The 54,496-nt window shown below is 71.1% G+C and carries 61 protein-coding genes and 1 tRNA gene (1 of these 62 cut by a window edge); 33 read left to right on the plus strand and 29 right to left on the minus strand.

Annotation, left to right across the window (positions count from 1 at the left end; all coding sequences use genetic code 11):
* Nucleotides 1–248: 248 nt before the first annotated feature.
* Complete coding sequence (locus IFT73_RS15735) at nt 249–1,190, plus strand: chlorophyllase (RefSeq protein WP_192168446.1); 942 nt, start codon at nt 249–251, stop codon at nt 1,188–1,190.
* A 19-nt stretch (nt 1,191–1,209) separates the two neighbouring features.
* On the opposite strand, the gene IFT73_RS15740 is transcribed toward IFT73_RS15735, so the two are convergent.
* The gene (locus IFT73_RS15740) at nt 1,210–2,061 is read right to left on the minus strand and encodes a DUF5926 family protein (RefSeq protein WP_056604363.1); all 852 of its coding nucleotides are present in this window, start codon (nt 2,059–2,061) and stop codon (nt 1,210–1,212) included.
* A gap of 45 nt (nt 2,062–2,106) precedes the next feature.
* Nucleotides 2,107–2,502: an ATP-binding protein gene (locus IFT73_RS15745; protein WP_056604360.1), complete on the minus strand. Its 396-nt coding sequence runs from the start codon at nt 2,500–2,502 to the stop codon at nt 2,107–2,109.
* A gap of 177 nt (nt 2,503–2,679) precedes the next feature.
* On the opposite strand from IFT73_RS15745, the gene IFT73_RS15750 reads away from it, so the two are divergent.
* A complete protein-coding gene (locus tag IFT73_RS15750; RefSeq protein ID WP_192168447.1) occupies nt 2,680–2,997 on the plus strand; it encodes a rhodanese-like domain-containing protein in 318 nt (105 codons plus the stop codon).
* A gap of 15 nt (nt 2,998–3,012) precedes the next feature.
* Here the strand turns inward: IFT73_RS15750 and IFT73_RS15755 are convergent, their stop codons facing one another.
* From IFT73_RS15755 to IFT73_RS18675, 4 genes are all read right to left on the minus strand, one after another.
* Nucleotides 3,013–4,068, minus strand: coding sequence for a CPBP family intramembrane glutamic endopeptidase (locus IFT73_RS15755; RefSeq protein WP_192168448.1), 1,056 nt, complete (start codon nt 4,066–4,068; stop codon nt 3,013–3,015).
* Nucleotides 4,069–4,138: 70 nt separating this feature from the next.
* Complete coding sequence (locus IFT73_RS15760; protein WP_199906980.1) at nt 4,139–4,411, minus strand: HU family DNA-binding protein; 273 nt, start codon at nt 4,409–4,411, stop codon at nt 4,139–4,141.
* A 110-nt stretch (nt 4,412–4,521) separates the two neighbouring features.
* Nucleotides 4,522–5,175, minus strand: a complete 654-nt coding sequence (gene aat, locus IFT73_RS15765) for a leucyl/phenylalanyl-tRNA--protein transferase (protein ID WP_235501744.1) — start codon at nt 5,173–5,175, stop codon at nt 4,522–4,524.
* The gene (locus IFT73_RS18675; protein ID WP_197984321.1) at nt 5,172–6,131 is read right to left on the minus strand and encodes a phosphotransferase; all 960 of its coding nucleotides are present in this window, start codon (nt 6,129–6,131) and stop codon (nt 5,172–5,174) included. Before IFT73_RS18675 ends, aat begins: the two co-directional genes overlap by 4 nt.
* An 85-nt stretch (nt 6,132–6,216) precedes the next feature.
* Here IFT73_RS18675 and IFT73_RS15770 point away from each other — a divergent pair, with 85 nt between their 5' ends.
* Nucleotides 6,217–6,888 carry an EcsC family protein gene (locus IFT73_RS15770; RefSeq protein ID WP_056604346.1) on the plus strand — a complete coding sequence of 224 codons (672 nt, stop codon included), beginning with the start codon at nt 6,217–6,219 and terminating at the stop codon, nt 6,886–6,888.
* 51 nt (nt 6,889–6,939) lie between these two features.
* Here IFT73_RS15770 and IFT73_RS15775 read toward each other — a convergent pair whose 3' ends face one another.
* From IFT73_RS15775 to IFT73_RS15790, 4 genes are all read right to left on the minus strand, one after another.
* Nucleotides 6,940–7,848, minus strand: a complete 909-nt coding sequence (locus tag IFT73_RS15775; RefSeq protein ID WP_192168450.1) for a hypothetical protein — start codon at nt 7,846–7,848, stop codon at nt 6,940–6,942.
* Between the two features lie 136 nt (nt 7,849–7,984).
* Nucleotides 7,985–8,908, minus strand: a complete 924-nt coding sequence (locus tag IFT73_RS15780; RefSeq protein WP_192168451.1) for a hydroxymethylglutaryl-CoA lyase — start codon at nt 8,906–8,908, stop codon at nt 7,985–7,987.
* A 76-nt stretch (nt 8,909–8,984) separates the two neighbouring features.
* Entirely contained in the window at nt 8,985–10,901 is a 1,917-nt protein-coding gene (locus IFT73_RS15785; RefSeq protein ID WP_192168452.1) for a biotin carboxylase N-terminal domain-containing protein, read from the minus strand.
* A gap of 5 nt (nt 10,902–10,906) precedes the next feature.
* A complete protein-coding gene (locus IFT73_RS15790) occupies nt 10,907–12,460 on the minus strand; it encodes an acyl-CoA carboxylase subunit beta (protein WP_192168453.1) in 1,554 nt (517 codons plus the stop codon).
* 46 nt (nt 12,461–12,506) lie between these two features.
* Here IFT73_RS15790 and IFT73_RS19100 point away from each other — a divergent pair, with 46 nt between their 5' ends.
* Nucleotides 12,507–13,058 carry a TetR/AcrR family transcriptional regulator gene (locus IFT73_RS19100; RefSeq protein ID WP_192168454.1) on the plus strand — a complete coding sequence of 184 codons (552 nt, stop codon included), beginning with the start codon at nt 12,507–12,509 and terminating at the stop codon, nt 13,056–13,058.
* Here the strand turns inward: IFT73_RS19100 and IFT73_RS15800 are convergent.
* Entirely contained in the window at nt 12,997–13,920 is a 924-nt protein-coding gene (locus IFT73_RS15800; protein WP_192168455.1) for an EamA family transporter, read from the minus strand. The two genes, IFT73_RS19100 and IFT73_RS15800, sit on opposite strands and share 62 nt — an antisense overlap.
* Nucleotides 13,921–14,006: 86 nt before the next feature.
* Here IFT73_RS15800 and IFT73_RS15805 point away from each other — a divergent pair, with 86 nt between their 5' ends.
* A complete protein-coding gene (locus IFT73_RS15805; RefSeq protein ID WP_192168456.1) occupies nt 14,007–14,909 on the plus strand; it encodes a LysR family transcriptional regulator in 903 nt (300 codons plus the stop codon).
* A gap of 22 nt (nt 14,910–14,931) precedes the next feature.
* Here IFT73_RS15805 and IFT73_RS15810 read toward each other — a convergent pair whose 3' ends face one another.
* Nucleotides 14,932–16,452 carry an MFS transporter gene (locus IFT73_RS15810; protein WP_192168457.1) on the minus strand — a complete coding sequence of 507 codons (1,521 nt, stop codon included), beginning with the start codon at nt 16,450–16,452 and terminating at the stop codon, nt 14,932–14,934.
* Nucleotides 16,453–16,554: 102 nt separating this feature from the next.
* Between IFT73_RS15810 and IFT73_RS15815 the strand changes: the two genes are divergently transcribed.
* From IFT73_RS15815 to IFT73_RS15825, 3 genes are all read left to right on the plus strand, one after another.
* Nucleotides 16,555–17,082, plus strand: coding sequence for a TetR/AcrR family transcriptional regulator (locus IFT73_RS15815; RefSeq protein WP_192168458.1), 528 nt, complete (start codon nt 16,555–16,557; stop codon nt 17,080–17,082).
* A gap of 50 nt (nt 17,083–17,132) precedes the next feature.
* On the plus strand, nt 17,133–17,930 hold the full coding sequence (locus IFT73_RS15820; protein WP_192168459.1) for a hypothetical protein: 798 nt from the start codon (nt 17,133–17,135) through the stop codon (nt 17,928–17,930).
* A 97-nt stretch (nt 17,931–18,027) separates the two neighbouring features.
* A complete protein-coding gene (locus tag IFT73_RS15825; RefSeq protein WP_192168460.1) occupies nt 18,028–19,194 on the plus strand; it encodes a glycerophosphodiester phosphodiesterase in 1,167 nt (388 codons plus the stop codon).
* Nucleotides 19,195–19,209: 15 nt separating this feature from the next.
* On the opposite strand, the gene IFT73_RS15830 is transcribed toward IFT73_RS15825, so the two are convergent.
* Genes IFT73_RS15830 through IFT73_RS15845 form a run of 4 tightly spaced genes read right to left on the minus strand, consistent with a single transcriptional unit; the run spans nt 19,210 to nt 22,427 of the window.
* On the minus strand, nt 19,210–19,824 hold the full coding sequence (locus IFT73_RS15830; protein WP_192168513.1) for a YigZ family protein: 615 nt from the start codon (nt 19,822–19,824) through the stop codon (nt 19,210–19,212).
* Nucleotides 19,821–20,588, minus strand: coding sequence for a class I SAM-dependent methyltransferase (locus IFT73_RS15835; protein ID WP_192168461.1), 768 nt, complete (start codon nt 20,586–20,588; stop codon nt 19,821–19,823). The genes IFT73_RS15830 and IFT73_RS15835 overlap by 4 nt, the downstream gene beginning before the upstream one ends.
* 37 nt (nt 20,589–20,625) lie before the next feature.
* Nucleotides 20,626–21,426 carry a crotonase/enoyl-CoA hydratase family protein gene (locus tag IFT73_RS15840; RefSeq protein WP_192168462.1) on the minus strand — a complete coding sequence of 267 codons (801 nt, stop codon included), beginning with the start codon at nt 21,424–21,426 and terminating at the stop codon, nt 20,626–20,628.
* 41 nt (nt 21,427–21,467) lie between these two features.
* Nucleotides 21,468–22,427, minus strand: coding sequence for a MerR family transcriptional regulator (locus IFT73_RS15845; protein WP_192168463.1), 960 nt, complete (start codon nt 22,425–22,427; stop codon nt 21,468–21,470).
* Between the two features lie 114 nt (nt 22,428–22,541).
* Between IFT73_RS15845 and IFT73_RS15850 the strand changes: the two genes are divergently transcribed.
* From IFT73_RS15850 to IFT73_RS15865, 4 genes are all read left to right on the plus strand, one after another.
* Nucleotides 22,542–22,829, plus strand: a complete 288-nt coding sequence (locus IFT73_RS15850) for a WhiB family transcriptional regulator (protein WP_056604305.1) — start codon at nt 22,542–22,544, stop codon at nt 22,827–22,829.
* 71 nt (nt 22,830–22,900) lie between these two features.
* Nucleotides 22,901–23,473 (plus strand): type 1 glutamine amidotransferase domain-containing protein, encoded by a 573-nt coding sequence (locus IFT73_RS15855; RefSeq protein WP_192168464.1) that lies wholly within the window; start codon nt 22,901–22,903, stop codon nt 23,471–23,473.
* Between the two features lie 5 nt (nt 23,474–23,478).
* A complete protein-coding gene (locus tag IFT73_RS15860) occupies nt 23,479–23,796 on the plus strand; it encodes a DUF4235 domain-containing protein (RefSeq protein ID WP_192168465.1) in 318 nt (105 codons plus the stop codon).
* Nucleotides 23,793–24,293 (plus strand): DUF664 domain-containing protein, encoded by a 501-nt coding sequence (locus IFT73_RS15865; RefSeq protein WP_192168466.1) that lies wholly within the window; start codon nt 23,793–23,795, stop codon nt 24,291–24,293. The genes IFT73_RS15860 and IFT73_RS15865 overlap by 4 nt, the downstream gene beginning before the upstream one ends.
* Here IFT73_RS15865 and IFT73_RS15870 read toward each other — a convergent pair.
* Complete coding sequence (locus tag IFT73_RS15870; protein WP_192168467.1) at nt 24,290–25,039, minus strand: enoyl-CoA hydratase; 750 nt, start codon at nt 25,037–25,039, stop codon at nt 24,290–24,292. The two genes, IFT73_RS15865 and IFT73_RS15870, sit on opposite strands and share 4 nt — an antisense overlap.
* Before the next feature lie 58 nt (nt 25,040–25,097).
* Between IFT73_RS15870 and IFT73_RS15875 the strand changes: the two genes are divergently transcribed.
* Complete coding sequence (locus tag IFT73_RS15875; RefSeq protein ID WP_192168468.1) at nt 25,098–25,529, plus strand: SRPBCC family protein; 432 nt, start codon at nt 25,098–25,100, stop codon at nt 25,527–25,529.
* A gap of 40 nt (nt 25,530–25,569) precedes the next feature.
* Complete coding sequence (locus tag IFT73_RS15880; protein WP_192168469.1) at nt 25,570–26,442, plus strand: alpha/beta fold hydrolase; 873 nt, start codon at nt 25,570–25,572, stop codon at nt 26,440–26,442.
* Nucleotides 26,443–26,445: 3 nt separating this feature from the next.
* On the opposite strand, the gene IFT73_RS15885 is transcribed toward IFT73_RS15880, so the two are convergent.
* Complete coding sequence (locus IFT73_RS15885) at nt 26,446–27,066, minus strand: trans-aconitate 2-methyltransferase (RefSeq protein WP_192168470.1); 621 nt, start codon at nt 27,064–27,066, stop codon at nt 26,446–26,448.
* An 82-nt stretch (nt 27,067–27,148) separates the two neighbouring features.
* Between IFT73_RS15885 and IFT73_RS19660 the strand changes: the two genes are divergently transcribed.
* Nucleotides 27,149–27,958, plus strand: coding sequence for an IclR family transcriptional regulator C-terminal domain-containing protein (locus tag IFT73_RS19660; RefSeq protein WP_192168471.1), 810 nt, complete (start codon nt 27,149–27,151; stop codon nt 27,956–27,958).
* A 92-nt stretch (nt 27,959–28,050) separates the two neighbouring features.
* Entirely contained in the window at nt 28,051–28,992 is a 942-nt protein-coding gene (locus tag IFT73_RS15895; RefSeq protein WP_192168472.1) for an NADP-dependent oxidoreductase, read from the plus strand.
* Nucleotides 28,993–29,162: 170 nt separating this feature from the next.
* Here the strand turns inward: IFT73_RS15895 and IFT73_RS15900 are convergent.
* A tRNA-Leu gene (locus IFT73_RS15900) sits at nt 29,163–29,245 on the minus strand.
* A 147-nt stretch (nt 29,246–29,392) separates the two neighbouring features.
* Here IFT73_RS15900 and IFT73_RS15905 point away from each other — a divergent pair.
* From IFT73_RS15905 to pknB, 6 genes are read left to right on the plus strand one after another with little or no spacing between them, the layout of a single operon-like run.
* On the plus strand, nt 29,393–30,112 hold the full coding sequence (locus tag IFT73_RS15905; protein ID WP_192168473.1) for a DUF3662 and FHA domain-containing protein: 720 nt from the start codon (nt 29,393–29,395) through the stop codon (nt 30,110–30,112).
* Nucleotides 30,112–30,591, plus strand: a complete 480-nt coding sequence (locus IFT73_RS15910; RefSeq protein ID WP_056604218.1) for an FHA domain-containing protein — start codon at nt 30,112–30,114, stop codon at nt 30,589–30,591. The genes IFT73_RS15905 and IFT73_RS15910 overlap by 1 nt, the downstream gene beginning before the upstream one ends.
* Before the next feature lie 3 nt (nt 30,592–30,594).
* Complete coding sequence (locus IFT73_RS15915; RefSeq protein WP_192168474.1) at nt 30,595–31,887, plus strand: PP2C family serine/threonine-protein phosphatase; 1,293 nt, start codon at nt 30,595–30,597, stop codon at nt 31,885–31,887.
* Nucleotides 31,884–33,257, plus strand: a complete 1,374-nt coding sequence (locus IFT73_RS15920) for an FtsW/RodA/SpoVE family cell cycle protein (RefSeq protein WP_192168475.1) — start codon at nt 31,884–31,886, stop codon at nt 33,255–33,257. Before IFT73_RS15915 ends, IFT73_RS15920 begins: the two co-directional genes overlap by 4 nt.
* Nucleotides 33,254–34,726, plus strand: a complete 1,473-nt coding sequence (locus tag IFT73_RS15925; RefSeq protein WP_192168476.1) for a penicillin-binding transpeptidase domain-containing protein — start codon at nt 33,254–33,256, stop codon at nt 34,724–34,726. Before IFT73_RS15920 ends, IFT73_RS15925 begins: the two co-directional genes overlap by 4 nt.
* A 43-nt stretch (nt 34,727–34,769) precedes the next feature.
* A complete protein-coding gene (gene pknB, locus IFT73_RS15930) occupies nt 34,770–36,569 on the plus strand; it encodes a Stk1 family PASTA domain-containing Ser/Thr kinase (protein ID WP_192168477.1) in 1,800 nt (599 codons plus the stop codon).
* A 42-nt stretch (nt 36,570–36,611) separates the two neighbouring features.
* Here the strand turns inward: pknB and IFT73_RS15935 are convergent, their stop codons facing one another.
* Nucleotides 36,612–37,340 carry a DUF881 domain-containing protein gene (locus IFT73_RS15935; RefSeq protein WP_192168478.1) on the minus strand — a complete coding sequence of 243 codons (729 nt, stop codon included), beginning with the start codon at nt 37,338–37,340 and terminating at the stop codon, nt 36,612–36,614.
* A gap of 92 nt (nt 37,341–37,432) precedes the next feature.
* On the opposite strand from IFT73_RS15935, the gene IFT73_RS15940 reads away from it, so the two are divergent.
* The gene (locus tag IFT73_RS15940; RefSeq protein ID WP_056604199.1) at nt 37,433–37,678 is read left to right on the plus strand and encodes a cell division protein CrgA; all 246 of its coding nucleotides are present in this window, start codon (nt 37,433–37,435) and stop codon (nt 37,676–37,678) included.
* An 88-nt stretch (nt 37,679–37,766) separates the two neighbouring features.
* Here IFT73_RS15940 and IFT73_RS19105 read toward each other — a convergent pair whose 3' ends face one another.
* Nucleotides 37,767–38,600, minus strand: a complete 834-nt coding sequence (locus IFT73_RS19105) for a rhomboid family intramembrane serine protease (RefSeq protein ID WP_371811304.1) — start codon at nt 38,598–38,600, stop codon at nt 37,767–37,769.
* 3 nt (nt 38,601–38,603) lie between these two features.
* Nucleotides 38,604–39,134 carry a peptidylprolyl isomerase gene (locus IFT73_RS15950; RefSeq protein ID WP_192168479.1) on the minus strand — a complete coding sequence of 177 codons (531 nt, stop codon included), beginning with the start codon at nt 39,132–39,134 and terminating at the stop codon, nt 38,604–38,606.
* Between the two features lie 107 nt (nt 39,135–39,241).
* Between IFT73_RS15950 and IFT73_RS19355 the strand changes: the two genes are divergently transcribed.
* Both IFT73_RS19355 and IFT73_RS15955 read left to right on the plus strand, forming a co-directional pair.
* Nucleotides 39,242–39,376: a hypothetical protein gene (locus IFT73_RS19355; protein WP_255355092.1), complete on the plus strand. Its 135-nt coding sequence runs from the start codon at nt 39,242–39,244 to the stop codon at nt 39,374–39,376.
* A complete protein-coding gene (locus tag IFT73_RS15955; protein WP_056604190.1) occupies nt 39,373–40,149 on the plus strand; it encodes an enoyl-CoA hydratase/isomerase family protein in 777 nt (258 codons plus the stop codon). The genes IFT73_RS19355 and IFT73_RS15955 overlap by 4 nt, the downstream gene beginning before the upstream one ends.
* 4 nt (nt 40,150–40,153) lie before the next feature.
* Here the strand turns inward: IFT73_RS15955 and IFT73_RS15960 are convergent, their stop codons facing one another.
* The 5 genes from IFT73_RS15960 to IFT73_RS15980 are packed head-to-tail and all read right to left on the minus strand — an operon-like array spanning nt 40,154 to nt 44,815.
* Nucleotides 40,154–40,492, minus strand: coding sequence for a DUF3817 domain-containing protein (locus IFT73_RS15960; RefSeq protein ID WP_082555981.1), 339 nt, complete (start codon nt 40,490–40,492; stop codon nt 40,154–40,156).
* Nucleotides 40,493–40,496: 4 nt separating this feature from the next.
* The gene (locus IFT73_RS15965) at nt 40,497–41,267 is read right to left on the minus strand and encodes an SURF1 family protein (RefSeq protein ID WP_192168480.1); all 771 of its coding nucleotides are present in this window, start codon (nt 41,265–41,267) and stop codon (nt 40,497–40,499) included.
* Nucleotides 41,264–42,541, minus strand: coding sequence for a serine hydroxymethyltransferase (gene glyA / locus IFT73_RS15970; RefSeq protein ID WP_192168481.1), 1,278 nt, complete (start codon nt 42,539–42,541; stop codon nt 41,264–41,266). The genes IFT73_RS15965 and glyA overlap by 4 nt, the downstream gene beginning before the upstream one ends.
* A gap of 25 nt (nt 42,542–42,566) precedes the next feature.
* Nucleotides 42,567–43,226: a response regulator transcription factor gene (locus IFT73_RS15975; protein ID WP_056604183.1), complete on the minus strand. Its 660-nt coding sequence runs from the start codon at nt 43,224–43,226 to the stop codon at nt 42,567–42,569.
* Nucleotides 43,226–44,815 (minus strand): GAF domain-containing sensor histidine kinase, encoded by a 1,590-nt coding sequence (locus IFT73_RS15980; RefSeq protein ID WP_192168482.1) that lies wholly within the window; start codon nt 44,813–44,815, stop codon nt 43,226–43,228. Before IFT73_RS15980 ends, IFT73_RS15975 begins: the two co-directional genes overlap by 1 nt.
* 462 nt (nt 44,816–45,277) lie before the next feature.
* On the opposite strand from IFT73_RS15980, the gene IFT73_RS15985 reads away from it, so the two are divergent.
* From IFT73_RS15985 to IFT73_RS16000, 4 genes are all read left to right on the plus strand, one after another.
* Entirely contained in the window at nt 45,278–46,909 is a 1,632-nt protein-coding gene (locus IFT73_RS15985) for an ABC transporter substrate-binding protein (RefSeq protein WP_192168483.1), read from the plus strand.
* 72 nt (nt 46,910–46,981) lie between these two features.
* Nucleotides 46,982–48,070, plus strand: coding sequence for an ABC transporter permease (locus IFT73_RS15990; protein WP_192168484.1), 1,089 nt, complete (start codon nt 46,982–46,984; stop codon nt 48,068–48,070).
* A complete protein-coding gene (locus tag IFT73_RS19110; RefSeq protein WP_192168485.1) occupies nt 48,070–50,751 on the plus strand; it encodes a dipeptide ABC transporter ATP-binding protein in 2,682 nt (893 codons plus the stop codon). The genes IFT73_RS15990 and IFT73_RS19110 overlap by 1 nt, the downstream gene beginning before the upstream one ends.
* 63 nt (nt 50,752–50,814) lie before the next feature.
* The gene (locus tag IFT73_RS16000) at nt 50,815–51,687 is read left to right on the plus strand and encodes an oxygenase MpaB family protein (RefSeq protein WP_192168486.1); all 873 of its coding nucleotides are present in this window, start codon (nt 50,815–50,817) and stop codon (nt 51,685–51,687) included.
* Between the two features lies 1 nt (nt 51,688).
* Here the strand turns inward: IFT73_RS16000 and IFT73_RS16005 are convergent, their stop codons facing one another.
* Nucleotides 51,689–52,192, minus strand: a complete 504-nt coding sequence (locus IFT73_RS16005; RefSeq protein WP_192168487.1) for a MarR family winged helix-turn-helix transcriptional regulator — start codon at nt 52,190–52,192, stop codon at nt 51,689–51,691.
* 116 nt (nt 52,193–52,308) lie between these two features.
* Between IFT73_RS16005 and IFT73_RS16010 the strand changes: the two genes are divergently transcribed.
* The 4 genes from IFT73_RS16010 to IFT73_RS16025 all read left to right on the plus strand — a co-directional run bounded on the left by IFT73_RS16010 (nt 52,309) and on the right by IFT73_RS16025 (nt 53,937).
* A complete protein-coding gene (locus tag IFT73_RS16010; protein WP_192168488.1) occupies nt 52,309–52,968 on the plus strand; it encodes an FMN-dependent NADH-azoreductase in 660 nt (219 codons plus the stop codon).
* 80 nt (nt 52,969–53,048) lie between these two features.
* Entirely contained in the window at nt 53,049–53,324 is a 276-nt protein-coding gene (locus tag IFT73_RS16015; protein ID WP_157432415.1) for a hypothetical protein, read from the plus strand.
* Nucleotides 53,321–53,740: a phage holin family protein gene (locus IFT73_RS16020; protein ID WP_197984323.1), complete on the plus strand. Its 420-nt coding sequence runs from the start codon at nt 53,321–53,323 to the stop codon at nt 53,738–53,740. Before IFT73_RS16015 ends, IFT73_RS16020 begins: the two co-directional genes overlap by 4 nt.
* On the plus strand, nt 53,737–53,937 hold the full coding sequence (locus IFT73_RS16025) for a DUF3618 domain-containing protein (RefSeq protein ID WP_192168489.1): 201 nt from the start codon (nt 53,737–53,739) through the stop codon (nt 53,935–53,937). Before IFT73_RS16020 ends, IFT73_RS16025 begins: the two co-directional genes overlap by 4 nt.
* A gap of 3 nt (nt 53,938–53,940) precedes the next feature.
* Here IFT73_RS16025 and IFT73_RS16030 read toward each other — a convergent pair whose 3' ends face one another.
* On the minus strand, nt 53,941–54,496 hold the 3' portion of the coding sequence (locus IFT73_RS16030) for an MBL fold metallo-hydrolase (RefSeq protein WP_192168490.1). The gene runs 71 nt beyond the window's last position; 556 of the gene's 627 nt are visible here — the last part of the coding sequence; the start codon falls outside the window, past its right edge; its stop codon occupies nt 53,941–53,943.

The raw sequence follows: 54,496 nt of genomic DNA on the forward strand, positions 1-54,496 counted from the left end.
CCCGCCACCGCCCGGACGGGGGCGTCGACCCCGGAGGCCACGAACACCGAGGCAGCGGCCTCGAGCAGCTTCTGCTCGTTGCGGAACGCGTCGACGCGCTTGGCCCGCGGAGACGGCGTGGATGGCTCGGACGCACTCGTCACCGTCGACCCCTCCCGTCACCTTGTTATCCGGAACACCGTTCCGTATGGTTGTGGAACACCGTTCCGCTTACATCCTGCCACAGCGGACCACTCGAAGGGCCCACCATGTCCAGCATCGTCCACCGCCTCGACGCCCTCACCGGACCGTCGATCCCCGTCGTCTCGGTCGCCCCCGTCGTCCTCGAGGCGCCCGGCCGCTCACGCGACCTGCACGTCCGGGTGTCCGCTCCCGTCACCGGCACCGACCTTCCGATCGTGCTGTTCTCGCACGGGAACGGCTGGTCGCACGACGGCTACGCACCCCTCACGGCATTCTGGGCGTCGCGCGGATTCGTGGTCGTCCAGCCCACGCACCTCGACTCCCGCCGGCTCGGCACCCGCATGGACGATCCGGGGTTCGCCGACATCTGGCGCACCCGGGTCGCCGACCTGCGCCGCGTGCTCGACCAGCTCGACACCGTCGAGTCGGCCGTCCCGGGCCTGGCGCGGCGGGTCGACCGTTCACGCATCGCCGCGGCCGGGCACTCCTGGGGTGCCCAGAGCGTCGGCGAGCTGCTCGGCGCCCGGGTGCTCGACGCCGACGGGACACCCGGCGACGACCTCTCCGAAGCCCGCGTGACGGCCGGCGTCCTGCTGGCGACAGCCGGCACCGGCGACGACCTCTCGCCCTGGGCGAGCACGCACCTGCCGTTCATGCGCCCGTCGTTCGCGTCGCTGGCCACGCCCACGCTCGTCGTGGCCGGCGACCGGGACGACTCACCCCTGACCACCCGCGGACCCGAGTGGATGACGGACGCCTACGAGCTGAGCCCCGGCGCGACGGACCTGCTGACGCTGTTCGGCGGCGAGCACTCGCTGGGCGGCATCCCGGGTCACGAGGTCGCCGAGACGACCGACGAGGACCCCGAGCGGGTCGCCGTCGTGCAGCGCCTCACGACCGCCTACCTGCGCAGCGCGCTCGACCCGTCCGATCCGTGCTGGACGGCAGCGCGAGACGAGTTCAACGCCGCCGTCGAGCCGGGTGGACGGATCGACTCCCGCACCTGACGTGCGGACCGCCGAGGCGTCAGACCTGCACCTGGCGGCTGATCAGCGAGCCCTTCGCGGCCCGCTCGGCGGACGTCAGCGGGCTGTCGTCGGCCAGCGCGGCCGCCAGGCGCTCGGCGAACGCGGTCGCCGGCTGCTCGAGCGCGTCGGCGTCGTGCTCGAACTCCCACACCGGCACGAGCAGACCGTGCGCGCGGAAGTGACCGATCAGCTTGGTGCCCTCGCCGAGCGTGTCGTCGTCGGCGGCGTGCAGCCGGGCCAGCGCGTTGAGCAGCGCGGTCTCGTCGTGCGTCATGACCCAGCGCAGGAACCGCTGCGGTCCCATCTCGGTCCAGTACGCGCCGTCGACCGAGTCGAGGTGGACCGTCGGTGCGATCGTGTCGTTGGCCTCGGCGAGCGCCTCGGCGACGCCGTCGTTGTCCTCGACGCCCTCGACCCAGTAGTCGAAGCCGTCGTGCACGACGACGTCGAACGTCGAGTCGGGCGCGATGATGTCCTGCAGACGCGGACCGACACCGGGATCGGTCATGCGGACGGGGCTGCCGGGCTCGGTGCTGCGGGCGAGCTCGATGACGTGCGCGAGGTCGCGGCTGATGTCACCGAAGTTGTGGGCGACCTGCAGGCCGATCCACGTCTCGCCGTCCTGACGCCGGATGCCGGCGCCGTTGCCCGGCAGCATCGAGCACACGCGGACGGTCTCGCCGTCCTTCAGCGTGATCGTGGCCGAACCGGCCGGGACGAACTCGCGCAGCGCGACCCAGTCCTCCTCGGACGGCAAGCCCTCGAAGGTGCGCGCCACGAACGGCATGCGCTCCTTCTTGGCAGCCTTCGTGCCGTCGGTACGAGTCTTGATTCGCGACTTCTTGCCCATGACGGGCGAGTCTAACGGGCGGCGGCTGAGCCGCTCGGCCGGTCGTCAGTGGGTCGTGAGGGCGAGCTCGGCGTTGACGCGGGTGCCCTTCGACATGTCGACCCACCAGCGGTCGGCGACACGGTTGATGATCGCGAGACCGCGACCGCTCAGCGAGTCCTCGTCGAAGTCGATCGGCTTGAGGTGGCCGCCGACGCCCCCGTCGAGCACGCTGAGCTCGAGCAGGTCGCCGTTGATCGACCACGAGATCTCGATCGCACCGTCCTCGGCGGGGACGCCGTGGCTGACGGCGTTGGCGATCATCTCGCTGATGACGATGAGCGCGTCGTCGATGACCTCGTTGGACGCGTGCTGCCGCGTCAGGAAGGCGGCCAGACGGGTGCGGGCGATGCCCGGCGTGGAGGGCTCGAACGGTAGGCGGACGGTGTCGTGCGACATCATCTGCGCCACCGTCCTTCCGTCTCCGGCTCGTCCCGTCGGGTTGTTCAGGCTCCATCTCACCACGGATCCTGAAACCCTTCTGGTCCAAAGTAACTACTCCAGGGGGGTCATTGCTACTCCTGTGACGGATTAGACCCTCCCCGAGGCCCATTTCGGCAAGAGGAGGACGATGGTCCCATGACTGACTCGACCGTCCCGACCACCGAGATCGACGCGATCCCGGCGACGATCCCCGACGACCTCGTCGTCCTCGACGTCCGCGAGCCGCACGAGTGGGCGGCCGGGCACATCGACGGCGCCGTCCACGTCCCGCTGGGCGAGATCCCGGCCCGCGTCGGCGAGCTCGACCCCTCGGTGCGCACCCTCGTGGTGTGCCACCTGGGCGGCCGGTCGGCCCGCGCGACCCAGTGGTTGCACGCGCAGGGCCACGACGTCACGAACGTCGCCGGTGGCATGGAGGCGTGGGAGGCCGCCGGCCGGCCGACCGTCTCCTAGCCAGACCGAACCGCCTCAGCGCCACCCCGGAGGGAGCTCCCCCGGGTAGTCCGGGGTGTCGGGGTGCAGCGCGGGGCCCGGTGCGACCGGGGTGACCGGCTGCACGGGCTGGTACCAGACCATCGCGTACGGCGGTGGCGGCCACATCGGCGCGAGGGGCGGCGGCGGGTCGGGGATGGGATCGCGCGTGCGCTGGACGCCCCGCCGGCGTGCCAACCACTCGATCGCCACGACGAGCAGGACGCTCGAGACGACCGTCGGCACGAGGTCGAGCGGCCCGGCGCCGGTGTCGTCGGTCGCCGAGATCACGCCGAGCGCGTCGAGCGCGAACAGCACGACGTTGTTTGCGGCGTGCGCCGCGATCGCGGCCTCGAGACCGCCCGTGCGGATCGTCAGGACCGCCGCCGTCAGACCGAACAGCCCGACGTCCAGCAGCCCCCACAGGCCGTACCCGTGCCCCGCGACGAACAGCGGCGTCGTGACGACGACCGGCACGATCGCGAACCTCGTCCACGACCCCACCAGCTGCATCAGGTACCCCCTGAAGAGGTACTCCTCGGCGGCCGACTGCAGCGGGACGACGAGCAGGATCGCCAGCAACGCCCACGCCGTGCTCGGGTCGATCACTGTCGGGGTCGACGCCTCGGACGGGTCGGTCACCTCGCCGACGACCAGCGAGCCGCCGATCGTGACGGTCGTGACGACGGTCGCGACGACGGCCGTGAGCCCCAGCCAGCGCCAGCGCAGACGTCCTGCCACCGACGACAGGTAGCCGACCGGGCGCGGGCCCGTGGCCAGCACCCCCAGCAGCACCGCGGGGATCAGCAGCGCGATGCTCAGCAGGTCGAGCACGAAGTAGTCGAGGTGCGCGGTGTCGAGGTCGCCGACCGCGTCGAACCAGCCGTCGAGCGATCCCGACGAGCTCGACGCCGCGAACCAGACGGCCGCCGCGACGATCAGCAGGATCGTCAGCCCGAAGTAGACGACGACGATGACCGGCGCCGCCACGGGCAGCTTCCACCAGGCGTACGCCGGGGTCTCGCGGGCGAGACGGTGGTACGGCGTGGCCATGGCTGATCCTCACACAGACGGCAACAGCGCCACCGGATCGGGTCCGATGGCGCTGCAGGGTCGTGCAGGTCTACTTGGCGGCGGCCTTGAGGCGCGAGCCGACGCTGACCTTGACGCCGAAGCCGGCGGGGATGTCGATCGTCTCGCCCGTGGAGGGGTTGCGACCGGTGCGGGCCGCGCGTGCCACGCGCTCGACCGAGAGGATGCCGGGGATCGAGACCTTCTCGCCCTTGGCGACCGAGTCGAGGAGGATCTCGCTGAAGGACGAGAGAACCGCGTCGGCGTCGGCCTTGCTGGTGCCGGCCTTCGAAGCGAGGGCAGCGACGAGGTCGTTGCGAGAGATAGCCACAAAAGCTCCTTGTGAGTGGGGGTGTTTTCGCCATTCAGTCTAGGAACGCGATCCCCGCCCCGGGCGCCCACCCCGCCGTGCGCCGGGCCGATTCCGCCGTGATATCAGGCCCATCCGGGAGGCGGGGCGGCGTCGACGAGCTCCTCGATGCGCGCGAGGTAGACGTCGCGCGGCCACTGCGTCACGCCCAGCGACTCCAGGTGCGTCGTGCTCCACTGCGTGTCGATCAGCCCGCCGTCACCGACCCGGCGAGCCAGCTCGACGAGCGCGACCTTCGAGGCGTCCGTCGCGCGGTGGAACATCGACTCGCCCGCGAACAGGGCCCCGATGCTCAGGCCGTAGAGGCCCCCCACGAGCGTCCCGTCGGCGCTGCGGGTCTCGACCGAGTGCGCCCAGCCCAGCCGGTGCATCTCGACGTACGCCTCGCGGATCGGCCCGTCGATCCACGACCCGGGTCGCGACGGGTCGGCGCACGCGTCGATGACCTCCTCGAACGACTCGTCGACCGTCACGGTGAAGCGGCGCACCGAGCGCGACAACGACCGGCTGACCCGCAGGTCGGACGGCACCAGCACGCCCCGCTCCATCGGCGACCACCACAGCAGCTCGCGGTCGTGCGGCATCGGGAACGCACCCCGGCGGTAGGCCTCGACCAGCGTGCTGGGGGCGAGGTCGGCGCCCGAGGCGACGCAGTCGTCGTCGGGCCACTGGTCGGGATCGAAGACCCAGGGGGTCGGCGGCAGCGGGGTGCGGGTCACGGCTCGAGCACCCGCGTCAGGTGGTGCAGGACGCTGTCGCCCCACTGCGTCCACTCGGCGGCGGTCGCCTCCTGCAGGCAGCCCCACCACACGAGCGTCCGGTTGACCGCCTGCGTGCACGACGCGGCCCGCACGTGCGCCGCGAGGTCGCCGGGCTCGACGCCCCACACGTCGCCGTACGCCGCGAGCACGTCGGGCCACGACAGCGTCCCGTCGGACTGGGCGATCCATGCCTCGGGCACGCACAGCAGCTCGGCGGCGTGCGCCCACTGACCGTCGCCGAAGTCGAAGAAGTGGCCATTGGCCGCGAAGACGTTCCACGGGTGCAGGTCGCCGTGCTGCCACGTCGTCGGCAGCGACGACTCCTGCAGCGCGGCGACGGCGTCGACGACGCGCGGGCGGGCGCCCTGGAGCTGCGTGCGCAGCTCGTCCGGGACGTGCGCGGGGTGCTGGTCCGGCAACGAGGCGAGCACCTCGACGAAGCGGTCGAACCGGCCCACGACGGTCGCCGGACGGCAGTCGGGCAGGCCCGTGGCGATCAGCGTCTCGCCGTGGCCGGCGGCGGTGCGCTGCAGGTGGGCGGCGTGCCCGAGGACCCGCCGCCAGTCGTCCGCGGTCGGATCGCTCGTGTCGCCGAGGGTCGCACCACGGTCGAGCGTCAGCATCCAGCCGCGATCGACGTCGACGGCGACGGGGGCGTCGACCGCGTCGGGTGCAAGGCGGGCCAGCTCGACCTGCAGCGCCGGTTCGAACGCCATCGAGGCGCAGTTGGCCTTGAACCAGATGCGTCCCGCGTCGGTCGGCACCGTGAGCTGCGTCGACCAGGGGCGGATGCGGGGCTGCTCGACGGGTCCGGTGACCTCGATGCCGCGGGCCGCGAGGGCGTCGTGCGTCCACCGCCGCGCCGCGTGCCGCCAGTCGTCGTGCGCGACGCGCTCGGAGAACGGTCGGCCCATGGGGTCAGCGTAGGCGTCCGGCCCGCGGTCCGTGGGGTTCTGCGCTCGAGGGGCCGGTGCGGGGCATCGCTCCTATGCTGGACGCATGGGACTCAGACGCAGTGTTGCCACCTCCGCCGGCTCGAAGCTGGCGCCCAAGGTCGCGTCCGGGTACGTCCGCACCGTGCTCGACCGGGCCATCGACGGCATCGGGCCGTTACGCTCGGCGGCCGCGGCCGCCGACAGCCGTCTCGTCGATGCCGACGGTGACGTCGAGAAGGCCATCTCGAGCCTCATGAAGACGCACACGAGCCTCGCGGCGGCGCAGGGGTTCGTCACGAACCTCGGCGGCCTCGCCACCGCCGCACTGGCGGTGCCCGCCAACGTCGCGGGCGTCACGATCGTCCAGTGCCACCTGGTCGCGGGGATCGCCCACCTGCGCGGCTACGACCTGCACGACCCGCGCGTCCGCAACGCGATCCTGGCGTGCATGCTCGGCGAGGACGCGGTCAAGACCCTGGTGAAGAAGCACCGCCTGCCGTCGTCACCGATGGCGCTCGCGACCTCGCCGGTGCACGACCCGGTGCTGGACGAACGGCTGTCGAGGGAGGTCACGGCCGAGCTGGTCGGACGCACCGCCGGACGTCGCGCCGTCACGATGATCGGCCGTCGCGTGCCGTTCCTCGGCGGTGCGGTCGGCGGGTCGAGCGACGCCTGGGCCACGTGGCAGATCGGCTCGTTCGCGTCCGACGAGCTCAAGGACCGCCGCCGCTCCTGACCCCGGCTCCTGACCCCCGCTCCTGACCACGAGTGGCGCAGGACTGTTGGTTCAGGACTGCTGAGGCAACACATCTGCGCCACTCGCGGGGCGCTCGAGCTCGGCCAGCCACCGCTTGGCTCGCCCCGCGTCGTGCGGCCACCCCAGCGCGTCCTCGGCGTCGCGGACGACCAGCAGTGGCGACTCGACGAGCTCGACCGACGTGTAGCCGTACCTCTCCTGACCCAGGCGGGCGAGCGCCTTGTCGCGCGTGAGGTCGTGGCGATGGGTCTCTTGCGACCGGTGCCCCGCGCCGTCGTACTCGGGGTGCCTCGCCGTGCCGACGATCTGCAGATCGGTACGGGCCACGAAACGTCCCTCCCCGTCGCGCACCTCGACCTGTGATCGGACCGGGACGCCCGACAGCTGGTGCGCCAGGCGCAGCACCGACTCCCACCACGACTCGCTCAGGCGATCGGCCAGCGGCAGGGCATCGCGCAACGTCCGGGCACCTCGGCGGCCCGGGACGATGGCGTCTCGCAGGCGCTCGACCGACGTCTCGCCCGCCCGCAGCGCGCCGTCGATCACCGCGACCAGGTCGATGAGCCCGAGGTCCTCCGCGAGCTCGACGATCGTCCACTCCGCCGACGCGATCCGCACACCGCGCAGGGACGACCGGTGCCGGCGGGGCACGTCGCACCGCCTGACGTACACGCCCCGCCGGTCCAGGCGGGCGAAGTCGGCGTCGCTGACGGCGACGATCGGCACCGAGCGGGTGCGCGGGAGCCGCCATCCGCGCAGGCTGGCGCTCGTGAGGTGCGTGAAGATCGCGTCGGCGGGGAGGGCCTGCTGGACCGCGCGGCAGGTCTTCGCCAGGTCTCCGGCGTCGTCCACGTCCATGAAGACCGTGTGGGTCGGCGTGTGGTAGCCGCCCGTCCGAAGATTCTGCCGGGAGGGGGCACCGGCGGCGTCCTGGCTCATCCCTCCACCCCACCATGCTCGTGAGCCCGTGACCCGCCCCCGGCGCGAGCCTGTGGACGGAGCGCGAGCGGCGCACGATGGTTGGCTCCAGTCGCGAGAATCAACAGTTCTGCGCCACTCGCGGGTCAGCGCAGGCTCAGCGGAGCGCGCGGACGACGGCGCTCGCCGGTTCCTTGGCCAGGATCTCGGCCATCCAGACGCTCGTCGCCACCAGTGACGGCAGGTCGACGCCGTGCTCGATGCCGAGGCCGTCGAGCATCCACACCAGGTCCTCGGTCGCGAGGTTGCCGGTCGCGCTCTCGGCGTACGGGCACCCGCCGAGGCCGCCCGCGGACGCGTCGAACGTCGTGACGCCGACCTGCAGGGCGGCGTACGCGTTCGCGAGCGCCTGGCCGTAGGTGTCGTGGAAGTGCATCGCGAGCGATCCCACGCCCGTCCCCGCCTCGGCGAACGCCCGCACCAGCGCCTGGACGTGCGCTGCCGTGCCCACCCCGATGGTGTCGCCCAGCGACAGCTGCGACGCGCCGAGGTCGAGCAGCCGTCGCCCCACCGAGACGACCTGCTCGGTCGGGACCGCCCCCTCCCACGGGTCGCCGAAGCACATCGAGACGTACGCGCGGACGTCGAGACCCGCAGCGCGGGCACGCGCCACGACCGGCTCGAACATCGCGAGCTGGTCGTCGAGCGTCGAGTTGAGGTTCTTGCGCGCGAACGTCTCGGTGGCGCTGGCGAAGATCGCGACATGACGGACGCCCGCCGCGAGCGCCCGGTCGAGACCGCGCTCGTTCGGCACCAGGACGGGCAACGGCGTCGGGCCGTCCAGCGGCAGGCGCGCCACGAGCTCGGCGGCGTCCGCGAGCTGCGGCACCCACCGCGGGTGGACGAAGCTCGTCGCCTCGACGACCGGCAGGCCTGCTGCGACGAGCCGACCGATGAACTCGGCCTTGACCTCGACGGGCACGACCGCCTTCTCGTTCTGCAGCCCGTCGCGCGGGCCGACCTCGTAGATCGTCACCGCCGCCGGCAGCGACTCGTCGCGGACGACCATCGGGCGGGTCATGCGGCACCTCCGCGAGTGGTGCACACCCGTCCCCGAGTGGTGCGCTGTGGCCAGACACGCCGTCTCAGGATGTCCACTACGCACCACTCGCACGCACGCGGGAGGTGCCCCCACCGGGTTCGGATGGTGGGTCGACGGTGAAGAGGACGTGCTTGATCGGCACCTGGTCGCCGACGGCGGCACCGACGAACGAGACCGTGCCGTCGTAGGGGGCCGTCAGAGGCAGCTCCATCTTCATGGCCTCGACGACGCCGAGGTGCTGGCCCAGCTCGACCGACTCCCCCTCGGTGACGTCGACGCGCAGCACCGTGCCGGGCATCGGCGACACGACGTCGGCGTCGGTCGCGGCGCCCCGCCGGTGCCCGCCGCGCATCGGATCGGGCAGCTCGAGCGCCCAGACCTGCCCCTCCCACGCGATCGTGACGGCATCACGGTCGACGACCGCGAGCTCTCCCCCGTCGGCGAGCTCGTCGGGCCGCAGGCGGGACGTCCAGCGGTGCCCCGACTCGTCGGTCAGGACGATCGAGAGCGGCGCGGGCTCGCCACCCGAGCGCCAGCCGTCGACGCTGCCGAAGACGTGGTCGCGCTCGTCGAGGTCGTACGTCGCCCACAGGCGGGCGGCCGCCCGCACGGCGGCCTCGGGCACCGATGGCGCCGCGAGCAGGTCGGCGGACGCCTCGCCGTCGAGCCACGCCGTGTGGATCCGCCCCTCGGCGAACTCCTCGCTCACGACGAGTCGCCGCACGAAGCCGACGTTCGTCGTGATGCCGAAGACCCCCGTGTCGTCGAGCGCCGACACCATCGCCCGGCGCGCGGACTCGCGGTCGTCGCCGCGCACCACGATCTTGCCGAGCATGGGGTCGTACGCCGTCGAGACCACGGCGTCGGCCGTCAGGTCGGTCTCGACGCGCACCCCCTCGGGCCAGGCGACGGCGTCGACGTGGCCGGCCTGGGGCAGGAAGCCCGCGTACGGGTCCTCGGCGTAGACCCTCACCTCCATCGCATGGCCCGTCGCGACGATCTGGTCCTGCGTCAACGGCAGGGGCTCGCCCGCCGCGACGCGCAGCTGCCACTGCACGAGGTCGAGGCCCGTGATCTCCTCGGTGACGGGGTGCTCGACCTGCAGGCGCGTGTTCATCTCGAGGAAGTACGCGCGCTGGCCGTCCGGCGTGTCCGCGACGAGGAACTCGACCGTCCCGGCACCGGTGTAGCCGACCTCGCGGCACAGGGCCACCGACGACTCGTGCAGCGTGCGCCGCAGCTCGTCGGTCAGCCCGACCGCGGGCGCCTCCTCGACGACCTTCTGGTGCCGTCGCTGCACCGAGCAGTCGCGCTCGAAGAGGTGGACGACGGTGCCCGCGGTGTCGCCGAAGACCTGCACCTCGACGTGGCGACCGGCCTCGACGTACGTCTCGACCAGCAGCGTGTCGTCGCCGAACGACGACGCCGCCTCGCGACCGGCCGCCTCGATCGCGTCGGCCAGGCCGGAGGCCTCGCGGACGATGCGCATGCCCTTGCCACCGCCGCCCGCGGCCGCCTTGACCAGCACGGGGTAGGCGTCGTCGGGCACCGAGCCGATCTCGAACTGGGGGGTCACGGGCACGCCCGCGCGCTCGGCGATCGCGCGCGCACGGTCCTTGCGGCCCATCGCGTCCATGACGTCGGCGGTCGGGCCGATGAACACCAGGCCCGCGTCGACGACCGCGCGGGCGAAGGCCGAGCGCTCCGACAGGAAGCCGTAGCCGGGGTGCACCGCCTCGGCCCCCGACTCGGCCGCGGCGGCGAGCAGCCGCTCGACCGACAGGTACGACTCGGACGCCGGCGTGGGGCCCAGGTGGACGGCGTCGTCGGCGAGCCGGACGTAGGGCGCGTCGGCGTCCGCGTCGGAGTAGACCGCGATGCTGCGCAGCCCCGCCTCGCGGCACGCGAGGATCACCCGGCGGGCGATCTCGCCGCGGTTGGCGACCAGGACGGAGGAGAACGGAGAGGGCATGCGGCTCACATCCTGAACAGGCCGAAGCGGGGCTCCGGCGTCGGAACGGCCGTCGCGAGCTGCAGGCCCATGGCCAGGACGCGACGGGTGTCGGCGGGGTCGATGATGCCGTCGTCCCAGAGCCGGGCGCTGGAGTAGTACGCCGATCCCTGGTCGTCGAACTGCTCGCGGATCGGGGCGCGGAACGCGGCCTCGTCGTCGGCCGACCACTGTTCGCCGCGCTTCTCCATGCCGTCGCGCCGGACGGTCGCCAGCACGGCCGCGGCCTGCTCGCCGCCCATCACCGAGATCTTGGCGTTGGGCCACATCCACAGGAACCGCGGGTCGTACGAGCGTCCGCACATGCCGTAGTTGCCGGCGCCGTACGAGCCGCCGATCACGACCGTGAACTTCGGGACGACCGAGGACGCGACCGCCGTGACGAGCTTCGCGCCGTCCTTGGCGATGCCGCGGTTCTCGTACTCCTGGCCGACCATGAAGCCCGTGATGTTCTGCAGGAACACCAGCGGGACGCCGCGCTGGTTGGCGAGCTCGACGAAGTGCGCGCCCTTGAGCGCCGACTCGCTGAACAGGATGCCGTTGTTGGCCACGATCGCGACGGGGTAGCCCTCGATGCGCGCGAAGCCGCACACCAGCGTCTCGCCGTAGAGCGGCTTGAACTCGTGCAGCCGCGAGTCGTCGACGACGCGGCGGATCACCTCGCGGACGTCGTACGGCGTGCGGCCGTCGACCGGCACGACGTCGTAGAGGGTTTCGGGGTCCTCGCGCGGCGGGACCGGCTCGTGCGGCGCGGGCTCGGACGTCGGACGCTCGAACGTGCCGACGATCGAGCGGACGATCTGCAGCGCGTGCTCGTCGTCGTCGGCCAGGTGGTCGACGACCCCGGACGTCCGCGCGTGGACGTCGCCGCCGCCGAGGGCCTCGGCCGTCACGACCTCGCCCGTCGCGGCCTTCACGAGGGGCGGCCCGGCCAGGAAGATCGTGCCCTGCTCCTTGACGATGACGGTCTCGTCGCTCATCGCCGGGACGTAGGCGCCGCCGGCCGTGCTCGAGCCCATCACCGCGGCGACCTGCGGGATGCGCATCGCGGACATCTGCGCCTGGTTGAAGAAGATGCGGCCGAAGTGCTCGCGGTCGGGGAACACCTCGTCCTGCATCGGCAGGAACGCTCCGCCGGACTCGACGAGGTAGAGGCACGGCAGGTGGTTCTCGCGCGCGATCGTCTGGGCCCGCAGGTGCTTCTTGACCGTCATCGGGAAGTACGTGCCGCCCTTGACGGTCGCGTCGTTGGCGACGACGACGCACTCACGTCCGCTGACCCGGCCGATGCCGGCGATGACGCCGGCGCTCGGCACGGCGTGGTCGTCGTCTCCCCCGTACATCCCGTACGCGGCGAGGGCGCCGATCTCGAGGAACGGCGATCCGGGGTCGAGGAGACGGTCGACACGGTCACGGGGCAGCAGCTTGCCGCGGGCGAGGTGCCGGGTGCGGGCGGCCTCGCTGCCGCCCTGCCGGACGATGGCGAGCCGCTCGCGCAGCTGGTCGACGAGTTCACGCATGACCTGAGGTTAACAGTTGTTAACCTCAGGCCGCTAGACTGGTGCCGTGACGACCACCCGGCGCGAGCAGATCCTCGACACCGCCGCGACCCTCTTCGCCGAGCGCGGCTTCCACGGCGTCTCGGTGCACGACATCGGCAGCGCCTGCGGCATCTCGGGCCCCGCCCTCTACAAGCACTTCGCGGGCAAGGACGACGTCCTCACGCAGTCGCTCATCGCGATCAGCGAGCGACTGCTCGAGCAGGGGCGGTCGCGCTCGGAGAACGCCAGGAACGCCGACGACGCCCTCACGGCGCTGATCGACTGGCACATCGAGTTCGCCCTCGGGCACCGCGCCCTCATCGTGATCCAGGAGCGCGAGTGGGCCAACCTCGGTGCCGACGGACGCCGCGACGTCCGCGCGCTGCAGCTGGCCTACATCGACATCTGGGTCGACACGGTGCAGCACCTGCGCGACGACCTCGACGCCGCCGAGGCGCGGGCCGCCGTCCAGGCGACGTTCGGGCTGATCAACTCGACGCCGCACAGCGCGCGCATCAGCGAGTCGTCGATGGCGTCCCGACTGGCCCGGATGGCGCGAGCGGCACTGCTGGCGTGACGGTGCGGGCCCGACGGCTGATCGTCGCGGCCGCGACGCCCACCAGCATCACGACACCCCCCACGACCTCGAGCCCCGACGGCACCTCGTCCTGCACGACCCACGCGGTCGCGATGCCGACGACCGGCACCAGCAGGACGAACGGCACGACGGCGCTGGCCGGGTAGCGGGCCAGCAGCGAGTTCCAGATGCCGTAGCCGATCAGCGACGCGCCGACCGCGGTGTAGACCGTGCTGGCGACCGCGACGCCCGACAGGTCGCCCAGGGCCCGGACGACCTCGTCGCCGCCGTCGACCACGAGCGACAGGGCGAAGGCCGGCACCGGGACCACGAGTGCCGACCAGACGACCATCGAGAACCCCGACTGGACGCCCGCGGCCCGTGCGATGACGTTGCCCGTGGCCCACGACAGCGCCGCACCGAGGATCACCAGCACCGGCAGGACGGGCGCCGACGCCCCGTGCGCCACGACGACCAGCACGAGCCCGGCCGTGCCGATCGCGGCCCCGACCACCTGGCGCCTCGTCGGCACCTCCTTGATGACGGCGGCGGCGATCACGATCGTGAAGATGACCTGCGCCTGCAGCACCAGCGAGGCCAGACCCGCGGGCATGCCGAGGTCGAGCGAGACGTACAGCAGGCTGAACTGCCCGAGGCTCATGAACGTCCCGACCGCCACGACCGCCTGCCACGACGCGGCGGGGCGCGGCACGAAGAACACCAGGGGGATCGCGACGAGCACGAACCGCATCGCGAGGAACAGCAGCGGCGGGACCCCGTCGAGGCCCTCGTCGATCACGACGAAGTTGGCGCCCCACAGCAGCATCACGCCGACGGCCAGGAGACTGTGCTTGAGCGACATGACACCAGTGTCGTCGCTGCAACCATGAAGCACCAGCGATGTCTTCTACCGACAACCCGGTACGGTTCCTTCATGGTGACTCACCGATGATCGACATCGTCGCCCTGCGGGCTCTCGTCGCCGTCCGCGACCACGGCAGCATCGTCGCGGCGGCCACGGCGCTCGATCTCACGCCGTCCGCGGTCTCGCAGCAGGTCAAGAAGCTCGAGCGGCAGAGCCGGACGCCGATGCTGGAGCGGGTCGGCCGCAGCGTCGTGCTCACGGAGCGGGGGCGCCTGCTGGCCGAGCGCGGCACGACGCTGCTCGCCGATCTCGAGCAGGTCGAGCACATCGCGGTCGGCGGGGCCGCGACGTCGCCGCGCGGGACGTTCCGCATCGCGGCGTTCTCGACGGCGTCGCGCGGTGTCGTCGCTCCGCTGCTGGCCCGGCTGAGGTCGACCGCGCCCGAGCTGGACGTCACGGTCGTCGAGTCCGATCCGCGCGAGACCGTCACGCTGGTCGAGCGGGGCGGGGCCGATCTCGCGGTCGTCCACGACTGGAACACCCTGCCGCTCGACGTGCCGCCGACGCTCGACCGGCACCAGCTGCTGGTCGACGTCGCCGACGTGCTCGTGCCGTGGGACCACCGCCTCGCCCTCGAGCCGTCCGTGACGCCGCTCGACCTGCTGGCGGACCGGTGGATCACGACGCCGGCCGGGACGATCTGCCACGAGTGGCTGGTGCAGATGTTCGCGATGCACGGCGAGCGCCCCGACATCCGCTTCTTCGACGGCTCGTACGCGACACACGTCTCGATGGTCGAGCACGGTGTCGCGGTCGCCCTGGTGCCACGGCTCGGGCGCGAGCCGCTGCCCTCCCGGGTGCGGGTCGTCGAGGTCGTCGACCCCACGCCCCAGCGCCGCGTCAGCTCGCTGTGGCGCACCGCGAGCCGCGACAACCCGGCCCGCCAGCACGTCCAGCGCGAGCTCGAGTCGCTCCACCCCGCCTGAGCGCCGCCCCGCGCCCGACGGGTCAGGCGTGCTTGAGCGTGCGCCAGCTGACGAGCGCGGCCAGCAGGGCGATGACGATCGCGGCGGCCGACGTGTACTGGACGCCGAGGTCGAAGGCCTCGCGCGCCGAGTCGAGCAGGCCCGTACCGACCTCGTTGGGGTAGAACTTGGCGACCTCGACGGTGCCGCCGAGCGTCTCGAACGCGCCCTCGCGCTCACCCCACTGCAGCATCGCGGGGTACGTCAGGTGCGAGCGGTACGTCGACGTCAGCACCGTGCCGAGCACCGCCGTGCCGAGCACCGCACCGATCTCGTAGGCAGTCTCGGAGATCGCCGACGCCGCCCCGGCCTTGGACGACGGGACGCTCGACAGCATGACGTCGTTCGTCAGCGTCTCGGCCATGCCGATGCCGAGCCCCATCACGGTGAACGCGACCGCGACCGACACGACGCTCGGCACCTCGGTCAGCGCCGTGATGGCGTAGCCGGTGGCCGAGGCGACGAAGCTCGCGGTCACCAGCGAGCGGATGCTGACGACGTTGGCGAGCCGCACCGCCACGAAACCCGCGACGACGGTCGCGACGAGGCCGGGCAGCAGGACCAGCGCGGCGTCCATCGCCGACAGCCCGAGCACGAGCTGCAGCAGCTGGGCGCCGAGGAACAGGAAGCCCGTCAGGCCCATGAGGCTCAGCAGGTTCGCGACGATCGCGCCGCTGAAGACCCGGTTGCCGAACAGCGTCAGGTCGATCATCGGCGACGCGCTGGTGCGCAGCCGGTGCACCAGCGCCCAGGCGGCGATGATGCCGACCGCGAACGCCGTCATCGTCAGGTCGGTCAGGCCGTGCTCGGCGAGGTTCTTGATGCCGAAGACCAGCGGCAGCATCGCGAGCAGCGACAGGACGATCGCGAACGGGTCGAGCGGGCCGGGCGCGGGGTCGCGCGACTCGGGCAGCAGCGCCAGGGCCAGGGGCACCAGGACGATCACGATCGGGACGTTGATCAGGAAGACCGAGCCCCACGACGCGTGGCCGAGCAGCCATCCGCCGAGCACGGGGCCCAGGGCCGCACCGCCCGAGAACATCGCGGCCCACGACGCGATCGCGAGCCGGCGGTCGCGCGGGTCGTGGAAGACGTTGCGGATCAGCGACAGCGTCGACGGCATCAGCGTCGCGCCGAAGACGCCCTGCAGGGCCCGTGCGAGCAGCAGCATCTCGGCGCTCTGGCTGTAGGCCGCGACGAGCGAGGCGGCACCGAAGCCGACCGTGCCGATCAGCAGCAGGCGACGGCGTCCGAACCGGTCGCCGATCGAGCCCATGGCGATCAGCAGCCCCGCGAGCATGATGGCGTACAGGTCGACGATCCACAGCAGCTGCGTACCGGTGGGCGTGAGGTCGACGCTGATGGCCGGCAGCGCGAAGCTCAGCACGGTGTTGTCGACCGACACCATGAGGACCGGCAGCATCAGCACGGCCAGCGCCGCCCATTCGCGGGGTCCGGCCCTGTGCGCGTGCATGGTTCCGGTGGTGCTGTCGATCGTTGTCATGTCGTCCTCCTCACGGTGAGTTGTCGTCCGATCCACTATACCGTCCAGCCGGTACAGTACGGACCATCCGTGGCGTGACGTCGCTCTCTGTAGGGTGAGCGCATGGCGGCCACCGAGCGTTCGACGAGGGATCGCCTGCTCGACGCCTTCGAGACGCTGCTCGTCTCGGCCGGCAGCCGCTCGGCCACGCTCGACGCCGTCGCGTCGGCCGCCCAGGTGTCCAAGGGCGGCCTGCTCTACCACTTCCACAGCAAGGACGAGCTCGTCGACGGCATGCTGGCCCGCCTGCGCGAGCAGGGACGGGCCGACGTCGAGAAGATGCGCACGGCCAGGAAGGGCCCCGTCGACTTCTACCTCACGACGTCGATCAACACCGGCAGCGACTTCGACCGCGCCCTGATCGCCGCCAGCCGCATCGCGCAGGACAACGACTCGCGGGCGTCGGACGCCCTGGGCGACCTGCGCGAGTGGTGGTTCGCGGTGCTGCTCGAGCACCTCGAGGACGAGTCGCTGGCCCGCACGATCCAGCTGATCGGCGACGGGCTCTACTTCGACGACACGACGGGGCTCAACGAGAAGAACGCGCTCAAGCACGTCCGTGACGTGCTGACGCGCCTCGGCGCGCTGTAGCGACCACACGCGGTCGACGGCCACCGTGACAGGCCGTCTAGCATCTCCGCGTGACCCCTGACTGCCGCTGCTCCTGCTCCTCGAACCGTCGTCGCCGAGGAGTGTCGTTCGTGCTGACCTGCGTGCTGCTGTTCACGGCCCTGGGCAGCACGGCGTTCGCCGCCGGCTCGCTGGCCCGCAACAGCGTCGGCTCGGCGCAGATCAAGAAGAACGCCGTGGTCGCCTCCAAGCTGCGGGCCGGCTCCGTGGGGTCGTCCGAGATCCAGGACGGCTCGGTCACCGGCACCGAGGTCGCCGACAACAGCCTCGGCGGGGCCGACCTGGCCGACGGGAGCGTGACCGGGGCCGATCTCGCCGACGCGAGCGTCGGCGGCCAGAAGATCGCGGCCAACAGCATCGGCCTGCAGGCCGTCGAGCAGAGCACGCAGGACCACCTGACGAACGTCCCCATGACGCAGGTCGTGCCCGACCCGACGCGCAACGTGTCGCTGAACCTCAACCCGGGGCCTCTCGTGAAGTACGTCGTGACCCCGGCGCAGGCGGGGCTGAACCTGCTGCAGAGCCAGGTCACGGTGCGGTCGATCAAGTCCACGACGATCACGTGCGACATCGCGGTCGACGGCGCCGTGCTGACCCGCGTCAAGCAGTCGATCATCAAGACCGACGACCTGCAGTACGCCTTCGCGACGGTTCCCCTCACGGCGACCACGCGCCTGCTCGACGGCCAGACCGTGGCCACCCGGTGCACCGTCGGCCAGGCCTCCATCGCCTCGGCGATGACGGCCGACCCCGACGAGAACGGCACCACGCGCGCGACGACCATGGTCGCGACCCGCATGGCGCGCTGACCCCCCTCCCCCACCGCCCCCGCGGGGTGGCGGACTGTTCACCTGATGGCGGGGTCACGGCCACGCGGTCGTCACCCGCCCCGCGTGCTCTGGAGACATGACACTCCTCTCGACGGGAACGATCACGCCGCACGTCCGCCGCGCCGCCCACGTCATCGGGGCCGCAGCACTCGCCACGGGCCTCACCACGGTGCCCGCCGGCGCCCAGACCGCACCGGCGATCGACCGCCGTCACGCCGAGCCGCCGCAGCACGCCCAGCCCGTCACGGTGTTCGCGCACCGCGGCGCGTCGGGCTACCGACCCGAGCACACGCTGGCCGCCTACGAGCTGGCGATCCGCATGGGCGCCGACTACATCGAGCCCGATCTGGTCAGCACCAAGGACGGCGTGCTGGTGGCGCGCCACGAGAACGAGATCAGCGGCACGACCGACGTCGCCGACCACCCCGAGTTCGCCCAGCGCAAGACGACCAAGACGATCGACGGCGTCGCCGTGTCGGGCTGGTTCACCGAGGACTTCACGCTGCGCGAGCTGCGGACGCTGCGCGCCAAGGAGCGGCTCCCCGGCGTCCGCGCCGGCAACACCCGCTACGACGGACGCTTCCAGGTGCCGACGTTCGACGAGATCCTCGACCTCGTCCGGCGCGAGGGCAGGGCCCGGGGCCGCACGATCGGCGTCGCACCCGAGACCAAGCACCCCACGTACTTCCGGTCGATCGGCCTGCCGCTCGAGCGTCCGCTGCTGAGGTCGCTGCGCCTGGCCGGCCTGGACTCGAAGCGCTCGAAGGTCGTCATCCAGTCGTTCGAGACGAGCAACCTGCGGCAGCTGTCGCGCGAGACCAAGGTCAAGCTCGTGCAGCTGACGTCCGCGACCGGCGCGCCGTACGACCTGGTCGCCCAGGGCGATCCGCGGACGTACGCCGACCTGATGTCGCCCGCCGGGCTGCGCCGGGTCGCGACCTACGCCGACTGGCTCGGGCCCGAGAAGAACAGCGTGATCCCCCGCGACTCCGCGGGCTTCCTCGCCCAGCCCACGTCGGTCGTCGACGACGCGCACCGTGCGGGCCTGAAGGTCGTCGTCTACACGTTCCGCGACGAGAACCAGTTCCTGCCGGCCGACTTCCGCAACGGCGTCGACCCGAACGCCAAGGGCGACATCTTCGGCGAGCTGCAGGCCTTCTTCGACACCGGCATCGACGCGGTGTTCAGCGACTACCCCGACACCGCCGTCGCCGCGCGCGACTGGTGGGAGGACAGGGACTGACGGAGGAGGAGGACGCTAGACGTCGACCCACGAGGTGCCGGACGGCTCGACCGTCGCGCGTCCGGCGCTCGCACCGGCGACGTCCTCGGCGAACCGCGCGGCGTCACGGACGCCGACCGTGAAGACCACCTCGGTGCCGTACTCGACGTCCGACACCTCGCCCATGGCCCGCAGGCGGTGGTCGAGGGCGCCGGACTCCGCCGCCGGGGCGGTGACGCGCATCGTGTGCAGCAGGCGGCGCTGACGCGTCCCGGCCGCGTCGAGCGCCAGGCCGACCGCGTCGCCGTAGGCGCGGACCAGTCCGCCGGCACCCAGCAGCGTGCCGCCGAACCACCGGGTCACGACGGCGACGACGTCGCTGACGTCGCGCCGGGTCAGCACCTCGAGCATCGGGGCGCCGGCCGTCCCCGCCGGCTCCCCGTCGTCGTTCGAGCGACGCAGCGACGCGTCGGCGCCGATCACGAACGCACTGCAGTGGTGCCGTGCGTCGTGGTGCTCGCGCCGGACGGACGCGATGACGTCGCGAGCCTGCGCCTCGTCGTCGACACGGGTGACGACGGCGAGGAACCGGGAGCGCCTGACCTCGACCTCGGCCGTGCCCGTCCGGGCGACCGTGCGGTAGGCGTTCAGCTCTTGCGGAGCTTGAGGAAGATGCTGGGGCCGAAGTCGCTCTTGGCCAGGCGCTTCTGGCTGATGCGCTCGGCGGCGAGCATGACGCTCTTGGGCAGGACCTTCTTGACCCGCTGGCTGCGCAGGTTCGAGACCGACAGCTTGCTGTCGAGCACGAGACCCGCGGCGGCGAGCTGGCCCACGACGGTGTCGATGTTGTGGTTGACGAACGCGATCGCGTCGGGCTCGTCGGCCCTGGTCTGACGGATGTCGACCGGCTCGACGGGCAGCGGCGTGCCCTGCTTCTTGTGCCGGCGGCGGTTCATGAAGTGCCCGTAGTTGGCGACCTCGATGATCGCGGTGCCACCCGGCGCGAGGACGCGCGAGATCTCGGCGAACTCGGCGGACGGCTCGGGGATGTGGTGCATGACGCGCACCATCGTGACCAGGTCGAGCTCGCCGTCGGCGAACTTCAGGTCGTCGGCCTGCATCTGGACCTGCTTGACGTCGGTGCCCGCGAGCACCTTCTTGGCGGCCTCGAGCTGCGTCGCGGCCGGCTCGGCCAGCGTCACCTCGTCGGAGAACGTGCGCAGCAGCAGGCACAGACGACCGAAGCCGCCACCGATGTCGGCGGCCTTGCGGTAGTGGTTGCCCTTGAGCAGGCGCCGGATGGCGATGTGCTCGGCACCGTTCTCGTAGTCGCGGTTGTCCCAGTACGCGGTGTAGTCGTAGTCGCGCTCGTACTGGTTGGCGACCTTCTTGGACGGCTCGTTGTGATCAGTCACGTCCGGAACCCTAGCAACCGGAGACGTGGACGAGGAATCAGCCGAACGTCCGCGGGCCGAACTCCGGCTTCTGCTCCGCGGCACCGGCCTTGCGGGCAATCGCGGTGTTGCGGGCCTTGAACATCGCGGCCTGCAGCTTGCGCTCGAGGCGCCACGCCGAGCGCAGGCTGCCCCGGCGCGTGCCGTAGACGAGCTGCTTGGTGGCGGCGACCGAGTCGGGCGAGCGCTCGAGGACCTGCTCGACCAGCGCCAGGGCGGACGCCAGGGGGTCGTCGGTCGCCTCGGTGGCGAGCCCCAGCTCGGCGGCGCGGGTGCCCGAGAACGTCTCGCCGGTCATGGCCAGGCGCATCAGGACGTCGGCCGGCAGCAGCTCGCTGAAGGGGACGGTGCCGCCCATGTCGGGCACGAGGCCCCACTTGGCCTCGAGGATCGCCCAGGTCGCGTCGGGCGTCGTGAACCGGAAGTCGGCGCACGAGGCCAGCTGGAGACCCGCGCCGTAGACGTGACCCTGCAGCACCGCGACGACCGGGACGGGCAGCTCGCGCCAGACCTGGTTGACGCGCTGGAAGCGGTTGAGGGCGCGCGGGCCCGCGATGAAGAACTTCTTGACCCGGTTCCGGTCGGCGAACGCGGCCCCGAAGTCGAGGCCGGCGCTGAAGGAGCGTCCCGCCCCGCGCAGGACGACCGCGCGGACGGCGCGGTCCGAGCGCAGCCGGTCGGCGGCGGCGATCAGCTCGTCGATCGTGTCGAGGTCGATGCCGTTGAGCTTGTCGGGACGGTTGAGCGTGACGTGGGCGATCGGTCCGTCGACCTCGACGAGCACGCGGGGTTCGGTCATGGCCCCAATCTAGCCGTCCGGCTACCGGCCGGTAGGTGCGCTCAGCCGACGAGCGAGGTGATGCGCGCGACCGTCGACTCGAGGCTGACGCTGATCGTCGCGTGCCCTCGCGCGTCCGGCCGCTGGGGCCACCCCGGGCCGCCGAGGATCGCGGTGGTGGGCGGGACCATCGCGGTCACGACCTTCCACATGTCGTCGTCCTCCTCGCGCGGCAGCGACGCCCAGACGAACACGATGGTGGGGCGCAGGTTGGCGGTCATGCTCGCCAGGGCCTTGGCGGGGAACTGGGCCCCCAGCACGTGGCACGCGAGCCCGGCCTCGGCCAGCCCGGCCTCGAGCGCGATGAGCGGCATCGAGTGCAGGTCGCTCTCGGCGCTGGCCAGGACGATCGTCGGGCCGCTGGAGTCGAGGCGACCCGCCGCCCGCGTGTAGGCGCGCAGCTCGCCGACGATGACCTCGCTCGCGATGTGCTCGACCTCGATGCCGAGCCGCCCGTTCGACCACTCCTCGCCGATGCGGATGAGCGCCGGCGCGATCACGCCCGACCACGCGCCGTTGACACCGTCGCGCCGCAGCGCTCCGCCCACGAGGGCCCCGACGCGATCGGGCTCGTAGTCGCGCGCCGCCCGGATGATGCCGTCGATGATCTGCCCGTGGTCGAGGTCGGCGCCGTGGTCGTCGATCGACGCCTCGAGCAGCGCGGCCTCCAGGCCGTCGGCGGCGACGGCCTGCGCGACGCGGGCGGCCTCCATCGGCGGCGCGCCGCGACTGATCAGCGCCTGCACGAGCGTGACGCGATGGATGTCGGTCTCGGTGTACCGGCGGTGGCCGCCGGTGGTGCGGTGCGTCGGGCCGACGCCGTACCGGCGCTCCCACGTGCGCAGGGTGGACGGGGAGATGCCGAGACGTTCGGCCACGGAGCCGACGTTCCAGACGATCGCGCCGACGGGACGCCCCGTCTCGTCGGGCTCGGAGGCCTCGACGCTCTCGGGGTTCGACATGTGCCCAGCATAGAACTTGTTCAGGGCCTTGCGCTCTGAACAAGTTCTGAGTAAGTTTCGAACACATTCTGAATTCGAGGTTTGATCCCGTTCAATTCGGGGAAAGAAGGAATCATGGTCAACGTCAACCGCCTCCCCGGTCCCATGATGGACGCGTACGAATGGCAGTACGAGGGCGCCTGCATGGGCGTCGACAGCTCTGTCTTCTTCTCCCCCGAAGCCGAGCGAGGCGCCAAGCGCGAGCGACGCGAGCAGGCTGCCAAGCAGCTGTGCCTGCGCTGCCCGGTCATCGAGCGGTGCCGTCAGCACGCTCTCGCGGTCCGCGAGCCGTACGGCGTCTGGGGCGGGTTGACCGAGGGCGAGCGGGCCGCGATGGCCCGCCAGGAGAAGATCGCCAGCTGAACGTCCCCGTCGCGACCGCGACGCTCGGGGGGCGCCGCGAGCCCGACGTCCCCATGTCATCAGGAGGCACCATGAGCACCGATTCGAACCAGCAGCTGTCCGGCCGCACGATCGCCTTCCTCACGTCGCAGGTCGGCGTCGAGAAGGCCGAGCTGACGTCACCGTGGCAGGCCGTGATCGACGCGGGCGGCACGCCCACGCTCATCGCACCCGAGAAGTCCCCGGTGCAGTCGATGGTCGGCGACGTCGACAAGGACGACACCTTCGACCCCGACCTCACGGTCGACGCGGCCTCGGTCGCCGACTTCGACGCACTCGTCATCCCCGGCGGCACGGTCAACGCCGACAACGTCCGCGGCGACGACGCATCGGTCGCGATGGTGAAGGCGTTCATCGACGCCGGCAAGCCCGTCGCGGCGATCTGCCACGGCCCGTGGGCCCTCGTCGAGGCCGGCGTGCTGCCGGGCAAGACGCTCACGTCGTTCCCGTCCCTGTCGACCGACATCACCAACGCCGGTGGCTCGTGGGTCGACAAGACGGTGTTCCACTGCCCCGCCAACGGGTGGGACCTCGTGACGTCGCGCAACCCCGACGACCTCGACGCGTTCAACGCCACCCTCACCGACGTCTTCGCGAAGGCCTGATCCGCATGGCAGCCAAGAACGCCAGGACCGCACCCGGCACAGCCCCCAGCACGTCGGCCAAGATCCTCTACCGCCCGGTCGGCATCGTCAGCTCGATCGCGGGCGGCCTGATCGCGAGCGCGATCTTCAAGCAGGTCTGGAAGCGGGTCAGCGCCGGCGACGGCGTCGACCCGCCCGGCCCGCTGGAGTCCGAGTACGACTTCAAGGAGATCCTGCTCGCCGCGGTGATCCAGGGAGCCATCTACTCGACGGTCAAGACCGTCATCCAGCGCCAGGGAGCGCGCACGTTCGAGCGCGCCACCGGCGAGTGGCCCGGGTCGTGAGCACGGTCGCCGACGTCCTGGGCGACACCTTCGGCCGCATCGGCGACGACGTCGTCGCGCTGGTCGAGCCGATGTCCGACGCCGACCTCGTGCGCCGGGTTGCTCCCGGCGCCAACACCGTCGGGTGGCTCGTGTGGCACCTGCTGCGCGTGCAGGACGACCACGTCGCCGACGCCGCGGGCACCGAGCAGGTGTGGTTCGCGAGCGGCTGGGTCGACCGGTTCGGCCTGCCGTTCGAGGCCGGTGCGACGGGCTACGGCCAGACGCCCGACGAGGTCGACGCCGTCCGGCCCACCGCGGAGCTGCTGACGGGCTACGCCCGTGAGGTCACCGCCGCGACGCAGCGCTACGTCTCCGGGCTGGACGAGGGCGACCTCGACCGCGTCGTCGACGAGGGCTGGGACCCACCGGTGACGTTGGCCGCGCGACTCGTCAGCGTGATCGGCGACGACCTCAAGCACCTCGGCCAGGCCGAGTACGCCGCAGGCCTGTCCTAGTCGGCGAATCGCCGCATGAACGTGCGGAAGCGCTCGTTCTGCATCGACTCGGCCTGCCGCCACGACTCGTAGTCGAGCGAGGTGGGCAGGTCGGACGTCGACGCGATCCGCACCGACTGCTTGATGTCGGCCATGAGCACGGGCTCGCGCTCCGCGTAGACGTGCGCGAGCCCGAGAGCGTCCGCCAGGGCGTCGTCGGCCGACCGGTCGGCCAGCCCGATGCGCAGCGCCTCGTCGGGGCCGATGACCGCTCCCTCGAGCAGGGCGGCGGTCGCGCGCCCGCGGCCGATGCGTTCGGTCAGCATCCAGCTGCACCCGCCGCCGGGGTGCAGGCCGATCTCGGCGAACGTCGGGCCGAACCCCGCGTGGGGGCCGGCGACCACGACGTCGCACGCGAGCGCGACGTTCAGGCCCGCGCCGATCGCCGCGCCGTTGACCGCGGCGACGGTCGGGATCGTCAGGTCGCGCAGCCCGAGGAACGAGGCGTAGACCTTCATGAGGTGGTCACGCATCTGGTCGGTCGGACGGTCGAGGTCGCCGAAGAGGTTGGCCAGGTTCGCCCCGGCGCAGAAGCCCTTGCCGGCCCCGGTGACGACGAGCGCGCGGGCGTCGCGATCCGCCGCGACGGTGCGGACGGCCTCGGCCAGCTCGTCGAGCAGCGGCCAGTCCAGGGCGTTGCGACGCTCCGGGGCGTTCAGCGTCAGCAGGCGGACGGGACCGTCGGATTCGAGGAGCACGAGTGACATGCGCCGACGATAGCGGCCGCGGCGGATTGATCCGATCGTCCTCGGGTACGCCACCGACATGACAACCATCAGCCGCACCTTCACCGTCGAGCCCTCCCCCGCCACCGTCCTGGACTACCTCAAGGACTTCTCGCACGCCGAGGAGTGGGACCCGGGCACCGAGAAGTGCGACCGCATCGACGCCGGACCGGTCGCCGTCGGCAGCCGCTGGCACAACACGTCCAAGATCGCGGGCGTCTCGACCGAGCTGGAGTACACGCTCGAGGAGCTCACCGACTCCAAGGTCGTCTTCGCCGGCAAGAACGACAGCGCCACCACGACCGACGCGATCACGGTCGTGCCGTCGGGCTCGGGCAGCGAGATCACGTACGAGGCCGTCATCGAGATGAGCGGCGCCGCCAAGCTCGCGACCCCCTTCGTCAAGCTCGTCTTCGAGAAGATCGGCAGCGACACCGAGGACGACATGGTGAAGGTGCTGAACCGCCTCTGACCCCCGACGGGTGGTCCGTCGGGTCTGGCACGCTGGACGCATGACGCACCTCGACGGATCCTTCAGCTCACGCCAGGACGGCATCGACATCGCGACCTACGCGTGGCCGCTGCCCGAGGGCACGGACGCCCGCGGTGTCGTGCAGATCGCCCACGGCCTGGCCGAGCACTCCGCCCGGTACGACCGGTTCGCGGTCGCGCTCAACGCAGCCGGCTACCACGTGCACGCGGCCGACCACCGCGGGCACGGCCGCTCGATCCACGCCGCACCGGGCGACTTCGGCGCGCCGGGCTTCGCGGGCCTGCAGGCCGACGTCGTGCAGCTCGGCGAGCAGCTGCGCGAGCAGCACCCCGACCTGCCGCTCGTCCTGTTCGGCCACTCGATGGGGTCGTTCGCGACGCAGCACGTGCTGCTCGAGCGCTCCGACCTGTACGACGCGGTCGTGCTGTCGGGGTCGACGGCGCTCGACGTCCTCGCCGCGGGCATGGGTGACGGACCCGTCGGCGACCTCAGCGCGTTCAACGCGCCGTTCGACGACCGCACGGGCTACGAGTGGCTGTCGCGCGACGAGGCCGAGGTCGACGCGTACGTCGCCGATCCGCTGTGCGGGTTCGACCTGCCCGCCGAGACGCTCCCGTCGTTGTTCGCCGGGACCGAGCGGCTCGCCGACCCGGCCGCGCTCGCGGGCATCCGGCACGACCTGCCGATCCTGCTGGCGTCCGGCACCGACGACCCGCTGGCCGGCGGTGGCGAGCTCATCGAGCTGCTCGCGACCCGCTACCGCGACGCCGGCGTCACCGACGTCGAGGTCGTCCTCTACCCGCAGGGGCGCCACGAGATCCTCAACGAGACCAACCGCGACGAGGTCACCGCCGACGTCATCGGGTGGATCGACCGCCACCTCGGGCAGTAGGGGTCACGCCAGCTCGAGCGACACGTGGCACTCGGCGAACCGGCGGTCTGGGTCGGGCTGCGCCACGAGGCGCCACCGCTCGGTCAGGCCCGCTGCCGTGAGCAGGTCGACCATCGCGTCCGGGTGCCAGCGCCACGCCCGCGCGACGCGGTGGTCGAACTCGACGACCGGTCCTGACGCGTCGTCGGTGCACTGGAACGCGACCATGACCCGCGAGCCGGGCCACAGCCGCCGCACCCACGCGTCGACGACGGCCCGGACGTCGTCGGGGTGCACGTGGATCAGGCTGAACCTCGCCAGCACTCCGGCGAGCGGGCCGTCGTCGCCGAGCGCGGCGAGGGTCGCGTCTCCCTCGACGAACCGCACGTGCGGGTGGCTGCGGCGGGCGATCGCGAGCATGCCGGCCGACGGGTCGATACCCACGACGTCGAGCCCTGCGACGGCGAGGTCGCTCGTGACGTGGCCCGTGCCGCACCCGACGTCGACGATCGTGCCGACCGGGCCCGCCGCGGCCTCCGCGACGAACGCCGCGACGGCGTGGCGCTCGAGGACCGATGCGTACCCCTGCGGGAAGGCGTCGTCGTAGGCGCCTGCGAGCGCGTCGTACCCCGGCTGGCTCGTCATGCCCGGGATCATCGCACGGGGGCGTCGAGGGGGCGGTGCCGTGCGAGAATGACGCTCACATCCGGGACGGAAGGCATGACCTGTGGCCAAGCGGGGCGAGGGCGCTGACTTCGTCGAGGCACTCGCTCGAGGGCTCGACGTCATCGAGTGCCTCGGAACGGCCGCACGGGCGATGAGCCTCAGCGAGATCGCGACCGCGAGCGACCTGGCCCGCCCCACCGCCCGTCGCCTGCTCCTGACGCTGGCCGAGCTCGGGTTCGTCCGCGTGACCGGTGGCTCGTACGACCTGACGCCGAAGGTGCTGCGCCTCGGCATGGCGTACGTCGGCTCGACCGGGCTGTGGGACGTCGCGCGCCCCCACATGGAGGACCTCGTCCGCACGACCGGCGAGTCGACCTCGATGACGCAGCTCGACGGGTCCGACATCGTCTACGTCGCGCGGGTCGCCGTGCCGAAGATCATCGCGATCCGGGTCGAGATCGGCACGCGCTTTCCGGCCGTCGTGACGTCGCAGGGCAAGGTGCTGCTGGCGGCCCTCGACGCCGACGCGCTCGACACGACCCTGCGCATCCCCAGCCGCGCCCCCGGCGTGGCCGTGCCGTCCGTCGACGTCGACCGCGTGCGCGGGCAGCTCGCGACGATCCGCGAGCAGGGGTGGGCCCTCGCCGACGAGGAGCTGGCCCCGGGCGTGAGGTCCGTGGCGGTGCCAGTGCGCGACGCGTCCGGTCGCACCGTCTCGGCCATGAACGTGACGGTCAACGCGGCCGAGACCAGCGTCGAGACCCTGACGCAGGTCTACCTGCCCGCGCTCGTCCGCACGGCCGCCGAGGTCTCGGCCGACTGGGCCCTGCTGCAGGGTCGCCCGCAGAGCGAGGTCTCGGCCGTCCGCTGACGCGGTCTCCGCACGCCATGTCTGCTGGTCCTCGAGCACCGGGCCGACCACCTGTCCGGAATAGGCATCGTGCAGGCCGAGTTGCACCGGACATGCGAGCCATCGGAGTGCCCCTGCCCGGCGACGAGGACGACCTGGAGGTGCTCGACCTTCCTGTGCAGGATCCGCAGGACGGCCAGATCCGCATCCGCGTCCACGCCGCGACCGTCAACCCCACCGACACCGCGATGATCCGCGGTGCCTACTACCGCGACGGCGAGGTGCCGCCCGGGCCGCACGTCCCCGGCATGGACCTGTCCGGCGTCGTCGACGCGATCGGTGCGGGCGTCGACCGGTTCGCGGTCGGCGACCGCGTGATCGCCGTCGTCGCTCCCCTCAGCAAGACGCGTGGCGCCTACCAGGAGCAGATCGTGCTGCCCGCCGAGCAGGTCGTCCCCGCACCCGCCGGTGTCGACGACGCAGCGGCGGCGACCCTGCTCATGAACGCGCTCACCGCGCGCCTGGCCCTCGACGAGATGGCCGTCCCGGCCGGCGGGACCGTCGCCGTCACCGGCGCGGCCGGCGCGTTCGGCGGATACGTCGTGCAGCTGGCCAAGGCCGACGGCCTGCGCGTCGTCGCCGACGCCAAGGAGGGCGAGGAGGACCTCGTCCGCGACCTGGGCGCCGACATCGTCGTCCCCCGCGGCGACGACGTGGCCGCCACCATCCGCGCCGCCGTGCCCGAGGGCGTCGACGGCCTGGCCGACGGCTCCGTGCAGATCGACCAGACGCTCGCGGCCATCAAGGACGGCGGGGCGCTCGTGACCATCCGCGGGTGGGACGGTCCGACCGACCGCGACATCTCGGTGCACCCGATCTTCGTCTCGTCCGCCGTCGGCCACACCGACAAGCTCGACCGCCTCCGTCAGCAGGCCGAGGACGGCACGCTGACGTTGCGAGTGGCCACGACGTTCCCGGCCGAGCAGGCAGCGGAGGCCCACAAGCTGCTGGCCGGCGGCGGGGTGCGCGGCCGCATCGTGCTCGACTTCAGCTGACAACCGCCCCCACTCGACCGTCACCCCGTTCGGACCTCTCCGTCCGCACGGGGTGTCGGTCCTCGGGGCGCCACGCCATCTTCACCACGGGTTCGTGGAACACGTTCCGGTCGCTGCATCGCGACGAGAAAGGGCCGGAACCCTGAGGTTCCGGCCCTTCGTCGATCCTGTGCGCGAGGGGGGATTTGAACCCCCACGCCCTTGCGGACACTGGCACCTGAAGCCAGCGCGTCTACCATTCCGCCACCCGCGCATGGTCCCTGAGGACCGGTCACACAGTCTAACAGGCCATCTCCGGTAGGTTTCCCCCGCGCCCGGTCACGACGGATGAGGCGCCACTTCGGGGAGTCCCGATACCATCGCAGGGAACATCATTGATCCGATCGGAAGGCGGCCGTAGATGGCGGGGGTGCTGCAGCGCTTCGAGCAACGGCTGGAGGGTGCCGTGACGGGAGCGTTCGCCCGGGCCTTCCGCAGCGCGGTGCAGCCGGTCGAGATCGCCGCTGCCCTGCAGCGCGAGGTCGACAACTCCGCGCACATCCTGTCGCGCGACCGGATGCTGGTGCCGAACGACTTCACCGTCGAGCTCGCGCCCTCCGACTTCGAACGCCTCAACCCGTTCAGCACGACGCTGGCCGAGGAGCTCGAGACGCTCGTCAAGGAGCACGTCGTCGAGCAGCGCTACACGATGCCCGGCGCGTTCGAGCTGACGTTCACGATGGTCAACGACCTCAGCACCGGACGCTTCCGGGTGCGCAGCAAGACCACCGCCGCCGTCACGCCCGTCGCGGGCCAGCGCATGACCGACACGGCCGTGCGGTCGGCCGACGTCATCCTCGAGGTCAACGGCATGCGTCACCCCCTGAGCCCTCCCGGTGTCGTGATCGGCCGCGGCAACGAGGCCGACCTCAAGATCGACGACCCGGGCATCTCGCGGCGTCACGCGCAGGTCAAGATCCACCAGAGCGGCGCCGAGACCACCGTCACGATCGTCGACCTCGACTCGACCAACGGCGTCGTGCTCAACGGGCACCGCGTCGCCACCGCGGTCGTCGCCGACGGCTCGGAGATCCGGCTGGGCAACACCGTGATCATCATCCGCATGACGGAAGTGACGTGATGTCCGAGCTCACCCTGACCCTCATCAAGCTCGGCTTCCTGGCCGTGCTGTGGCTGTTCGTGCTGTCGGCCGTGTCGGTCATCCGCTCCGACATCTTCGGCACCAAGGCCCCGTCGACACCCCGCCCGGCCAAGCAGAAGGCGCCGGCCAAGGTCGGCCGCACCAAGGCGCGCAAGCCCCCGCGCGGTAACCCCACGACGCTCAAGATCGTCGACGGGCCCAACGCCGGCCAGAGCGTGCCCCTCGGCGACGGGCCGATCCTGCTGGGACGCGGCACCGACGCGGCGATCCGCCTCGACGACGACTACGTCTCGACGCGTCACGCCCGCTTCGCGACCAACGGCGAGCAGTGGTTCGTCGAGGACCTCGGCTCGACCAACGGCACGTACCTCGGCAGCCAGCGCATCACGACGCCGATCCCGATCGGCCTGGGCATCCAGGTGCGCCTCGGCAAGACCATCGTCGAGCTGCAGAAGTAGTCCATGACCGCCCTGAGCTACCGCTACGTCGCCCTGACCGACACGGGTCTGCGCCGCGCCGACAACGAGGACTCCGGCTACGCGAGCGACCACCTGCTCGTCATCGCCGACGGCATGGGCGGTGCCGCCGCCGGCGAGATCGCCTCGTCCGAGACGCTCCACGTCATCCGCCAGCTCGACCGCGACCTCGACATCGATGCGATCGACGCCCTCGACCGAGCCGTGATCGACGCCAACCAGCGCCTGGCCGACATCATCGCCCGCGACCCCGCCGTCGAGGGCATGGGCACGACGCTCGACGCCCTGCTGTGGGACGGCGAGAAGTTCGCCTTCGCGCACATCGGCGACTCGCGGGTCTACCGCCTGCGCGGCAACGACCTGCAGCAGATCAGCACCGACCACACCTTCGTCCAGAGCCTGATCGACGAGGGCCGCATCTCCAAGGCCGAGGCGCGCACGCACCCGCACCGCTCGCTGATCCTGCGCGCGATGCTGGGCCGCGACGACAACGGCGCCGACCTCAGCTGGGTGCAGCCCGTGCTGGGCGATCGCTACCTGCTGTGCAGCGACGGCCTCTCCGACATGGTCGAGGACCCCGCGATCGCCCGCGCCCTCGGCGCCGAGACGATCGACATGGCCGCGACCGAGCTCATCCGCCTGGCCCTCGAGGGCGGCGGCGTCGACAACGTCACCGTCGTGATCGCCGAGTTCGTCGAGAAGAACACCGAGCCCGACGAGCACCTGTCGTGCTCCGACGGCCAGCCGCAGCTCGTCGGCGCGGCCGCGAGCCAGCAGCGTCCCCGCACCGGCAACGCCGCTGCGGGCACCGACACGACCCGCACCGACGGTGAGCAGACCTTCGACCCCGAGGAGCTGCGCTACGCCCCCCGACCGCCGAGCCGGCGGCGCTGGGTGCGGTGGACGGCCGGGCTCGTCGTGCTCGCGGCGATCCTCGCCGCCGCCGGCTACTTCGCGTACCAGTGGTCGCAGACCCAGTACTACGTCTCGGACGTCGGCGGGAAGGTCGCGGTCTACCGCGGCGTCCAGGCCGACATCCCCGGCATCACCCTGAGCCACGTCGACGAGACGACCGAGATCGAGCTGACGTCGCTCAGCGAGTTCCAGCGTCGCGAGATCGAGGACGGCATCGAGGCCTCGAGCAAGGCCGATGCCCTGCAGACCATCAAGGAGCTCGACGTCATCACCCCGCCCACCCCGGCACCCAGCCCCAGCACCGCGCCCGCCCCGGCGACCACGACCCCGACCGCCGCGACCCCCGCGGTCTGGACCCCATGACGACCCCGGTCTGGGTCCCCCGCAAGCGGCGCGGGGCCGAGCTGTTCCTGACCTTCCTGGCCGTCTTCATCGGCATCGCCGCCTACGCCTCGGTGGGCCTCGGTGCCGAGGGCACGATCCCGGCCGACACCTACAAGCTCGGCGGCGCCCTGATCGTCGTGGCCATCGCGACGCACCTGATCGTGCGCCGGGTCGCCCCGTACGCCGATCCCGTGCTGCTGCCGCTGGTCATCTCGCTCAACGGTCTCGGCCTCGCGATGATCTACCGGCTCGACATCGGACGCCAGCAGATCGACCCCGCCCGGGCCGCGTTCGCGAACTCCCAGCTGGTGTGGACGGCCGTCGGCATCGCGGCCTTCGCCGGCATCCTGATCGCGGTGCGCGACCACCGCCGCCTGCAGACGCTGACGTACACGTTCGGCGCCGCCGCGATCGGCCTGCTGATCCTGCCGCTGATCCCCGGCGTGGGGCAGACGATCAACGGTGCCCGCATCTGGGTCGTCCTGTTCGGCTTCAGCTTCCAGCCCGGCGAGGCCGCCAAGGTGTGCCTCGCGATCTTCTTCGCCGGCTACCTCGTCGTCAAGCGCGACGCCCTCGCGCTGGCCGGCCGGCGCGTCATGGGCATCGACCTGCCGCGTGGGCGCGACCTCGGCCCGATCCTCGCGTGCTGGCTCATCAGCGTCGGCATCCTGGTCTTCCAGCGCGACCTCGGATCGTCCCTGCTGTTCTTCGGCCTGTTCGTCGTGATGCTCTACGTGTCGACCGAGCGCCCGGGCTGGATCGTCGTCGGCGGGCTGCTGTTCGGCGCCGGCGCCTACTTCGGCTATGCCGCCTTCGGCCACGTGCGCGTGCGCTTCGATGCCTGGCTCGACCCGTTCGGCGACCCCGACCGCAACGGCCAGGTCATCAACGGCCTGTTCGGGCTGGCGCACGGCGGCATCCTCGGCCAGGGTCTCGGCCAGGGCAGCCCGCAGCTGACGCCGTACTCGTTCTCGGACTTCATCGCCGCCTCGATGGGCGAGGAGCTGGGCCTGACGGGCCTCATGGCGATCCTGCTGATCTACGGGCTCATCGTCGAGCGCGGACTGCGCATCGCGCTGACGTGCCGTGACGCCTTCGGCAAGCTGCTGGCCGCGGGTCTCGCGTTCTCGTTCGCGCTGCAGGTGTTCGTCGTGGTCGGCGGCGTCACCCGCCTGATCCCGCTGACGGGTCTGACGACGCCGTTCATGGCGCAGGGCGGCTCGTCGGTCGTCATGAACTGGGCCATCATCGGTCTGCTGCTGCGCATCAGCGACCAGACGCGTCGCCCCGCCCCCGAGATCTCGACCTTCGACAGCAACGACGAGACCCAGGTGGTGAAGATCTCGTGAACCGTCCCATCCGCAACATCGCCGTCGCGTGCCTCGTGCTGTTCCTGGCGCTGATCCTCAACGCCAACTTCGTGCAGTTCGTGCAGGCCGACGAGCTCAACAGCAAGAACGGCAACCGCCGCGTCATCAACGAGGAGTTCTCCCGCGACCGCGGCGCGATCCTGGTCGACGGCAAGCCCGTCGCCGAGAGCGTCAAGAGCAAGGACGAGTACAAGTTCCAGCGCCGCTACCCCGACGACGACCTGTACGCGCCCCTGACCGGCTACTTCTCCTACATCTACGGTCGCAGCGCCGTCGAGAGCACGCAGAACGACGTCCTGTCGGGCAGCGACGACCGCCTGTTCGTCAACCGGGTCGTCGACCTGGTGTCGAACAAGCAGCCCAAGGGCGGCAGCGTCGAGCTCACGATCGACCCCCTGGCCCAGAAGGCCGCCGCCGAGGGCCTCGAGCGCCTGGGCGACGACACCAAGGGCGCCGTCGCGGCGATCGACCCCCGCACGGGTGCCGTCCTCGCGATGGTGTCGCAGCCGTCGTACGACCCGAACCGCCTCGCGAGCCACGACTTCACCGAGGTGCAGAAGGCCTGGCAGGACCTCACGACCGACGACGACCAGCCCATGACCAACCGCTCGACCGAGCAGACGCTGCCCCCGGGCTCGACGTTCAAGCTCATCACGGCGGCCGCCGCCCTCGAGAACGGTGTCGTCACCGACATCGACGACAAGGTCAAGGCCGGCACGACGCTGAAGTTCCCCGGCTACGGCTACACCCTGCCCAACGAGAACGGCGGCAACTGCGGCGGCAGCACGATCACGTTCGAGCGGGCGCTCAACGTCTCGTGCAACGTCGCCTTCGGTGGTCTCGCCCTCGAGATCGGCCAGGAGAAGCTCGGCGAGCAGGCCGCCAAGTTCGGCTTCGGCACCGACCCGATCGACGGTCTGGCCGCGAGCCCCAGCCGCTTCACGAACCCCGACACGACGCTCGAGCCGCCGCAGCTCGGCCAGACCGGCATCGGCCAGTTCGACGTGGCGGCGACGCCGCTGCAGATGGCCATGGTCGCGGCGGGCATCGCCAACGACGGCGACGTCATGAAGCCCTACGTCATCGACACCGTGCGCGCGCCCAATCTGCGCGTGCTCGACAAGACGCAGCCCGAGCGGCTCAGCGAGGCCGTCAGCGAGACGACGGCCCGCAAGCTGCGCGAGATGATGGTCAGCACGGTCCAGCAGGGCACCGCGACCTCGGCGCAGATCGCCAACGTCGAGGTGGGGGCCAAGACCGGCACCGCCCAGTCGACGCCCGACCGTCCGCCCTATGCCTGGTTCGTCTCGTACGCCAAGGACGGCGACAACGAGGTCGCCGTCGCGGTCCTGGTCGAGTCCAGCGACACCGCCCGCGACGAGATCGCCGGCGGACGCCTCGCCGGTCCGATCGCCAAGTCCGTCATGGAAGCGGTGCTGGGCAAGTGACCGACGTACTCCCCCTGAACGCAGCGATTGAAGGAATGACACCATGACCGATTCCGGCGACACCGAGGCCACCGACGGCGTGGTCCGCCTGGGCGACCGCTACGAGCTCGGCGGGCTGCTGGGTCGTGGCGGCATGGCCGACGTGCGCGTCGGTCGCGACCTGCGTCTGGGTCGCACCGTGGCGGTCAAGCAGCTGCGCGGCGACCTCTCGGCCGACGACACGTTCCAGGCCCGGTTCCGCCGCGAGGCGCAGTCGTCCGCGGCGCTCAACCACCCGTCGATCGTCGCGGTCTACGACACGGGCGAGTCGATCGACAAGCACGGCAGCCACGTGCCGTACATCGTCATGGAGTACGTCGAGGGCCAGACGCTGCGCGACATCATGCGCGGCGCCGAGAACGGTCGCAAGATCCTGCCCGAGCGGGCCCTGTCGATCACCGCCGACATCCTCAGCGCGCTCGACTACAGCCACCGCTCCGGCATCATCCACCGTGACATCAAGCCCGCCAACGTCATGCTGACGCCGTCGGGCCAGGTCAAGGTCATGGACTTCGGCATCGCGCGGGCCATCGCCGACACGTCGTCGGCCATGACGCAGACCGCCGCCGTCATCGGCACGGCGCAGTACCTGTCGCCCGAGCAGGCGCGCGGCGAGACCGTCGACGCCCGCAGCGACATCTACTCCACCGGCTGCCTGCTGTACGAGCTGCTCACGGGACGTCCGCCGTTCATCGGCGACAGCCCCGTGTCGGTCGCGTACCAGCACGTGCGCGAGGAGGCCAAGCCCCCGTCGCAGCTCAACCCCGACGTCAGCCAGGCGATCGACAACATCGTGGCCAAGTCCCTCGCCAAGCGCGTCGACGACCGCTACGAGAGCGCCGCCGCGATGCGCAAGGACCTCGAGCGCGTCCTGGCGGGTCACTCGGTCGACGCGCCCACGTCGGCCACCTCGGTCGTGCCGGGCGCGACGCAGGTCGCCCCGGTCGTCGCGGCCGCGGCTGCCGGCGCCGCCGCGGGCTCGCGCCGCGCCACCCCCGAGCCGGAGGACGAGGACGACAAGTCGGGCAAGTGGTGGGCGATCGGCGCCCTCGCGGTCGTGCTGATCGCGGCGATCGCCGGCGTGCTGTGGTTCACCGGGGCGTTCGACTCCGACGAGCCGCCGCCGCCGACGCAGGTCGCCGTCACCGACGTGACCGGCCAGGACGTCGACACCGCCACACGAGCCCTGACCAACGACGGCTTCGTGGTCGGCGACACGACCGAGCAGGCCAGCGCGGACGTCGAGGAGGGCCAGGTCATCGAGACCGATCCCCCCGCCAACACGCAGCTCGACGAGGGCTCGACGGTCAACCTGGTCGTCAGCACCGGCCCCGAGACGGTCCCGGTCCCCAATCTCTCCGGCTACACGTACGACCGTGCCAAGGAGACCCTCGAGGGGCTGGGCCTGCAGGTCACCAAGGAGCTGCAGGACAGCGACGCCCCGCGCGACCAGGTGCTCAACACCGACCCGTTCAGCGGCAGCGAGGTCGAGGCCGGCTCGACGGTCAAGCTGATCGTCTCGCGCGGTCAGGCCACCGTCCCCGACCTGGTCGGCCAGATGGAGCAGGACGCCCAGGACGCCCTCGACGAGCTCAACCTGAAGTACGAGGTCACCGAGGACCCGAACTCCACGGAGCCCGCCGGCACCGTCGTCCGCCAGTCGCCCACCAGCGGCCAGCGGGTCTCGATCGGCTCGACCATCACGCTGACGGTGTCGCGCAAGCCCGACACCCCGACGCCGACGACACCCACGCCGCCGGCCACCGACGGTGACCCGAACGTCCCGGACACCCTGGGCGGTTGAGCCCGGCGGCAGAGTGGGGCCGGGTCAGGGGTCGGGCCCGACTCAGCCGGCGATGCGGGCGTGCGTCAGGGACACGGGGTTGGCGTAGGCCTTGACCGTGACCTGGCGCAGCTGCTCGATCTCGAGGCCGAGGTCGTAGCTGCGCGAGTAGTCGGCGTACGTGGACGTCTCGGGCGACTGCGCCATCGCGCGGTACATGCCGCCGACGTTGCCGATCGCCTCGATGACGTAGGGCGGCGAGTAGGGCACGCCGTCGAGCACGACGGTGTTGCCGACGCACTTGATGCCCGTGGTGGAGATGAGCCGCTGGCCCTGCAGCGAGATCGCCTCGGCGCCACCGGCCCACAGCGCGTTGACGTACGCCTGGATGTCCTGCTGGTGCACGACCAGCAGATTGGGGTCGATGTCGGGATCCTTGCCGGTGCGGGGGGCGTCGGTCAGCGTGACCCGGATGCCGGGTCCCCTCATCGCTGTCAGCCCCGTGGCGGGCTCGAGGTCGTCGACCCGCTCGCGCAGCCGGTCGAGGTCGTCGCCGCCGACGCCGGACGACAGCTGGTCGATCTGGGCGCGCAGCGACTGAGCGTCGTCGCGCCGGGAGTCGATGCGGTCGGACCGCTCGCGCAGCAGCGAGCCGACGTCGCCGCCGGACGGTCGCAGGTCGTCGCCGTCGGCGCTGATCGACGCCGCCGCGAAGAGCAGGCCGGTCGCGGTGAACACGCCGAGCACCAGGAGCGGTCGTCGGCGCAGCGCGTGGGTGCCCGTCTTGGCCATGCCGCACTCCTCCCGTGCCCGGTCGACGACTAGGCTACCCGTGAGCACCCACCGATGCGGCCCTCGCGCCGCACCAACCCACCGGAGACGTCGTGGCGAGAGACAAGGCCCCCAAGGGACCGCAGGCCCAGAAGATCGGCAACCGCTGGGCGGGCCCCGCCATGGTCGGCTCGGCCCTCATCGGACTGGTCTGGATCGTGGTGTTCTACGTGCTGAACGGCCAGACGATCGACTACCCGTCGTTCCTGCAGTGGTACGCCGACCTCGGCAACTGGAACCTCGTGATCGGCATGGGCTTCATCGTGGCGGCCTTCGGCTTCGCGATGAAGTGGGAGTGACCACCGCTCCTCGCCGAATTACACGGGTGTAGTTATCCACATCTGTGTGCACAGCTGTTGACGACGGTGTGCGCGTTCCGCCCCGCCGCTAGGGCGTGAGCTGCATCGTGCGCAGCACGAAGGCGGCGACCATGATGATCCACAGCCCGCCGATCGCCAGCGACTGCACGAGCGTGCGGCGGTCGCGCGGCGCGTAGGCGAACACCGCTCCCAGGGCGACTCCCGCGACGAATCCGCCGAGGTGCCCCTCCCAGCTGATGTTGGGGCCCGCGACGCTGATGAAGGCGTTGATCGCCAGCAGCACCAGCAGCGTGCGGACGTCCTGCTTGGCCTTGAGCAGGAAGATCAGGGCCATGCCGAACAGCCCGAACACGGCACCGGAGGCGCCGATCGTGACGGTCGCGGGATCGGCCAGCAGGTACACCACGATCGAGCCGGCGATGGCCGACGTGAGGTAGGCGACGACGAAACGGGCCGTGCCGAGCGCGCGCTCGACGAACGGCCCGAACAGGTACAGCGCGTACATGTTGAACAGCAGGTGGAGCATGCTGCCGTGCAGGAAGGCCGAGGTCAGCAGACGCCAGTAGTCGCCGTCGGCGGTGACGTACGCCTGCAGGGCTCCCTGCTGGTAGACGTCGCCGGCCCGGTCGCCGGTCGCGAGCTGCGCGACGTAGGCCGCGACGTTGATGCCGATCAGGATCATCGACACCCGGCCCTCGCGGCCGGAGACGGCTCCGCCGGCCAGCGTCGTCGGCTGGCGGACGGTCTTGGCCCCCTCCGCGATGCAGGAGGGGCACTGGAACCCGACGGAGGCGTCTCGCATGCAGTCCGGACAGATCAGCCGCTCGCACCGCTGGCACGAGATGTAGGCCTCGCGGTCCGGGTGGTTGTAGCAGCGATAGTCCTCCGCCGGGAGGTTCACGACCTAGCCCTCGGTGCGGGCGATCGTCAGCTTCTCGATCACGACGGGCTGCGCCGGACGGTCGAAGCCGTCGGTCGAGACCTTGCCGATCGTGTCGACGACAGCACGGCTCGCGTCGTCGGCGACCTCGCCGAAGATCGTGTGCTTGCGGTTGAGCCAGTCGGTCGGCACGAGGGTGATGAAGAACTGCGAGCCGTTGGTGCCCGGTCCGGCGTTGGCCATCGCGAGCAGGTACGGCTTGTCGAAGCGAAGATCGGGGTGGAACTCGTCCTCGAACGTGTAGCCCGGGCCACCGGTGCCGGTGCCGAGCGGGTCGCCGCCCTGCAGCATGAAGTTGGCGATGATGCGGTGGAAGCCGAGCCCGTCGTAGAAGGGCTTGGTCGCGACCTGGCCGGTGGCCGGGTCGACGAACTCCTTGGTGCCCTCGGCGAGGCCGACGAAGTTGTCGACGGTCTTGGGGGCGTGGTCGGGGAAGAGGTTCACGACGATGTCGCCATGGTTGGTCGAGAAGGTCGCGGTGAGCTGCGAGGCCACAGGGGGGATCCTTTCGGTGTGGTGACCCCATCTTTTCACGTCCGGCCAACTTCCGTCGGGCGGCTGGCGGGGCGGCGGTCCACCGATCCGGTGGCTATCGTGAGCGCATGTCGACGTCCTCGGGCTCCCACCGCCTGCGCACCCTGTTCCTGCTGACGCTGCTGGTCGGCGCGCTGCTCGCCCTGCGGGCCGCGGTCGCCGACAAGGGCGGCTCCTACGATCCCGCGGAGGTGCGGCGATGAGCGTCACGGTCGAGCGGGTCGACGGCGGCATCGCGGTGCTGACGTTCAGCGAGCCTCCCGTCAACCTCTACTCCCTCGAGCTGCACGACGCCTTCGACGTCGCGCTCGACGAGGTCATGGCCGATCCGCCGCGGGCGCTGCTGATCCGCGCCGAGGGCAAGATCGTCTCGGGAGGCGTCGACGTCGCCCAGTTCCACGCGCGCCGGACCAAGGCCGAGACGCTGGCCCTGTACGACCGCATGCTCGAGCTGCCGACCCGGATCGACGCCATGCCGTTCCCGACGTTCTTCGCGGCCCACGCCCTGACGCTGACGTGGGCCTTCGAGGTCGCGGTCGCGTGCGACATCATCCTGGCCAGCGAGAAGGCGAAGTTCGGCCTGGTCGAGCGGGTCATCGGCCTGACGCCCACGATGGGCGGCACGCAGCGGCTCGCGGCGCGGGCCGGCGTCGGTCGCGCGAAGGAGTTCGTGTTCACGGGCGACCTCTACGACGCCGCGACGATGGAGCGCTGGAACGTCGTCAACCGGGTGCTCCCGGTCGAGGGCTTCGACGACGCGGTCCTGTCGTTCGTCCGGTCGATCGCGGTCGGCCCCACGAAGGCGTTCGGCGCGGCGAAGGACATCCTGCGCCACTTCGAGGCCGGCGGCGTGCCGCAGGCGATCGAGCACACGACCGCGATCGCGTCCGAGCTGTTCGACACCGACGACCTGCAGCACGGCATGGAGTCGTTCCTGACGAACGGCCCCGGCCGGGCGACGTTCGAGGGCCGCTAGAGCGTCAGGCGATCGCGGGGTGGTCGGCGTTGACCTTGAGGGTCGTGCGCCGCTCGGCCCAGAAGCTGACGAACGGGATCGTCGCCAGCAGCATCGTCGTGATGGTGAAGACGGGCTTCCACTTGTTGCGGGTGGCCAGCACGGCGATCACGACGAGCAGGGCCATGAACAGCAGGCCGTGGACCTGGTCGATCACGAGGATCAGCGTCTCGTTGCGGTTCCACCACGAGCCGTCGCCGGTCAGTCGTTGGGCGAACGCGGCCGTGAACACGAAGATCAGGTTGAGGCCGACGATCGTCGCCAGCACCTGGTACGGAAGCAACGGACCGCGAGGATTCTTCACGACCTCAGGCTACCTTCGCGGGCCTGGCGGCGATCGTCTCGGTGCACATGCGCCACCACATGAACGCCGCGAAGAGGCCGAAGACCCACCACTGCATCGCGTAGGCCAGGTTCTTGAGGCCGACGGTCCACGAGACGTCGTCGGGCTGCGGCGGCGGCACGAGGTCGAGGGACCCGGCGGTCGCCGCGTCGGTGCTGATCGCGAAGCCCGAGTAGAGGTCGTACGGCACCTCGTTGATCAGGCTGGGGATCCGGACGGCGCCGATCGTGCGCTCGTCGGGGTCGAACGACCGGGCGCCGGCCTCGGCGGGCTCGCCCGGCTCGAGGACGGCCTCGACGACCACGCGGCCGGCCGGGACGTCCGGGAAGGCGCCGGTCTCGGACGACCAGCCGCGCACGACCAGCAGGGTGTCGCCGCCGGCGACCTGCAGCGGTGCGAGAAGCCACGCCCCGTCGCGTCCGTCGAGCTCCTTGGGCGTGACCCAGATCTGCTCGTCGGCCGGGGCGAACGACCCCTCGACCGTCACGGGCCGGTGGTTCAGGTCGCGGGTGAACGGCGTGTCGGGCGTCCACAGGTCGGTCAGCGCGACCCGCGGCACCTCGCGCTTGTCGGCCTGCTCGTCGTGCTGGCGCGAGTCGTACACGCCCATCTGCCACAGGCCCATCAGGACGCAGAAGACGACCGCGACCACCCCGAGGACGTGCAGGCCCATCAGGCCGGGCGTGAACCAGGCCTTGACGGGGGGTCTGCTCGTCTCGGGGCGCACGGTGGTCACGCCGTGAACGGCGTGACGTCCGGGTAGAGCGGGAAGCGCTCGGCCAGCACCGTGACCCGCTTGCGCAGGCCCTCGAGGTCGACCTCGCCGGGCTGCAGCGCCGCGGCGATGATGTCGGCGACCTCGGTGAACTCCTCGGCGCCGAAGCCGCGGGTCGCGAGCGCCGGCGTGCCGATGCGCAGGCCCGACGTCACCATCGGCGGACGGGGGTCGTTGGGGACGGCGTTGCGGTTGACCGTGATGCCGGCCTCGTGCAGCCGGTCCTCGGCCTGCTGGCCGTCGAGCTCGGAGTCGCGCAGGTCGACCAGCACCAGGTGGACGTCGGTGCCGCCGCTCAGCACCTTGACGCCCGCCTCGGTCATGTCGTCGGCCAGCAAGCGCGACGCCAGGATCTGGGCGCCCTCGATCGTGCGCTGCTGGCGCTCCTTGAAACCGGGCTCGAGCGCCATCTTGAAGGCCACGGCCTTCGCGGCGATGACGTGCTCGAGCGGGCCGCCCTGCTGGCCGGGGAACACCGCGGACCGCATCTTCTTGGCGACCTCGTCGTCGTTGGTCAGGATCGCGCCGCCGCGAGGACCGCCGAGGGTCTTGTGCGTCGTGGTGGTGACGATGTGCGCGTGGGGGAGGGGGCTGGGGTGCAGGCCCGCCGCGACCAGGCCCGCGAAGTGCGCCATGTCGACCCACAGCTTGGCGCCGACCTCGTCGGCGATCTCGCGGAACAGCGCGAAGTCGAGCTGCCGCGGGTAGGCCGACCAGCCGGCGATGATGACCTGGGGCTTGTGCTCGCGAGCCAGCGAGCGCACCTCGTCCATGTCGACCAGACCGGTCTCGGGCACCACGTGGTAGGCGACGGGCTTGTACAGCTTGCCCGAGAAGTTGAGCTTCATGCCGTGCGTCAGGTGGCCGCCGTTGGCCAGGTCGAGACCGAGGATCGTGTCGCCGACCGTCGCGATGGCGTGCAGCGCCGCGGCGTTGGCCGTCGCGCCCGAGTGCGGCTGGACGTTGGCGTAGCCCGCGTCGAACAGCTGCTTGAGGCGGTCGATCGCGATCGTCTCGACCTGGTCGACGAACTCGCAGCCGCCGTAGTACCGCTTGCCGGGGTAGCCCTCGGCGTACTTGTTGGTCAGCACGCTGCCCTGCGCCTCGAGCGCCGCGACGGGCGCGAAGTTCTCGGAGGCGATCATCTCGAGCGTCGACTGCTGACGATGCAGCTCGGCGTCCAGAAGCGCTGCGATGTCGGGGTCGAACTCGGACAGGTGCTGGTCGTGGCTCATGCCACCAAGGATAACGGTCGCGCCGTCACGACTTGCGCGGGTTCATCCCGGCATGACGGGTGACGAGGACCGCCGCCTGGGTGCGTCGCTCCAGGCCCAGCTTCGAGAGCAGCTGCGTGACGTAGTTCTTGACGGTCTTCTCCGCCAGGAACATCTCGCCGGCGATCTGCCGGTTGGTCAGGCCCTGCCCGATCAGGTCGAGGATGCGGCGCTCCTGCTTGGTCAGCGACTGCAGGGGGTCCTCGGCCGGCTCGCCCTCGCGGATGCGGCGCAGGACGCGCTGCGTGACGGCCGGGTCGAGCAGCGACTGGCCGCTCGCGACGCGGCGGACGGCCTCGACGAGATCGGTGCCGCGCACCTGCTTGAGGACGTAGCCGGCCGCGCCGGCCATGATCGCGGCGAACAGCGCGTCGTCGTCGTCGTACGACGTCAGGATGATGACGGCGATCGAGGGGTCGAGCGAGCGGATGTCGCGGCACACCTCGATGCCCGAGCCGTCGGGCAGGCGCGCGTCGAGCACCGCGACGTCGGGCTTCATCGACGGGATGCGGGCGACGGCGTCCTGGGCCAGCCCGGACTCGCCGACGACCTCGATGTCGTCCTCCTGGTCGAGCAGGTCCTTGAGCCCGCGGCGGACGACCTCGTGGTCGTCGAGCAGGAACAGTCTGATCGGTGCGGCACTCATCAAGATCTCCTCGGTACGGTCCACGAAACGGTCGTGCCCTGGTCTGCCTCGCCCGTGACGGTGCAGGTCCCGCCGAGCAGCTCGGCCCGCTCGCGGATGTTGCGGAGCCCGTTGCCCGGCGACCCGGGTCGCAGCCCCCGACCATCGTCGCGGACCTCGAGACAGATGTCGTGACCGACTCCCACCTCCACAGAGACGCGGGACGCCCTCGCATGACGGACGATGTTCGACAGGGCCTCGCGCAGCACCGCCAGCAGGGGGCCGCGGACGTCGTCGGGGACCATGCTGTCGACGGGCCCCGACAGCGTGAGGTGCGGCGTGAACCCCAGCAGCTTGGCGGCGTCGTGCACGACGAGCTCGAGCTCGGCGCGCAGGTCGTCGGCCTGCGTCGTCGAGCTGAGCGCGAAGATCGTGCGCCGGATGTCCTTGATGGTCTGGTCGATGTCGTCGATCGCCGACGACAGACGCTCGACCGCGGCGGGCTCCGCGATGAGCTTGGTCGTGTTGTCGAGCATCAGGCCGATGCCGAACAGCCGCTGGATGACGAGGTCGTGCAGGTCGCGGCCGATCCGGTCGCGGTCCTCGAAGACCGCAAGACGCGCCTGGTCCTCCTGCGCGCGCGCGACCTGCAGCACGAGCGCCGCCTGGTTGGCGAAGCCCTGCGGCACGACGGGGTCGAGCTCCCACCGATCGGTCTGGTGGCCCTTCATCCAGCCCACGATCAGCACGCCGGTCTCCTCGCCGCCGCGCAGCGGCAGCACCATCAGCGATCCGAGGTCGGGCCAGGCCGGGGTCTTGTGACGCTGGTAGCGCGGGTCGAGCTCGGTGTCGGGCACGACGATCGTCTGGCCGAGCCGGGCGGCCTCGCCCACGAGGGTGCCGTTGGGCGGGATCGCCTCGCCCAGCACGCCCTCGGCGGGACGCCCGGAGACGGCCTCGACGACGAGGCTGTCGGAGGTGTCGGGCATCAGCAGGGCGACGAAGTCGGCCGCCGACACGAGGCGGGCCCGATCGGCGACGAGCTGCAGGGCGGTGTGGCGCGAGATCGGCGAGAGCAGGGACGTCGTGATCTCGCTGGCCGCCTCGAGCCACAGGCGCTGTCGCCCGCCGCGCTCGTGCAGCCGGGCGTTCTCGATGACGACGCCGGCCGCCGAGGCGATGGCCTGCGCGACCTCCTCGTCCTCGTGCGTGAACCCGTGGCCCGACCGCTTGCCGATCAGGTACAGGTTGCCGAACTCGAAGTCGTGGATCCTGATCGGGACGCCGATGAAGGCGCTGCCCTCGCCCTTGCCGGCGCTGCCGCGCCGCACCCGCGGGTCGGGCTGCTCGAGGAGGTCGACCAGGAGCTGCCGTCCGGGGTGCTGCTGGTCGACGACCCCCGGGACGTTGTACGCCGCGAAGGTGCCGATCCGCCGGTCCGACCGCCGGTCGAGGACGTCGAGGAAGCCGCGCTCGGCGTCGACGAGGTCGCCGGCCTGGCGCAGGATCCGGTCGAGCAGTCCCTCGAGGGACAGGTCGGACGACATCGTCGCGACGGCCTCGAGGACACCTCGCAGACGTTCGGACGCCACCTTGGCACTCCCCGGCATGAACACACTCCCTGAGTACCAGCCTACGGACGGCGGGACCTGAGGTCTCGACTTTAGCGACCTTCGCCGAAGATCATGAGGACATTGGTCCCTGCCGCTGCCCGACCGGAGCCGTCACGATGGAGGTACGAACTCAGTCGTATCCCGGCTCTCCCGCCGCGGTCCGTGCGGATCTCCCTCCGTCCAGACCCTGGGTCGAGGCACCTCTCCCGGCAGCCCGACCCGGACGACACGAGAAGAGACCCGACGCTCTCCCGCGTCGCGGTCACGGCCCCCGGCAGCGCCTCGCGCTACGGGGGTCTTCGTCATGGGCGCGCGGTGCAGACGGTTGCATCTGTCACCGAACTGCAATGTTCGCGGACCGCACCTCCCGTCCCGGCGCGTGTAGCGTGCGGACCACCTGTCCCATCATGTGGACGACCGTCGCCGCCGCGGGTGGGTGGCTCGACTCATAGGAGACCAATGACCATCTTCCGTCGGGGGACCGCGCTCGCCGCGGTGTCCGCAGTGGCCGGGGTAGCCCTCGCAGCCTGCGGAGCAGGGAACAACAGCGGTGGCAGCGACTCGGGAGCGGGACTGATCGTCGGCACGACCGACAAGGTCGTCTCGATCGACCCGGCGGGCTCGTACGACAACGGCTCGCTGAACGTCCAGACGCAGGTCTACCAGTACCTCCTCAACTTCCCGGCCGGCAGCACCGACCCGACGCCGGACGCCGCGTCGGCGTGCGACTTCGACACGCCCACGACGTACGTGTGCACCATGAAGCCCGGTCTGACGTTCGCCAACGGCAACGAGCTGACCGCCTCCGACGTCGCGTTCTCGTTCAACCGCATCGTCGCGATCAACGACCCGAGCGGCCCCTCGTCGCTGCTGGGCGCCATGAAGAGCGTCGAGGCCACCGACGACTCGACCGTCACGTTCACGCTCAACGCGCCGAACGACCAGACGTTCCCGCAGATCCTGGTGACGTCCGCCGGTCCGATCGTGGACGAGGAGACCTACCCCGCCGACAAGGTGCTCGACGACGACGCGGCCGTCAAGGCCGCCGGCTTCTCGGGCCCGTACACGATCGCGAAGTACTCCAAGAACCAGCTCGCCGAGTTCAAGGCCAACCCCGACTACCAGGGCACGTACGGCAAGCCGAAGACCGCATCGGTCACGATGAAGTACTACGCCAAGCCCGAGAACCTGAAGCTCGACATCAAGAACAAGGACATCGACGTCGCGTACCGGTCGCTGACCCCGACCGACATCGCCGACCTCGAGAAGACCGACGGCATCAACGTCGTGACGGGCGACGGCGGCGAGCTGCGCTACATCACGTTCAACCTCGAGACGATGCCCGGCGACTCGCCGGAGCAGAAGCTCGCGATCCGCAAGGCCATGGCCTCGTCGATCGACCGGGCCGACATCGCGACGCAGGTCTACAAGGACACCTTCACCCCGGCGTACTCGATGGTCCCGGACGGCCAGACCGGCGCGACCGAGGCGTTCAAGGACGCCTACGGCGACGCGCCCGACGCCACGAAGGCCAAGCAGTTCCTCGACGAGGCGGGCGTCTCGACGCCGGTCGACATCAAGCTGCAGTACAACCCCGACCACTACGGATCCAGCTCGGGCGAGGAGTACGCGGCGGTCAAGCGTCAGCTCGAGGCCTCCAAGCTGTTCACGGTCGACCTGCAGTCGACCGAGTGGGTCACGTACTCCGAGGAGTACAACGCCGACGCGTACCCGGTGTTCCAGCTCGGCTGGTTCCCGGACTTCCCCGACGCCGACAACTACCTGTCGCCGTTCCTGAGCCCGTACGACAAGGAGAAGAGCGGCAACTTCACCAACTCGCACTACAACGACCTCGACTCCGACTTCGCCGACCCGGAGATGACGAAGCTGCTCGAGAGCGAGCGCACCGACGCCGACAAGGCGTCGCGCGAGGCGACGCTGGGCGCGATCCAGGAGCGCCTGGCCGACCAGGTGCCCTACCTGCCGCTGCTGACCGGCTCGCAGGTCGCGATCGGCGTCGACGGCGTCAAGGGTCTCGACGAGACGCTCGACCCGTCGTTCAAGTTCCGGTTCACCTCGCTGTCGAAGTGACCACCTGAGGAGGGGCGGGCCCGTCGGGTCCGCCCCTCCTCGGCATGAGACCACCACGAAGAAGAGGACCACATGTCGACCGCCGAAGTCCTGGCACCGCTCGAACCCGCCGGTGCGCGTCCGCCGAGCCGGCGTCGCGGACCCCTGAGCCCCCTGGCCCGCTACCTGCTGGTGCGCCTCGCGCTGCTCGTCCCGATGATCTGGGTGCTCGTCACGATGGTGTTCGTGCTGATGCGCGTCATCGGCGACCCGATCCAGGCCGCGCTCGGCGGACGTCTGACGGCCGAGCAGATCGCCGAGCGCAAGGCCGACGCCGGCCTCGACCGGCCGATCCTGACGCAGTACTGGGAGTACCTGTCCGGGCTGTTCCGCGGCGACTTCGGCACGACGCTGACCGACAACCGCAAGGTCTCGGACATCCTCGTCGTCAACGGCGCGGCGACGCTCGAGCTGGCCTTCTGGTCGCTGATCGTGGCGTTCGCGGTGGGCGTCCCGCTCGGACGCCTCGCGGCCCGCTACCGCGATCGGGTGCCCGACGTCCTGCTGCGGCTGTTCTCGATCCTGGTCTACGCGGCACCCGTGTTCTTCGTGGGCCTGCTGCTCAAGCTCGCCTTCACGCCGTTCGGCTGGCCCTCGTCGGGACGCGCCAGCATCGCGACCGAGCTGACGCTGCAGGACGTCCACCCGCGCACCAACATCATGATCGTCGACGCGATCCTGTGGGGAGACCCCGCGCTGATCGGCGACGTCCTGAAGCACGCGATGCTGCCCGCGATCGCCCTCGGCCTGCTGACCGGCGGCGTGTTCCTGCGACTCGTGCGGGTCAACCTGCTGCAGACGCTGCGGATGGACTACGTCACGGCGGCCCGCGCCCGCGGCATCTCCGAGCGACGCGTCATGAACAAGCACGCCTTCCGCAACGCGCTGGTGCCGGTCGTGACCGTCATGGGCATGCAGGTCGCCCTGCTGCTGGGCGGCGCGATCCTCACCGAGACGACCTTCGAGTGGAAGGGGCTGGGCTACCAGCTGTCGGAGTACCTGATCCGCCGCGACTTCCTGGCCGTGCAGGGCATCGTGACCGTCATCGCCCTGATCGTCGGGGCGATGAGCTTCCTGATCGACGTCATCGTCGCGTTCGTCGACCCCCGAGTGAGGTTCTGATGTCTCGATTCGTCCCCGGCGTGGTCCGGCAGTCCCACGGGCTGCAGCGCTTCATGCTCCTGCTGGGCTTCGGCCTGGTGTTCCTGTTCGTGTTCGTGGCGATCTTCGCCCCGTGGCTCGCGCCGTACGACTTCAACGCCGACCGCGCCAACGGCGTCGTCTTCGGGACGCAGCAGGGCCCGTCGGCCGATCACTGGTTCGGCACGACGGTCGGCGGCACCGACGTGCTGTCGCGCGTCATCTACGGGGCCCGCACCGCGGTCGAGGTCATCGTCCTGGCGGTCGTGCTGTCGGGTGTCGTCGGCGTGCCGCTCGGCCTGGTCTCGGGCTACCTCGGCGGATGGCTCGACCGCGTCCTGGTGCTCGTCATGGACGCCCTGTACGCGTTCCCGTCGCTGCTGCTCGCGATCGTCGTCTCGATCGTCCTGTCGGGCGGCAACAGCAGCGCGATCGGCGGCATCCTCGCGGCGGCCATCTCGATCACCGTCGTCTTCGTGCCGCAGTACTACCGCGTGATCCGCAACGCGACGCTGTCGGTCAAGGCCGAGCCCTACGTCGACGCCGCCAAGGTCGTCGGCGTGCGGACGCCCCGCATCCTGCGCAAGCACGTCTTCTCGAACGTCTCGTCGTCGCTGCCCGTCATCGGCACCCTCAACGCGTCGGAGGCGATCCTGACCCTCGCCGGGCTGGGCTTCCTCGGCTTCGGCATCGAGCCGTCGGCAGCCGCCGAGTGGGGCTACGACCTCAACAAGGCGCTGCCGGACGCGTCGTCGGGCATCTGGTGGACGGGAGTGTTCCCGGGTCTGGCGATCGTGCTGATCGTGCTGGGCGCGACGCTCGTGGGCGAGAGCCTCAACGACATCCTCAACCCGCTGCTGCGCACCCGCGGCGCCGACACGACCGAGGCCGACCAGGCCGAGATCGAGCAGGAGTTCGCCGCCCTCGACAGCGCCACGGACGACCGGTCCCTAGGGAGGCCGCCAGCGGCCGACCGTGAGCGAAGCGAAGGGACAGATGCAGACGCAGGGACCGACGCCGGCGAGAAGCGGGTCGCGGCGCTGTCGCTGACCGATCTCGCGGTGTCGTTCCGCACCGACGCGGGCCAGGTCAGGGCCGTCAAGGGCATCAGCTTCGACGTCGCCCCGGGCGAGGTCGTCGCGGTCGTCGGCGAGTCCGGCTCCGGCAAGTCCGTCAGCTCGCGAGCCGTCCTGGGCCTGCTGCCCTCGACGGCCGAGGTGACCGGCTCGGCCCGCCTGGGCGACCGCGACCTGCTCGGGCTGTCGAACCGCAGCCTCCAGCCGATCCGCGGCGACCGGGTCTCGATGGTGTTCCAGGAGCCCGCCACGGCGCTCAACCCGGTCTACACGGTCGGCTGGCAGATCATCGAGGGCCTGCAGGCGCACCGCAAGATCTCGAAGAAGGCCGCCCGCGCCCGCGCCGTCGAGCTGCTCGAGATGGTCGGCATGCCCGACCCCGAGGAGCGCGTCGGCTACTACCCGCACCAGCTGTCGGGCGGGCAGAAGCAGCGGGTCGTCATCGCGATGGCGATCGCCTGCGATCCCGACGTCATCATCGCCGACGAGCCGACGACGGCTCTCGACGTCACGGTGCAGGCCTCGATCCTCGAGCTCCTGCTGTCGCTGCGCGAGCGGCTCGGCACCGCGATCGTCCTGATCACCCACAACATGGGCGTCGTGGCCGACATGGCCGACCGCGTCGTCGTCATGTACCGCGGCACGATCGTCGAGCAGGCGCCGTCGCGCGAGCTGTTCGCGTCCCCGCGGCACCCGTACACGCGGGCGCTCCTCGACGCCGTCCCGCACCTCGGCCGCTCGGACGGTCCCGGGCTGGTCGACGACAAGACCGACGTCGTCCTGAAGGTCGACGACCTCGTCGTCGAGTTCGCCGGACACTTCGGACAGCCGCCGTTCCGGGCCGTCGACCACGTCTCGTTCGAGATCCGCAAGGGCGAGGTGCTGGGCCTGGTCGGCGAGTCGGGATCCGGCAAGTCGACCGTCGGCCGCACGACGGTGGGCCTTCAGCAGCCGACGTCCGGCACGATCCACGTCTCGGGCCAGCAGGTGTCGGGCCTCAGCGACCGCCAGCTGCGCTCGATGCGCTCGCGGTTCGGATTCGTGTTCCAGGACCCCGCGTCCTCGCTCAACCCCCGCATGTCGATCGGCCAGTGCATCGCCGAGCCGCTGCACGTCCAGACCGAGCTGACGTCGTCGCAGATCGACGCCAAGGTCGCCGAGCTGCTCGAGAACGTCGAGCTCGGCGGCTCGTACGCCGAGCGGTTCCCGCACGAGCTGTCGGGCGGCCAGCGGCAGCGGGTCAGTCTCGCCCGCGCGCTGTCGCTCGACCCCGACCTGCTGATCGCCGACGAGCCGACGTCGGCCCTCGACGTCTCGGTGCAGGCGCGCGTGCTCGAGCTGTTCAGGGAGCTGCAGCAGCGTCTGCAGTTCGCGTGCCTGTTCATCAGCCACGACCTCGCGGTCGTCGACACGCTGGCCAACCGCGTCGCCGTCATGCAGCACGGCGAGCTGGTCGAGATCGGGGCGCGCGACCAGGTGCTGAGCCACCCCCGGGAGGCGTACACGCAGCGACTCATCGCGGCGGTCCCCGTGCCCGACCCGATCGAGCAGGCGCGCCGCCGCGCCGAGCGCGCCCCGATCGGCTGACCCGGTGCCGAGGGCCGGCGTGCTCGAAGCGCCGGTTCTTGGCTCGTGGGGGACACTCGACAGGTGAACGTGTTCAGTTTTGCGCAGGAACGGGTCGGGGCAGCCATCTTCGCGCGCGTCGCGGGGGAGGAGGGGCCGGCGCGGCGCGACCGCATCCACCTCGCCGAGGGGCCGCGACGGTTCGGGCCCGACTCGGCGATCCAACGCGTGCACTCCGACGCGTCGATGTTCGTCGGCGGCATGCGGGCGCTGCTGCTGCAGTCGCTGCACCCCCTGGCCATGGCGGCGGTCGACCAGCACTCCGGCTACCGCGGCGACCCGTGGGGACGCCTGCAGCGCACCAGCACGTTCCTGGCCGAGACGACGTTCGGCACGATCGAGGACGCCGATCGCGCGATCCGCATCGTGCGGGCCGTGCACGGACGCATCAACGGGGTGGCGCCCGACGGACGCCCGTACGAGGCGTCCGACCCGCACCTGCTGCGGTGGGTGCACGTGGCCGAGATCGACAGCTTCCTGCGGGCCCACGACCGCTACGGCGCGCACCGCCTCGACGCCGGCGGTCGCGACGCGTACGTGGCCGACACGGCCCACGTCGCCCGCGCGCTCGGAGCCGTCGACGTGCCCGAGACCGTCGCCGAGCTCGACGAGGTCATGCGGTCGTACCGGCCCGAGCTGCAGGGCACGCCCGCCGCCCGGCGGACGGCCCGTTTCATCCTGGTGCACCCGCCCGTGCCGCTCGCCCTGCGCGGACCGTACGGGCTGCTGTCGGCGGCCGCCGTCGCGATGATGCCGCGGTGGACCCGGCTGCCGCTGCGGCTGCCCTACCTGCCGCTGACCGAGGCGACCGCGGTGCGCACGAGCGGTGTCGTCGTGACGGGCGCGATCCGCTGGGCCATGGGGTCGGGCGTGCCGGCGGTCGCGGAAGCGCCGTAGGTCAGCAGCCCCCCGCGAGGTCGTCGCCCACGACGTCGCACATCGAGTGGTCGGTGGGCGGTGCACCCACCGCGGCCGCGACCAGGAGACGCCTGAACGCGACGGCGTCGTCGGCCGACAGACTGCCGAGCACGACGTCCTCGACGGCTGCCATGCGGCGCCTGACGTCGTCGAGCGTCGCCTCGCCGGCGGCGGTGCGCACCACCTGCCGCGCTCGACGGTCGGCGGGGTCGGGTCGGCGCTCGACGAGACCGGCCTTCTCGAGGTCGTCGACGAGGTAGGTCATGACGGTGCGGTCGATGCCGAGCCGGTGCGCGATCGTGGCCTGGTTGCTGCAGTCGGCACCGGACGACGCGTTCACCAGCACCTGGAAGCCGCGCGGACCGCCCGGCAGGTCGTCCGTCGCCTCACGGGCCCCGTCGAGGTAGCGGCGCAGCAACGAGCCGAGGGCCTGGCCGAAGTCGTCGACCGGGCCGATCGTGCGCTCGCCCGTCGTCTCGCTCATGCCTCCACCCTATCCGCCCCTGCCGGCGTGATGCTCGTCATCGACGATCGTCTGTATAAAATATGATCTTCGTGCAAGACTATATGCAACCACCCCACACCCCAGGAGCACCTGACATGACCACGATCCTCCGGCTCGACTCCAGCATCCGCACCGACGGCTCGGTCACCCGAGCCGTCGCCGACACCCTCGTGGCGTCGATCGTCGAGGCCGAGGGACCCGACACCGTCGTCACGCGCCGCGACGTCGCCGCCGATCCCATCGCACCCGACGTCTGGTCGACCGCCGCCTTCGCCGGCTTCGTGCCGCAGGAGCAGTGGACCCCCGAGCAGGAGGCGGCTCGCGCCGTCGCCGCCGGGCTGGCCGACGAGGTCGAGGCAGCCGACGTGCTGGTCGTCGCGGCGCCGCTGTACAACTTCGGCGTGTCGGCGCACCTCAAGACGTGGATCGACACCCTCATCACCGACCCGCGCTTCGCGCCCGGCACCCAGACGGTCGCGGGCCGGCCCGCCTTCCTCGTCGTCGCGCGCGGTGGTGGCTACGGCGAGGGCACGCCGCGCGCCGGCTGGGACCACGCGACCGACTACCTGCGCCGCATCTTCGGCGACGTGCTCGGGCTCGACCTCGACGTCATCGAGACCGAGCTGACCCTCGCCGAGGTCACCCCGCAGATGGCCGGTCTCGTCGACCTCGCCCGCGCCCAGCTCGCCGAGTCGCACGACGTCGCGCGGGCCGGCGGTCGTTCCGTCACCCTCAAGCTGCGCGCCACGGCCTGACGGATCGCCGTCGCCGCGTGGAAAATCGCTGTGACGGGGTACGGGACGTGCCCCGGACAACGATGCAGGAGCGGTTCACCATGAAGAAGCTGACCATGCTCGCCGTCGCGGGAGCCGGCTACGTGCTGGGCTCCCGCGCCGGACGCGAGCGCTACGAGCAGATCAAGACCCAGGCGACCAGGACCTGGAACAACCCGAAGGTGCAGGACGCCGCGGACACCGTGCAGGCGCAGGCCAAGCAGGCCGGTGCCGATCTCGGTCACGCCGTCAAGGACAAGGTCTCCGAGAAGGTGTCGTCATCCGACCACGCCAACGAGCAGCCGTCGACGATCGCGCCGGGGATGGGGACGTCGTGAGCGACGACCGCACCCCCGTCGGCGAGGCGTCGACGGGCCAGCTCATGACGCAGGCGATGGAGGACATCTCCACCCTGATCCGCGACGAGCTGCAGATGGCCAAGCAGGACCTCGCCACCACCGGCAAGAAGGTCGGTGTCGGCGCGGGCCTGTTCGGACTCGCCGGGACGCTCGCCCTGTTCGGTCTCGGTGCGCTGGTCGCGACGGCCATCCTGGGTATCGCCGAGGGTCTCGCGCCCTGGATCGCCGCCGCGATCGTCGCGGTCGTGCTGTTCGTGGCGGCGGGCGTCGCGGCACTCGTCGGCAAGGGCAGCATCAGCACGGCGGGCGACCCGCCCGCCGCCCGCGTCGAGAGCGTCAAGGCCGACATCGACACCGCCAAGCACGGCACCGACCACGAAGGGACGTCCCGATGAGCTCCGACCTCGAGCAGGAGATCAAGGAGACCCGCGAGCACCTCGGCGAGACCGTCGACGCCCTCGCGGCCAAGCTCGACGTCAAGGCGCGGGCGCAGGAGAAGGTCGCCGAGACCGACAAGCGTCCGTTCGCGGCGGCCCTGGTGCTCGCCGCCGGCGTGGCTGCGGCCGCGCTGGTGTGGCCGCGCGGCCGCTGAACCTCACGAACCGCGGGTGATCCACTCGTCGAGGTGGGGCTTCTCGGCGCCGATCGACGTGTCGTCGCCGTGGCCCGTGTGCACGACCGTGTCGTCCGGGAGCGTCAGCAGACGCTCCCGGATCGACTCGATGATCGTCGGGAAGTCCGAGTAGGACCGTCCCGTCGCGCCCGGCCCACCGTTGAACAGCGTGTCGCCGCTGAAGACGGCGCCCAGCTCGGGTGCGTAGAGGCACGTGCTGCCCGGTGAGTGACCCGGCGTGGGGATCGCCCGCAGCGTCGTGCCCGCGACCTCGAACGTCGCCCCCGAGTGCAGCTCCTGGTCGGGGGCGGTGTCGTGCTCGGCGTCCCACAGCATGCGGTCCTCGGGCGGGAACCACACCTGGGCACCCGTGGCCTCGCCCAGCTCGACCGCGGCGTTGATGTGGTCGTTGTGCCCGTGCGTCAGGACGATCGCGACCACGGTGCGTCCGTCGATCGCGTCGAGGATCGGTGCGGCGTCGTGCGGGGCGTCGATGACGATCACCTCGGCGTCGTCGCCGACCAGCCAGACGTTGTTG

The sequence above is a fragment of the Aeromicrobium sp. CFBP 8757 genome (assembly GCF_014841755.1).
GTDB lineage: Bacteria > Actinomycetota > Actinomycetes > Propionibacteriales > Nocardioidaceae > Aeromicrobium.

Coding starts and splice junctions, on each gene's coding strand:
- pknB (WP_192168477.1), top strand. CDS start 34,770: ATGACCGATTCCGGCGACACCGAGGCCACCGACGGCGTGGTCCGCCTG.
- IFT73_RS15915 (WP_192168474.1), top strand. CDS start 30,595: ATGACCGCCCTGAGCTACCGCTACGTCGCCCTGACCGACACGGGTCTG.
- IFT73_RS15780 (WP_192168451.1), bottom strand. CDS start 8,908: ATGACCCGCCCGATGGTCGTCCGCGACGAGTCGCTGCCGGCGGCGGTG.
- IFT73_RS15855 (WP_192168464.1), top strand. CDS start 22,901: ATGAGCACCGATTCGAACCAGCAGCTGTCCGGCCGCACGATCGCCTTC.
- IFT73_RS15755 (WP_192168448.1), bottom strand. CDS start 4,068: ATGGCCACGCCGTACCACCGTCTCGCCCGCGAGACCCCGGCGTACGCC.
- IFT73_RS15745 (WP_056604360.1), bottom strand. CDS start 2,502: ATGATGTCGCACGACACCGTCCGCCTACCGTTCGAGCCCTCCACGCCG.
- IFT73_RS15740 (WP_056604363.1), bottom strand. CDS start 2,061: ATGGGCAAGAAGTCGCGAATCAAGACTCGTACCGACGGCACGAAGGCT.
- IFT73_RS15955 (WP_056604190.1), top strand. CDS start 39,373: ATGAGCGTCACGGTCGAGCGGGTCGACGGCGGCATCGCGGTGCTGACG.
- IFT73_RS16025 (WP_192168489.1), top strand. CDS start 53,737: ATGAGCTCCGACCTCGAGCAGGAGATCAAGGAGACCCGCGAGCACCTC.
- IFT73_RS15840 (WP_192168462.1), bottom strand. CDS start 21,426: ATGACCGAACCCCGCGTGCTCGTCGAGGTCGACGGACCGATCGCCCAC.
- IFT73_RS15870 (WP_192168467.1), bottom strand. CDS start 25,039: ATGTCACTCGTGCTCCTCGAATCCGACGGTCCCGTCCGCCTGCTGACG.
- IFT73_RS15815 (WP_192168458.1), top strand. CDS start 16,555: ATGGCGGCCACCGAGCGTTCGACGAGGGATCGCCTGCTCGACGCCTTC.
- IFT73_RS15860 (WP_192168465.1), top strand. CDS start 23,479: ATGGCAGCCAAGAACGCCAGGACCGCACCCGGCACAGCCCCCAGCACG.
- IFT73_RS15805 (WP_192168456.1), top strand. CDS start 14,007: ATGATCGACATCGTCGCCCTGCGGGCTCTCGTCGCCGTCCGCGACCAC.
- IFT73_RS15980 (WP_192168482.1), bottom strand. CDS start 44,815: ATGCCGGGGAGTGCCAAGGTGGCGTCCGAACGTCTGCGAGGTGTCCTC.
- IFT73_RS16010 (WP_192168488.1), top strand. CDS start 52,309: ATGACCACGATCCTCCGGCTCGACTCCAGCATCCGCACCGACGGCTCG.
- IFT73_RS15920 (WP_192168475.1), top strand. CDS start 31,884: ATGACGACCCCGGTCTGGGTCCCCCGCAAGCGGCGCGGGGCCGAGCTG.
- IFT73_RS15775 (WP_192168450.1), bottom strand. CDS start 7,848: ATGAGCCAGGACGCCGCCGGTGCCCCCTCCCGGCAGAATCTTCGGACG.
- IFT73_RS15975 (WP_056604183.1), bottom strand. CDS start 43,226: ATGAGTGCCGCACCGATCAGACTGTTCCTGCTCGACGACCACGAGGTC.
- IFT73_RS15845 (WP_192168463.1), bottom strand. CDS start 22,427: ATGTCGAACCCCGAGAGCGTCGAGGCCTCCGAGCCCGACGAGACGGGG.
- IFT73_RS15810 (WP_192168457.1), bottom strand. CDS start 16,452: ATGACAACGATCGACAGCACCACCGGAACCATGCACGCGCACAGGGCC.
- IFT73_RS19355 (WP_255355092.1), top strand. CDS start 39,242: ATGTCGACGTCCTCGGGCTCCCACCGCCTGCGCACCCTGTTCCTGCTG.
- IFT73_RS15785 (WP_192168452.1), bottom strand. CDS start 10,901: ATGCCCTCTCCGTTCTCCTCCGTCCTGGTCGCCAACCGCGGCGAGATC.
- IFT73_RS15885 (WP_192168470.1), bottom strand. CDS start 27,066: ATGACGAGCCAGCCGGGGTACGACGCGCTCGCAGGCGCCTACGACGAC.
- IFT73_RS15800 (WP_192168455.1), bottom strand. CDS start 13,920: ATGTCGCTCAAGCACAGTCTCCTGGCCGTCGGCGTGATGCTGCTGTGG.
- IFT73_RS15990 (WP_192168484.1), top strand. CDS start 46,982: ATGTCGACCGCCGAAGTCCTGGCACCGCTCGAACCCGCCGGTGCGCGT.
- IFT73_RS15790 (WP_192168453.1), bottom strand. CDS start 12,460: ATGCGTGAACTCGTCGACCAGCTGCGCGAGCGGCTCGCCATCGTCCGG.
- IFT73_RS15910 (WP_056604218.1), top strand. CDS start 30,112: ATGTCCGAGCTCACCCTGACCCTCATCAAGCTCGGCTTCCTGGCCGTG.
- IFT73_RS16005 (WP_192168487.1), bottom strand. CDS start 52,192: ATGAGCGAGACGACGGGCGAGCGCACGATCGGCCCGGTCGACGACTTC.
- IFT73_RS18675 (WP_197984321.1), bottom strand. CDS start 6,131: ATGGGCCGACCGTTCTCCGAGCGCGTCGCGCACGACGACTGGCGGCAC.
- IFT73_RS15935 (WP_192168478.1), bottom strand. CDS start 37,340: ATGGCCAAGACGGGCACCCACGCGCTGCGCCGACGACCGCTCCTGGTG.
- IFT73_RS15850 (WP_056604305.1), top strand. CDS start 22,542: ATGGTCAACGTCAACCGCCTCCCCGGTCCCATGATGGACGCGTACGAA.
- IFT73_RS16015 (WP_157432415.1), top strand. CDS start 53,049: ATGAAGAAGCTGACCATGCTCGCCGTCGCGGGAGCCGGCTACGTGCTG.
- IFT73_RS15825 (WP_192168460.1), top strand. CDS start 18,028: ATGACACTCCTCTCGACGGGAACGATCACGCCGCACGTCCGCCGCGCC.
- IFT73_RS15895 (WP_192168472.1), top strand. CDS start 28,051: ATGCGAGCCATCGGAGTGCCCCTGCCCGGCGACGAGGACGACCTGGAG.
- IFT73_RS15905 (WP_192168473.1), top strand. CDS start 29,393: ATGGCGGGGGTGCTGCAGCGCTTCGAGCAACGGCTGGAGGGTGCCGTG.
- IFT73_RS15875 (WP_192168468.1), top strand. CDS start 25,098: ATGACAACCATCAGCCGCACCTTCACCGTCGAGCCCTCCCCCGCCACC.
- glyA (WP_192168481.1), bottom strand. CDS start 42,541: ATGAGCCACGACCAGCACCTGTCCGAGTTCGACCCCGACATCGCAGCG.
- IFT73_RS15770 (WP_056604346.1), top strand. CDS start 6,217: ATGGGACTCAGACGCAGTGTTGCCACCTCCGCCGGCTCGAAGCTGGCG.
- IFT73_RS15985 (WP_192168483.1), top strand. CDS start 45,278: ATGACCATCTTCCGTCGGGGGACCGCGCTCGCCGCGGTGTCCGCAGTG.
- IFT73_RS15735 (WP_192168446.1), top strand. CDS start 249: ATGTCCAGCATCGTCCACCGCCTCGACGCCCTCACCGGACCGTCGATC.
- IFT73_RS15880 (WP_192168469.1), top strand. CDS start 25,570: ATGACGCACCTCGACGGATCCTTCAGCTCACGCCAGGACGGCATCGAC.
- IFT73_RS15750 (WP_192168447.1), top strand. CDS start 2,680: ATGACTGACTCGACCGTCCCGACCACCGAGATCGACGCGATCCCGGCG.
- IFT73_RS19110 (WP_192168485.1), top strand. CDS start 48,070: ATGTCTCGATTCGTCCCCGGCGTGGTCCGGCAGTCCCACGGGCTGCAG.